This is a genomic window from Vibrio sp. Vb1574 (genome assembly GCF_033338675.1).
This window is the reverse complement of record NZ_JAWOTC010000035.1, coordinates 1-50419: the sequence shown is the minus strand read 5'-3', so window position 1 is coordinate 50419 and position 50419 is coordinate 1. Positions and strand designations below refer to the sequence as shown.

General features: G+C 45.0%; 47 protein-coding genes and 3 tRNA genes. 31 read left to right on the top strand and 19 right to left on the bottom strand.

Annotated features, from left to right (window positions below):
* Positions 1-116 precede the first annotated feature (116 nt).
* From R7O12_RS18175 to lolB, 6 genes are all read right to left on the bottom strand, one after another.
* Positions 117-193: transfer RNA gene (locus R7O12_RS18175), tRNA-Met, on the bottom strand.
* Positions 194-477: 284 nt separating this feature from the next.
* Complete coding sequence (ychF, locus tag R7O12_RS18170; RefSeq protein WP_005393178.1) at positions 478-1569, bottom strand: redox-regulated ATPase YchF; 1092 nt, start codon at positions 1567-1569, stop codon at positions 478-480.
* Positions 1570-1579: 10 nt separating this feature from the next.
* Positions 1580-2170 carry an aminoacyl-tRNA hydrolase gene (gene pth / locus R7O12_RS18165; RefSeq protein ID WP_005384112.1) on the bottom strand — a complete coding sequence of 197 codons (591 nt, stop codon included), beginning with the start codon at positions 2168-2170 and terminating at the stop codon, positions 1580-1582.
* A 151-nt stretch (positions 2171-2321) separates the two neighbouring features.
* The gene (locus R7O12_RS18160; RefSeq protein ID WP_005393176.1) at positions 2322-3266 is read right to left on the bottom strand and encodes a ribose-phosphate pyrophosphokinase; all 945 of its coding nucleotides are present in this window, start codon (positions 3264-3266) and stop codon (positions 2322-2324) included.
* A 27-nt stretch (positions 3267-3293) separates the two neighbouring features.
* Positions 3294-4166: a 4-(cytidine 5'-diphospho)-2-C-methyl-D-erythritol kinase gene (gene ispE / locus R7O12_RS18155; protein ID WP_318126206.1), complete on the bottom strand. Its 873-nt coding sequence runs from the start codon at positions 4164-4166 to the stop codon at positions 3294-3296.
* Positions 4163-4801, bottom strand: coding sequence for a lipoprotein insertase outer membrane protein LolB (lolB, locus tag R7O12_RS18150; RefSeq protein ID WP_017634843.1), 639 nt, complete (start codon positions 4799-4801; stop codon positions 4163-4165). The genes ispE and lolB overlap by 4 nt, the downstream gene beginning before the upstream one ends.
* A gap of 134 nt (positions 4802-4935) precedes the next feature.
* Between lolB and hemA the strand changes: the two genes are divergently transcribed.
* The 8 genes from hemA (at position 4936) to ybaK (ending at position 12792) form a co-directional block, all read left to right on the top strand.
* A complete protein-coding gene (gene hemA / locus R7O12_RS18145; RefSeq protein ID WP_005384104.1) occupies positions 4936-6192 on the top strand; it encodes a glutamyl-tRNA reductase in 1257 nt (418 codons plus the stop codon).
* Positions 6193-6221: 29 nt separating this feature from the next.
* Positions 6222-7310: a peptide chain release factor 1 gene (gene prfA, locus R7O12_RS18140; protein ID WP_005382222.1), complete on the top strand. Its 1089-nt coding sequence runs from the start codon at positions 6222-6224 to the stop codon at positions 7308-7310.
* Between the two features lie 3 nt (positions 7311-7313).
* The gene (prmC, locus tag R7O12_RS18135) at positions 7314-8168 is read left to right on the top strand and encodes a peptide chain release factor N(5)-glutamine methyltransferase (protein WP_017634841.1); all 855 of its coding nucleotides are present in this window, start codon (positions 7314-7316) and stop codon (positions 8166-8168) included.
* A 40-nt stretch (positions 8169-8208) separates the two neighbouring features.
* Positions 8209-8592, top strand: a complete 384-nt coding sequence (locus R7O12_RS18130; protein WP_005382225.1) for a SirB2 family protein — start codon at positions 8209-8211, stop codon at positions 8590-8592.
* Between the two features lie 6 nt (positions 8593-8598).
* Positions 8599-9408: a SirB1 family protein gene (locus tag R7O12_RS18125; protein ID WP_005384098.1), complete on the top strand. Its 810-nt coding sequence runs from the start codon at positions 8599-8601 to the stop codon at positions 9406-9408.
* Positions 9409-9461: 53 nt separating this feature from the next.
* The gene (kdsA, locus tag R7O12_RS18120) at positions 9462-10313 is read left to right on the top strand and encodes a 3-deoxy-8-phosphooctulonate synthase (protein ID WP_005384095.1); all 852 of its coding nucleotides are present in this window, start codon (positions 9462-9464) and stop codon (positions 10311-10313) included.
* Positions 10314-10533: 220 nt separating this feature from the next.
* Entirely contained in the window at positions 10534-12216 is a 1683-nt protein-coding gene (gene ushA, locus R7O12_RS18115; protein WP_025768955.1) for a bifunctional UDP-sugar hydrolase/5'-nucleotidase UshA, read from the top strand.
* Positions 12217-12318: 102 nt separating this feature from the next.
* Positions 12319-12792 (top strand): Cys-tRNA(Pro) deacylase, encoded by a 474-nt coding sequence (gene ybaK, locus R7O12_RS18110; protein ID WP_005384092.1) that lies wholly within the window; start codon positions 12319-12321, stop codon positions 12790-12792.
* A gap of 64 nt (positions 12793-12856) precedes the next feature.
* Here ybaK and rluF read toward each other — a convergent pair whose 3' ends face one another.
* From rluF to R7O12_RS18095, 3 genes are all read right to left on the bottom strand, one after another.
* Positions 12857-14032 carry a 23S rRNA pseudouridine(2604) synthase RluF gene (gene rluF, locus R7O12_RS18105; RefSeq protein ID WP_318126204.1) on the bottom strand — a complete coding sequence of 392 codons (1176 nt, stop codon included), beginning with the start codon at positions 14030-14032 and terminating at the stop codon, positions 12857-12859.
* Positions 14033-14126: 94 nt separating this feature from the next.
* The gene (smrA, locus tag R7O12_RS18100; RefSeq protein WP_005382233.1) at positions 14127-14708 is read right to left on the bottom strand and encodes a DNA endonuclease SmrA; all 582 of its coding nucleotides are present in this window, start codon (positions 14706-14708) and stop codon (positions 14127-14129) included.
* Between the two features lie 132 nt (positions 14709-14840).
* A complete protein-coding gene (locus R7O12_RS18095) occupies positions 14841-14981 on the bottom strand; it encodes a DUF3149 domain-containing protein (protein WP_005382236.1) in 141 nt (46 codons plus the stop codon).
* Positions 14982-15240: 259 nt separating this feature from the next.
* Between R7O12_RS18095 and R7O12_RS18090 the strand changes: the two genes are divergently transcribed.
* Positions 15241-15317 (top strand) — tRNA-Pro (locus R7O12_RS18090).
* A 183-nt stretch (positions 15318-15500) separates the two neighbouring features.
* Here the strand turns inward: R7O12_RS18090 and R7O12_RS18085 are convergent.
* Both R7O12_RS18085 and R7O12_RS18080 read right to left on the bottom strand, forming a co-directional pair.
* Complete coding sequence (locus R7O12_RS18085) at positions 15501-15884, bottom strand: hypothetical protein (RefSeq protein WP_005384085.1); 384 nt, start codon at positions 15882-15884, stop codon at positions 15501-15503.
* A gap of 151 nt (positions 15885-16035) precedes the next feature.
* Positions 16036-16908 (bottom strand): TraB/GumN family protein, encoded by an 873-nt coding sequence (locus tag R7O12_RS18080; RefSeq protein ID WP_005382001.1) that lies wholly within the window; start codon positions 16906-16908, stop codon positions 16036-16038.
* Between the two features lie 494 nt (positions 16909-17402).
* On the opposite strand from R7O12_RS18080, the gene R7O12_RS18075 reads away from it, so the two are divergent.
* Both R7O12_RS18075 and R7O12_RS18070 read left to right on the top strand, forming a co-directional pair.
* Entirely contained in the window at positions 17403-20054 is a 2652-nt protein-coding gene (locus R7O12_RS18075; RefSeq protein WP_318126202.1) for a beta-N-acetylhexosaminidase, read from the top strand.
* A 438-nt stretch (positions 20055-20492) separates the two neighbouring features.
* Positions 20493-21185, top strand: a complete 693-nt coding sequence (locus R7O12_RS18070) for an oligogalacturonate-specific porin KdgM family protein (protein ID WP_005382004.1) — start codon at positions 20493-20495, stop codon at positions 21183-21185.
* A gap of 65 nt (positions 21186-21250) precedes the next feature.
* Here R7O12_RS18070 and R7O12_RS18065 read toward each other — a convergent pair whose 3' ends face one another.
* Positions 21251-21700, bottom strand: coding sequence for a DUF411 domain-containing protein (locus R7O12_RS18065; RefSeq protein WP_017819980.1), 450 nt, complete (start codon positions 21698-21700; stop codon positions 21251-21253).
* Between the two features lie 21 nt (positions 21701-21721).
* Positions 21722-24418 (bottom strand): copper-translocating P-type ATPase, encoded by a 2697-nt coding sequence (locus tag R7O12_RS18060; protein WP_318126200.1) that lies wholly within the window; start codon positions 24416-24418, stop codon positions 21722-21724.
* Positions 24419-24896: 478 nt separating this feature from the next.
* Between R7O12_RS18060 and chiP the strand changes: the two genes are divergently transcribed.
* The 4 genes from chiP (at position 24897) to R7O12_RS18040 (ending at position 29946) form a co-directional block, all read left to right on the top strand.
* A complete protein-coding gene (gene chiP, locus R7O12_RS18055) occupies positions 24897-26018 on the top strand; it encodes a chitoporin (RefSeq protein WP_318126198.1) in 1122 nt (373 codons plus the stop codon).
* Between the two features lie 123 nt (positions 26019-26141).
* Positions 26142-26738 carry a DUF2057 domain-containing protein gene (locus R7O12_RS18050; RefSeq protein ID WP_318126196.1) on the top strand — a complete coding sequence of 199 codons (597 nt, stop codon included), beginning with the start codon at positions 26142-26144 and terminating at the stop codon, positions 26736-26738.
* Between the two features lie 177 nt (positions 26739-26915).
* Positions 26916-28343, top strand: a complete 1428-nt coding sequence (gltX, locus tag R7O12_RS18045) for a glutamate--tRNA ligase (protein WP_318126194.1) — start codon at positions 26916-26918, stop codon at positions 28341-28343.
* A gap of 640 nt (positions 28344-28983) precedes the next feature.
* A complete protein-coding gene (locus R7O12_RS18040) occupies positions 28984-29946 on the top strand; it encodes an OmpA family protein (protein WP_005382010.1) in 963 nt (320 codons plus the stop codon).
* Between the two features lie 115 nt (positions 29947-30061).
* Here the strand turns inward: R7O12_RS18040 and R7O12_RS18035 are convergent, their stop codons facing one another.
* From R7O12_RS18035 to R7O12_RS18025, 3 genes are all read right to left on the bottom strand, one after another.
* Positions 30062-30568 carry a hypothetical protein gene (locus R7O12_RS18035; protein WP_005382011.1) on the bottom strand — a complete coding sequence of 169 codons (507 nt, stop codon included), beginning with the start codon at positions 30566-30568 and terminating at the stop codon, positions 30062-30064.
* Positions 30569-30847: 279 nt separating this feature from the next.
* Positions 30848-30924, bottom strand: a tRNA-Arg gene (locus R7O12_RS18030).
* A 175-nt stretch (positions 30925-31099) separates the two neighbouring features.
* Complete coding sequence (locus tag R7O12_RS18025) at positions 31100-32233, bottom strand: flagellar assembly protein FlgT (protein ID WP_005382012.1); 1134 nt, start codon at positions 32231-32233, stop codon at positions 31100-31102.
* Positions 32234-32402: 169 nt separating this feature from the next.
* Between R7O12_RS18025 and R7O12_RS18020 the strand changes: the two genes are divergently transcribed.
* Both R7O12_RS18020 and flgP read left to right on the top strand, forming a co-directional pair.
* A complete protein-coding gene (locus R7O12_RS18020; protein ID WP_005382013.1) occupies positions 32403-33041 on the top strand; it encodes a FlgO family outer membrane protein in 639 nt (212 codons plus the stop codon).
* A 9-nt stretch (positions 33042-33050) separates the two neighbouring features.
* The gene (gene flgP / locus R7O12_RS18015) at positions 33051-33482 is read left to right on the top strand and encodes a flagellar assembly lipoprotein FlgP (RefSeq protein ID WP_005382014.1); all 432 of its coding nucleotides are present in this window, start codon (positions 33051-33053) and stop codon (positions 33480-33482) included.
* Between the two features lie 102 nt (positions 33483-33584).
* Here flgP and R7O12_RS18010 read toward each other — a convergent pair whose 3' ends face one another.
* The 3 genes from R7O12_RS18010 to flgA form a co-directional block, all read right to left on the bottom strand.
* Complete coding sequence (locus R7O12_RS18010) at positions 33585-34010, bottom strand: flagella synthesis protein FlgN (protein ID WP_005382015.1); 426 nt, start codon at positions 34008-34010, stop codon at positions 33585-33587.
* 27 nt (positions 34011-34037) lie between these two features.
* Positions 34038-34352: a flagellar biosynthesis anti-sigma factor FlgM gene (gene flgM / locus R7O12_RS18005; protein WP_005382018.1), complete on the bottom strand. Its 315-nt coding sequence runs from the start codon at positions 34350-34352 to the stop codon at positions 34038-34040.
* A gap of 116 nt (positions 34353-34468) precedes the next feature.
* Positions 34469-35215: a flagellar basal body P-ring formation chaperone FlgA gene (gene flgA, locus R7O12_RS18000; protein WP_005382020.1), complete on the bottom strand. Its 747-nt coding sequence runs from the start codon at positions 35213-35215 to the stop codon at positions 34469-34471.
* A 76-nt stretch (positions 35216-35291) separates the two neighbouring features.
* Here flgA and R7O12_RS17995 point away from each other — a divergent pair, with 76 nt between their 5' ends.
* The 14 genes from R7O12_RS17995 (at position 35292) to R7O12_RS17930 (ending at position 49912) form a co-directional block, all read left to right on the top strand.
* Entirely contained in the window at positions 35292-36218 is a 927-nt protein-coding gene (locus R7O12_RS17995; protein ID WP_005382022.1) for a chemotaxis protein CheV, read from the top strand.
* 11 nt (positions 36219-36229) lie between these two features.
* Positions 36230-37057, top strand: a complete 828-nt coding sequence (locus tag R7O12_RS17990; protein WP_005382024.1) for a CheR family methyltransferase — start codon at positions 36230-36232, stop codon at positions 37055-37057.
* 303 nt (positions 37058-37360) lie between these two features.
* Positions 37361-37756, top strand: a complete 396-nt coding sequence (gene flgB, locus R7O12_RS17985; protein ID WP_005382026.1) for a flagellar basal body rod protein FlgB — start codon at positions 37361-37363, stop codon at positions 37754-37756.
* 5 nt (positions 37757-37761) lie between these two features.
* Positions 37762-38175, top strand: a complete 414-nt coding sequence (gene flgC, locus R7O12_RS17980) for a flagellar basal body rod protein FlgC (protein WP_005393132.1) — start codon at positions 37762-37764, stop codon at positions 38173-38175.
* A gap of 17 nt (positions 38176-38192) precedes the next feature.
* Complete coding sequence (gene flgD, locus R7O12_RS17975) at positions 38193-38903, top strand: flagellar hook assembly protein FlgD (protein ID WP_005382029.1); 711 nt, start codon at positions 38193-38195, stop codon at positions 38901-38903.
* A gap of 30 nt (positions 38904-38933) precedes the next feature.
* On the top strand, positions 38934-40247 hold the full coding sequence (gene flgE, locus R7O12_RS17970; RefSeq protein ID WP_005382030.1) for a flagellar hook protein FlgE: 1314 nt from the start codon (positions 38934-38936) through the stop codon (positions 40245-40247).
* 330 nt (positions 40248-40577) lie between these two features.
* The gene (flgF, locus tag R7O12_RS17965) at positions 40578-41327 is read left to right on the top strand and encodes a flagellar basal-body rod protein FlgF (RefSeq protein ID WP_005382031.1); all 750 of its coding nucleotides are present in this window, start codon (positions 40578-40580) and stop codon (positions 41325-41327) included.
* An 18-nt stretch (positions 41328-41345) separates the two neighbouring features.
* Positions 41346-42134, top strand: coding sequence for a flagellar basal-body rod protein FlgG (gene flgG / locus R7O12_RS17960; protein WP_005382032.1), 789 nt, complete (start codon positions 41346-41348; stop codon positions 42132-42134).
* 30 nt (positions 42135-42164) lie between these two features.
* Positions 42165-42944: a flagellar basal body L-ring protein FlgH gene (flgH, locus tag R7O12_RS17955; protein ID WP_005382033.1), complete on the top strand. Its 780-nt coding sequence runs from the start codon at positions 42165-42167 to the stop codon at positions 42942-42944.
* A gap of 43 nt (positions 42945-42987) precedes the next feature.
* On the top strand, positions 42988-44079 hold the full coding sequence (locus R7O12_RS17950) for a flagellar basal body P-ring protein FlgI (protein WP_005393118.1): 1092 nt from the start codon (positions 42988-42990) through the stop codon (positions 44077-44079).
* 16 nt (positions 44080-44095) lie between these two features.
* Positions 44096-45022 (top strand): flagellar assembly peptidoglycan hydrolase FlgJ, encoded by a 927-nt coding sequence (gene flgJ / locus R7O12_RS17945; RefSeq protein ID WP_115385802.1) that lies wholly within the window; start codon positions 44096-44098, stop codon positions 45020-45022.
* Positions 45023-45182: 160 nt separating this feature from the next.
* Positions 45183-47123, top strand: a complete 1941-nt coding sequence (gene flgK, locus R7O12_RS17940; RefSeq protein ID WP_250654269.1) for a flagellar hook-associated protein FlgK — start codon at positions 45183-45185, stop codon at positions 47121-47123.
* A gap of 13 nt (positions 47124-47136) precedes the next feature.
* On the top strand, positions 47137-48330 hold the full coding sequence (gene flgL / locus R7O12_RS17935) for a flagellar hook-associated protein FlgL (protein ID WP_005382037.1): 1194 nt from the start codon (positions 47137-47139) through the stop codon (positions 48328-48330).
* Positions 48331-48757: 427 nt separating this feature from the next.
* Positions 48758-49912 (top strand): flagellin, encoded by a 1155-nt coding sequence (locus R7O12_RS17930; RefSeq protein WP_005382038.1) that lies wholly within the window; start codon positions 48758-48760, stop codon positions 49910-49912.
* Positions 49913-50419: the final 507 nt, after the last annotated feature.

Here is a 50419-nt window from a genome sequence, read left to right as displayed (position 1 = left end):
AGGAGAGACTTGAACTCTCACACCTTGCGGCGCCAGAACCTAAATCTGGTGCGTCTACCAATTCCGCCACTTCCGCATCTATTCCTAACTGCTCTGATAAAAAGAACATTTAGGAATGGTGGCTACGACGGGATTCGAACCTGTGACCCCATCATTATGAGTGATGTGCTCTAACCAGCTGAGCTACGTAGCCAAAACCATATTTTTTGTTCTCAACGCTTTGTTGCCTTGTCGTTGGGAACGGCGCGCATTATGCGAAGTTGAGTGAGATCCGTCAACAGTTTTTTTTAATAAATTTCGGAAAAAACCTCGTTCGCTTCCTTTTTAAACAAAGAGGCGTGTTTATGATCTAAAACTGGAAATAAATTAGCTTGCAGTTGCGTAATTTATTTTTGTTCATTTACTTAAGGTATTAAAAAAGCCAGCTTAACAGCTGGCTTTTAGTGTAAATGAAGTGTTTAGAATTCATTCATTTAATTAAACATTGAAGCGGAAGTGTACAACATCGCCATCTTTTACGATGTAGTCTTTACCTTCTAGACGCCATTTACCTGCGTCTTTTGCGCCATTTTCACCATTGAATTGGATGAAATCGTCGTAACCGACTACTTCTGCACGAATAAAGCCTTTCTCGAAGTCAGTGTGGATCTTACCTGCCGCCTGAGGCGCAGTTGCACCAACAGGGATTGTCCAAGCACGTACTTCTTTAACACCTGCTGTGAAGTAGGTGTGTAGAGTCAGTAGTTCGTAACCAGAGCGAATTACACGGTTCAGGCCCGGCTCTTCGATCCCCATATCTGCTAGGAATTCTTCGCGATCTTCATCTTCTAGTTCAGATAGTTCAGATTCGATAGCTGCACATACAGGTACAACGACATTGTTTTCTTTTTCTGCGAACTCACGAACCGCATCTAGATATGGGTTATTTTCGAAGCCATCTTCGTTTACGTTTGCAATGTACATAGTTGGCTTCAGTGTTAGGAAGTTTAGGTAGCCGATTGCTGCTAACTCTTCTTTAGATAGCTCAACTGTGCGTGCCATGCCGCCTTCAGTTAGTACTGGTAACAGTTTTTCTAGTACGGTTAGTTCAAATTTTGCGTCTTTATCGCCGCCTTTTGCCTTCTTCGCGTTACGTTGAATCGCTCGCTCACAAGAATCTAGGTCAGCCATTGCAAGTTCAAGGTTGATCACTTCGATATCTTCGATAGGTGAAACTTTACCTGAAACATGAACAATGTTTTCGTTTTCAAAACAACGTACAACGTGGCCAATCGCGTCTGTTTCACGGATGTTAGCTAGGAATTTGTTACCTAAACCTTCACCACGTGATGCACCAGCAACAAGACCAGCGATGTCCACGAACTCCATCGTCGTTGGAAGAACTCTCTGTGGGTTAACGATCTTAGCTAGTGCGTCTAGACGTAGATCTGGCACAGGAACCACACCAGTGTTTGGTTCAATGGTACAGAACGGGAAGTTTGCTGCTTCGATACCCGCTTTAGTTAGTGCGTTGAACAGAGTTGATTTACCTACGTTAGGTAGACCAACGATGCCACATTTAAAACCCATGATAGTAACCTTATTCAGCTTTGAACGTGTGGAGGCGATTTTGTGCTTTAGATAGGCCATCCTTAATCAGGATATCTAGACAACGAACAGCCTCATCAGCTGCTGCATCTAAAAGCTCTTGCTCTTTAGCTGGCGCTTTACCTAATACAAAACCCGCCACTTTATCTTTGTGTCCCGGATGACCAATGCCAATACGAAGACGATAAAAATCTTTGTTATTGCCCAGTTTGCTAATGGTGTCACGCAGACCGTTGTGTCCACCGTGACCCCCACCTTTTTTAAACTTAGCGACACCTGGCGGTAAGTCTAGCTCGTCATGAGCGACCATGATCTCTTCAGGTTTAATTTGATAAAATTTCGCAAGCGCTGCGATCGATTTACCTGATAGATTCATGAAGGTGGTTGGGATAAGCAAACGGAGATCCTGGCCATTGACCATAATGCGTCCTGTTAGACCAAAAAACTTTGGTTCGTTCTTCAGTGTAACGTTGTGAACGCGTGCTAATTCTTCTACAACCCAAGCGCCCGCATTGTGACGAGTTCTGGCGTATTCTGGTCCTGGATTAGCAAGACCAACAAGAAGTTTGATTTGTTGACTCAAGGTTAGGATCTCTCTGGAATCTCAAAAAGCGCAGTATGATAGCACAGAAAACTCGCGGTGGGCGACCAAGGGATTTTCTAGTTATCAGTACAAATAAAAAAACACCCCAAAGAGGGGTGCTTTTGAAATCAGTGTAACTGAAATGTTCGTATTAGTTGAACATTGCAGAGATTGACTCTTCATTGCTGATACGACGAATCGCTTCAGCCAGCATGCGAGATAGGCTTAGTGTTGTCACTTTACCTGTTGCAGCCATCTCTTTAGACAGAGAGATAGAGTCAGTTACGATAACTTGGTCAAGAACTGAGTTCTTGATGTTATCCGCAGCGTTGCCTGAGAATACTGCGTGAGTAGCGTAAGCGAATACACGCTTAGCACCGCGCTCTTTTAGTGCTTCAGCTGCTTTACATAGTGTGCCACCTGTGTCGATCATGTCATCAACGATCACACAGTCACGACCTTCAACATCACCGATTAGGTTCATTACTTCAGAAACGTTTGCACGTGGACGACGCTTATCTACGATTGCGATGTCGATGTCGCCTAGTGCTTTTGCTGTTGCACGAGCACGAACAACGCCACCTAGGTCAGGAGATACCACTACAGGGTTATCTAGACCGCGAGCCTGCATATCTTCAAGTAGCACTGGCGTGCCGAAGATGTTGTCTACAGGTACATCGAAGAAGCCTTGAATTTGCTCTGCGTGTAGGTCGATAGTTAGAACGCGGTCAACACCAACGTTAGATAGGAAATCAGCAACAACTTTTGCAGTAATTGGCACACGCGCAGAACGTACACGACGGTCTTGGCGAGCGTAGCCGAAGTAAGGGATAACTGCAGTGATACGGCCTGCTGAAGCACGGCGCATTGCATCAATCATAACAACCAATTCCATTAGGTTGTCGTTAGTCGGTGCACAAGTGGATTGAATGATGAAAACATCGCTACCACGAACATTCTCATTGATTTGAACTGCAACTTCGCCATCAGAAAAGCGAGAAACAGATGCATCACCAAGAGAGATGTAAAGACGATCAGCAATACGTTGGGCTAGTTCAGGTGTTGCGTTACCAGCAAATAGCTTCATATCAGGCACGGTGGAAACCTCGGGTTTGCGTCCAGTTTAAATAGGTCGGTGTGAGGCTGATTGGTATTCAGCCAAAGTCTCTTTTAATGGCGAAATATTGCGCCCTTGAGCGGCAAATGCCGAGACTTTATCAGAGAGTTGTGCAAGGATAGTTTCTGCTTCAGATTTGCTCGAAAATTCAGCAAAAACGCAAGATCCTGTCCCCGTCAATCTTGACGGCGCGTATTGTAGCAGCCAAGAAAGTTGCTTATCAACCTCTGGGTAGAGCATTCGTACAATTTTTTCGCAATCGTTTACGCTTGGCGTATTTAAAAGTGTTTCTAGATCTCGTTTTGGGGTGTTTCGCGTCAGATCTGGATGACAAAAAACGTCGACGGTTGCGATAGATACATTCGGTCTGACGACTAAGTACCACTTTTCTTCGGGATAAGCAGGAGAGAGTTTTTCACCAACACCTTCAGCAAAAGCTGCAAATCCGCGCACAAATACGGGCACGTCTGCGCCCAGTTTTAAACCAATTTCAGCCAGTTCGTCGTCAGTTAGATTCAGTTGCCATAAGTAATTCAGTGCCACTAATGCTGTAGCTGCGTTCGATGAGCCCCCACCAATGCCTCCACCCATAGGCAGCACTTTCTGTAGCTCAATATGCGCGCCAAAAGGGCAGTTTGAGTAAGCTTGAAGCGCGGTTGCTGCTTTCCAAATTAAATTGTCTTGAAGAGGCACACCTTCTATCTCTGGAGAAATCGTAATATCACCAGAATAGTTCGCTTGAATAGTGAGCTCATCGCCGTGATCGACGAATTGGAATAACGTTTGTAACTCGTGGTAGCCATTCTCTGTACGGCCGTTGATATATAGAAAGAGATTCAATTTCGCTGGTGATGGCCAGCGTGTTGAAAGTTCAATCATTGGGTGATGTTCCATTTTGTGATCACTAGATTTATTTTGACATCAGCTGTGGTGAGTTTCAGCTTATTTGGCAGAGGGAGAGACTGTTCATGCCATTGAACGTCGCCATATCGTTGATAAGCAATACTCCAATCATTTAAACCAATTTGTTTGTTTAACGCTTGCAGTGTATTGGTTGGAGACAGTTGGAATTTGTCGGCATCGGTCGGTAGACCTAATAGCCAGTCAGGCATGTGATCGACGGGCATCATCAACCCTGTAAGACGGTAAATCAGCTGGTTAGCACTGCGAGAAGAAAGGACCTGATCGTCGTAAGTTTCTACTGTGGCGCCTTGTGGGGTGATGGTGAGCTTTAATGCCGTTTGTCCGAGAATCGTTGTTAAACGCAACTGGCTTAGTGCTGAAGAATGTTTCCAGTAGAAGTTTAAATTTTGTCTTTGGTCTGGGCCAATATAACCAAGTTTCCCCGTTGCTTGAAAATCTTGGATGGTTTCGAGTCGCTGCTCGTGAGCTTGCCATTCAACGCTGGTAACACTTTCAGGAACGGACGAACAACCAGCGAGCAGTAAGCTCGACAAGAAAAAAAGAATAAAGGAGCGTAACGTCATGTTTGATGGCTTATTAATCAGTTTCATCGGGAATCGCTCACAACTATAGCATTGAAAAGTCGCACTTAGGAAAACAAATCCGGCTTACCCTTTCAATAAATGCGTGCTTACAGTAAAATTCTGGACCTATTTTATAACCTATCCCAGAGATACCACGTTAGATGTCCTTGCTTGCTATTGGAATTAATCACAATACAGCGTCTGTCGACTTGCGAGAGAAGGTGGCGTTTGGTCCGGATAAACTCGGCCCTGCACTCGAGCAACTTAGAGAGCACGAAGCGGTTAACGGCAGTGTGATTGTTTCAACCTGTAACCGAACTGAGTTGTACTGCGATGTTAAGCAAGGAGCGCGAAACAAGTTGATCGATTGGCTTGCTCAATTTCATCAAGTGAGCCGCGAAGATTTAATGCCGAGTTTGTATGTTCATGAAGAACAAGCTGCAATAAAGCATTTGATGCGCGTATCGTGCGGTCTTGACTCTCTGGTGTTGGGTGAGCCTCAAATTTTGGGGCAGGTAAAGCAAGCATTTTCTGACTCGCGAGATCATCAAGCTGTCGATGCCTCGATTGATAAACTGTTTCAAAAGACGTTCTCAGTCGCCAAACGGGTGAGAACAGAGACAGATATTGGTGGTAATGCCGTGTCCGTGGCTTATGCGGCATGTACACTGGCAAAACATATTTTTGAGTCGTTATCAGATTCAACCGTGCTTTTAGTTGGTGCGGGTGAGACGATTGAATTGGTCGCGAAGCATTTAGCGTCCAACGGTTGCACAAAAATGATTGTCGCGAACCGCACTAAAGAGCGCGCGCAAGGCTTAGCGGACCAATTTGGCGCAGAAGTGATCAGTTTGAACGAAATTCCTGAACATTTGGCGAAAGCGGACATTGTGATTAGCTCAACGGCGAGCCCATTGCCTATTATTGGCAAAGGTATGGTCGAAACGGCTCTAAAGCAGCGCCGACATCAACCTATCTTGTTAGTCGATATTGCGGTGCCGCGAGATGTAGAGTCGGAAGTCGGTGAACTGAACGACGCATATCTGTATTCTGTTGATGACTTGCAATCTATCATCGACAGCAACATTGAGCAGCGTAAAGTCGAAGCGATTCAAGCTGAAGCGATTGTTAGTGAAGAAAGCGCTGCATTTATGACATGGTTGCGTTCACTGCAAGCCGTCGATAGTATTCGCGACTATCGCAAATCAGCCAACGAAATTCGTGAAGAGTTACTGAGCAAAAGTTTGCAATCTTTAGCGGCAGGCGCAGATCCGGAGAAAGTGCTGCGCGAGCTGAGTAATAAACTCACCAACAAACTGATTCACGCTCCAACTCGCGCATTGCAAAGTGCAGCAGAGCAAGGCGAACCAGCAAAATTAACGATTATCCGCCAAACACTTGGCTTGGATGATCTATAACTCACGCTTTTTATTAAGAAAACGACACTATGAAAGCCTCTATTCTGACTAAGCTAGAAACGCTAGTAGAACGTTACGAAGAAGTTCAACATCTTCTTGGTGATCCTGATGTAATTGGAAATCAGGACAAATTCCGTGCTCTATCAAGAGAGTACTCTCAGCTAGAAGAAGTAACCAAGTGCTTCCAAGCTTATCAACAAGCACAAGAAGATCTTGTCGCCGCTGAAGAGATGGCAAACGAAGACGACGAAGAAATGCGTGAAATGGCGCAAGAAGAAATCAAAGAAGCGAAAGCGACGATTGAGCGTCTTACTGATGAGTTACAGATTCTTCTTCTGCCAAAAGATCCGAACGATGATCGTAACTGTTTCCTAGAAATTCGTGCAGGTGCGGGTGGCGACGAAGCGGGTATCTTCGCGGGTGATCTATTCCGTATGTACAGCAAGTACGCAGAAAAGCGTGGCTGGCGCATCGAAGTCATGTCTTCAAACGAGGCAGAGCACGGTGGTTACAAAGAGATGATCGCGAAAGTAAGCGGCGACGGTGCATACGGCGTGTTGAAATTTGAGTCAGGCGGTCACCGTGTACAGCGTGTTCCTGCAACTGAATCTCAAGGCCGTGTGCATACTTCTGCTTGTACAGTAGCAGTAATGGCGGAAATCCCTGAAGCGGATCTGCCTGAAATCAAAGCAGCAGACCTGAAAATCGATACGTTCCGTGCATCTGGCGCGGGTGGTCAGCACGTTAACACCACGGATTCTGCAATCCGTATTACCCACTTACCAACGGGTACGGTAGTAGAGTGTCAGGATGAGCGTTCACAGCACAAGAACAAAGCGAAAGCAATGGCGGTTCTTGCTGCTCGTATCGTTCAAGCGGAAGAAGAGCGTCGTGCCGCAGAAGTGTCTGATACACGTCGTAACCTTCTAGGTTCTGGTGACCGTAGTGACCGTATTCGTACATACAACTACCCACAAGGTCGTGTGTCTGATCACCGTATCAACCTGACCATCTATCGTTTGAACGAAGTGATGGAAGGTGACCTGCAGAGCTTGATTGATCCTGTGATTCAAGAGCACCAAGCAGACCAACTTGCGGCGCTCGCAGAGAACGGCTAATCGATGAGCCAAGTTCAATCGATTGAGCAAGCACTGAAAAGTGCGACGGCGAAACTGGCAGAAGGCGGCAAAGAGTCGCCTTCTCTCGATGCAGCTGTACTCCTTTGCCATGTCCTTGGCAAACCACGAACTTACCTGCTGACCTGGCCAGAAAAAGCGTTAGAAGCAGAGCAAAAATCTCAGTTTGATGCTCTACTTGAACGACGTTTAACTGGTGAACCCGTCGCTTATATTATTGGTGAGCGAGAGTTTTGGTCTTTACCGTTTAAAGTTTCTCCTTCTACCCTGATACCTAGACCGGATACAGAACGTTTGGTCGAAGTTGCACTCGATAAGACCTACGAGCAAACTGGGCCTATTTTAGATCTTGGAACGGGGACGGGAGCTATCGCCATCGCGCTTGCATCTGAAATGCCAAAGCGTCAAGTGATGGGCGTAGACCTTAAGCAAGAAGCGAAAGCACTTGCAGAGTACAATGCTGAGCAGCTAAACATCAAAAATGTGACCTTTGCTCAAGGCAGTTGGTTTGAGCCTATTACAGAAGGTACGAAGTTTGCTTTAATTGTCTCCAACCCGCCATATATTGATGAAAAAGATCCACATTTATCCCAAGGTGATGTGCGCTTTGAGCCAAAATCTGCATTAGTTGCTAAAGAGAATGGCTTAGCTGATATTCGTCATATCTCGGATCTTGCTCGTCAGTATCTTGAAGTGGGCGGTTGGCTGGCATTTGAACATGGTTATGATCAAGGTGAGGCGGTGCGTGAGATAATGCGTGGCTTTGGTTACCAACAGGTCGCTACGGAAAAAGATTATGGCGGTAACGATCGAGTAACGCTTGGGTGTCTGGCCAGTTAATCATGGAAGTCAGCAAACACTAACTAAAAAGAGAAGAAAAATGTACGTAGCTCTAAAACACATACACTTAGTGACGATCGCTCTCAGCGCGACGCTACTATCGATCCGATTCGTGTTAATGATGATGAACTCACCGAAGCGAAATAATCGCTTTTTGAAAGTGTTTCCCCACATCGTTGATACTGCATTGCTAGTGTCAGGTATTGCGCTTATTTTCATTACGGGTTTCATCCCGTTTACCGATGCCGCACCGTGGTTAACAAACAAAATCACCTGCGTACTGGCGTACATTGCGCTTGGATTCTTCTCATTGAAACTTGCGAAAAACAACCTACTGAAGATATTTGGCTTTTTCGGCGCATTAGGTTGGTTGGTCATGGCTGCAAACATTGCTGTGTCTAAGAGCCCTACGTTATTTGGATAAGACGTCATGTTAGAGTTTTTTGACGAAGATTTTGACAATATACCGTTGGTGGAAGGTGCGCTTGAGCTAAACAAAGCGATTAACCCAGAAACCAAAGTACATTGGGCGAAACAAGAGTTAGAGCGTCTTTACAAAGATGCAGAAGCCACGCTTGTTCATGAAACCGATGAAGAGCAACGATTTGATGCATTCCTACGACTGTTTTTCCACGAGTGGGGGTTCAAAGGCGACGAGCAGGAATACTTTATTTCGGACAACAGCTTCATCGATAAAGTTTTGGAGCGCAGAAAAGGTATTCCTGTGAGCTTAGGTTCGATTTTGTTATACCTAGGCAAAAAGCTGGGTTTCCCGCTTAAGGGAGTTACTTTCCCTACTCAGTTCCTGTTAAAAGTCGACTGGATGCATAAGAAGCCAGACTACATCAACCCATTTAATGGTGAGTATGTAGGTGAAAGGATTCTTCAAGCTTGGCTTATTGGCCAGGAAGGACCGCTAGCTCAGCTAAAGCCTGAACATTTTGAGGAAGCTGACAACCCAACAATTATTGGTCGCTGGTTGGCATTGATTAAAAGTGCGATGTTGCGTGAAGAGCATTATACGCTGGCATTACGTTGTACGAATCTTGCTCTAACGTTTGTGCCAGATGACCCATACGAAATTCGTGACCGTGGTTTTATTTTCCAACAGCTAGAGTGCCCTCAAGTAGCGGTATCAGATTTTCAGTACTTTATTGACCAATGCCCTGACGATCCGGCTTCCGAGCTACTAAAATCACAAGTTAATGTGATGAGTGAAACGCACGTCACACTTCACTAATTTTATCGATGTGCCGAACTGTGGCGTATCGTGGACAGAAAAAGAGAATTAAAATGGAACAGAAAATCGTTAATATCGGCGACATTCAGGTTGCTAACGACAAGCCATTCACCCTATTTGCAGGTATGAACGTTCTTGAGTCTCGTGATCTTGCGATGCAGATCTGTGAGCACTACGTAAAAGTAACGGAAAAACTTGGTATTCCTTACGTATTTAAGGCGTCGTTTGACAAAGCAAACCGCAGTTCTGTTCATTCATACCGTGGTCCAGGTCTGGAAGAAGGTATGAAAATCTTTCAGGAGCTGAAAGACACTTTTGGTGTAAAGATCATCACGGACGTTCACACTGAAGCGCAAGCTCAACCTGTCGCTGACGTGGTAGACGTTATTCAGCTTCCTGCATTCCTAGCTCGTCAAACTGACCTTGTTGAAGCTATGGCCAAAACAGGTGCGGTTATCAACGTGAAGAAACCTCAATTTATGAGCCCAGGTCAAGTGGGTAACATCGTTGAGAAGTTCGCAGAATGCGGTAACGACAAGATCATCCTATGTGAGCGCGGTTCTTGCCACGGCTACGACAACTTAGTGGTTGATATGCTTGGTTTTGGTGTGATGAAAAATGCTTCGAAAGGTAGCCCAATCATCTTTGACGTAACGCACTCACTACAAATGCGTGACCCATCAGGCGCAGCATCTGGCGGCCGTCGTGAGCAGACAGTTGAACTTGCAAAAGCGGGTCTAGCGACAGGCATCGCAGGTCTATTTATCGAAGCGCACCCAAACCCAGACCAAGCGCGTTGTGATGGCCCATCTGCACTGCCTCTAGACAAGTTAGAGCCATTCTTAGCACAAATGAAATCGCTTGATGATCTGATCAAGAGCTTTGCAGATATCGATATTAAGTAAACGCCAGATGACTGGTGGTAACAAATACTATAGCCAACCGAGTGTTGGCTATTTTTTTATCTGAAAAACTGTAAATTCTCAAACTTGTTACTGATGAATTTGTTATTGCTAAACAATGCATCATAATTATTAAATCAATGTGTTAGGGTGCACGTGGTTTTCAAATAGATCCAATGCTTAAAATGTGCATCAGTAATCCCAATAAGAAAAAGGTAAATAAATGAATCAGCGTCTGATGATCAAAACTGTTTTGAGTGCCGCTATCTTGGCCTCGTTAGCAGGGTGTGCTACGCAACCTGCACCAGAATGGAATGCCGATACAACCTATAAATTGACCGTGTTGCACACTAACGATCATCATGGTCGCTTTTGGCAAAATCGATACGGTGAATATGGCATGGCGGCGCGTAAAACGTTAATCGATGATTTGCGAGAAGAAATACAGGCTGAGGGGGGCAGCGTGTTACTGCTTTCTGGTGGTGACATCAACACAGGAGTACCTGAGTCTGATTTACAAGATGCCGAGCCGGATTTCAAAGGCATGAGCAAAATTGGTTACGATGCGATGGCTCTAGGTAATCATGAGTTTGATAATCCATTGGACGTGCTATTCAAGCAGCAAGAGTGGGCAAACTTTCCGATGTTGTCTGCCAATATTTACGATAAAAATACGGGCAAGCGTTTATTCCAACCATACGCGATGTTTAACAAGCAGGGCATTAAAATTGCGGTCATTGGTCTTACAACCGAAGACACAGCGAAACTTGGCAACCCTGAATTCATTGAACAAATTGACTTCCGTGACCCGAAAGAAGAAGCCAAGAAGTTGATTGCAGAACTGAAAGAAACAGAGTATCCAGATCTGATTTTTGCTGTCACGCATATGGGACACTATGAAAATGGTAATAGAGGCATCAATGCTCCCGGCGATGTGGCGTTAGCTCGTTATTTGAATGACGGCGATCTCGACATGATCGTTGGAGGACACTCACAAGAGCCTGTTTGTATGGAAGGGCCAAACGTTATCAAAAAGAACTTTAAACCAGGTGATGAATGTCAGCCCGATAAACAAAATGGTACCTTTATTGTTCAGGCACATGAGTGGGGGAAATATGTGGGACGCGCCGATTACGAGTTTCGTAATGGCGAACTCTCGATGGTGAGCTACGATCTGATCCCAGTAAACTTGAAAAAGAAAGTTAAAGTTGATGGTCAGTCGCAACGAGTCTTGATCCAAGAAGAGATTAAACAAGACGAAGCGATGCTTGAGTTTCTTCGTCCTTATCAAGAAAAAGGTCAGGGCAAACTAAACGTGAAGATTGCAGAATCTAACGGTAAGCTTGAGGGTGACCGCAATGTGGTTCGTTACCAGCAAACAAACTTAGGTCGATTAATTGCAACGGCTCACATGGAACGTGCGAAAGCAGATTTCGCCGTAATGAATTCTGGCGGCGTTCGCGATTCGATTGCTGCGGGTGATATTACTTATAAAGACGTGCTCACTGTTCAGCCATTTGGCAATATGGTTTCTTACGTTGATATGACGGGTAAAGAGGTATTAGATTATCTAAATGTCGTTGCAACTAAGCCTGTTGACTCTGGTGCTTATGCACAGTTTGCCGGCATTGCGATGAGTATCAATAATGGTGAGGTAACCAATGTGTTTATTGGTAATAAGCAACTTCGCTTAGATGGTAATTACCGCTTTACCGTACCAAGCTACAATGCTGCTGGTGGTGATGGTTACCCTAAAATCGACGATCATCCAGGGTATGTAAATACAGGTTTTACCGATGCTGAAGTTTTGAAGGATTATTTAGAAACACACAGCCCTATTGATGTTAATGAGTATGCCCCTTCAGGTGAAATCACGTATTTAGTTGATACGGCGATTGATCAGTAACCCAACAGAGAAAAAGCGATTGACTCAAACTCGCTGATATCATTAACTAAAAGCGCAGATCCAATTCAGTCTGCGCTTTTTGTTTTTATGAGGAGAATCTTGATGACTCCGGCCATTAATCTTGCGAAAAAGAAAAAAATTCCACACACGATTCATCAGTATGAGCATGACCCTAGAGCCGATAGTTATGGCTTGGAGGCTGCTGAAGTACTGGGGCAGGATCCGAAAACAGTATTTAAAACCTTGCTGTTCTGCTTGAACGGGGAGCCAAAGAACCTTGCGGTTGCGATTATCCCTGTTGATCAAAAGCTGAACCTAAAACTGGCGGCGAAAGCAGCGAAGGGCAAAAAGGCCGATATGGCTGATCCGGAAATCGCCCAAAAGACCACAGGTTATGTCGTTGGTGGAATTAGCCCACTAGGGCAGAAGAAAGCCTTACCTACTTTTTTGCACGAAAGCGCAGCAGAGCAAGACAAAATCTGTGTGAGTGCTGGTAAACGTGGTTTAGAAATTGAGTTAGCCCCGAGAGATTTGCTGAGCTTAACTCGTGGTCAGTTTGCACCTCTTTGTTTGTAAACTCATGACAAATAAAAAGGACGCTCATGAGCGTCCTTTTTTGATCTTGCCTGTCAGTGAAGCGTTACTTCTTCAGACTCAATGTACCACCAGTGCGTTTAGCTGGTTTGCTTGGTTTGCTTGGTTTGCTTGGTTTCGCGGCATTTGGGTTCATGTAATGCTGCTTAGGCTTACTCAGTGATTGAGGCTTGTTTGCTGAATGCGTATTGCTCGATGCATCTGGTTTACGGTGCGATTTACCATGCTCGCCTTGCGGTCTGCTGCGTTCACCTTGTGATTTCGCTTTGTAATGTTCTTTAGCTGGACGTCCGCCTTCATCATCACGCTGACGACGCTTTTGTTGACCTTTTTTCGAGTTTGGTGCATGACGGAATTCATCAGCATTGTTACCGCGGAAAGTTCGTGTCTTCTGGTTACGACGAGCAGTAGAATCTTGGTTTTCTTCACGGCTATCAAACAGCTTCGCGTCGGTCGCTTTACGAATGTTGCGACCTCTAGAGTCTGTTTTTGATGCTTCTTCTGTACCTACCGAGCCTTCACACATTGCTAGGATCTCTGCCACTTCTTCGTCACTTAGATAACGCCATTTTCCATTCGGAATACCATCAAGAGAGATATTCATGATGCGAACGCGACGCAGCTTGAATACTTCATAGCCCAGCGCTTCACACATGCGACGGATCTGACGGTTAAGTCCTTGAGTGAGCACAATACGGAAAGAGAATTTAGTCTCTTTTGTTACCTTACAAGGTAGGGTGACTGTGTCGAGAATCTTAACGCCACTCGACATCTGTTTGAGAAACTCGCCTGTAATTGGCTTGTCCACGCGTACGACGTACTCTTTTTCGTGGCTGTTGCCTGCGCGAAGGATTTTGTTCACGATGTCGCCATCGTTGGTCAAAAAGATCAGACCATCAGAGGGTTTGTCTAAGCGGCCGATCGGAAAGATACGTTTTTGGTGGCCGATGAAATCAACGATGTTTCCAGGGACGTCTCTCTCAGTTGTACAGGTGATGCCTGTTGGTTTATTGAGAGCGATATAAATCGGCTTCTCTTTTGCTGCCACTGGCTTACCATCCACACAAACATCATCACCAGGTAGCACTTTTGTCCCCATTTCAGGTTTGTTGCCATTAATGGTGACACGGCCTTGCTCAATTAGTCTGTCTGCTTCACGGCGTGAGCAAAACCCCGTTTCACTGATGAATTTATTTAATCGTTTAGCGTTGTCTTGTGACATTTTTGTCTCCTAACGTTTCACAACGGCGAATGAAGCTCCCTTCCTTTAAGGGGAAGGAAGAATAAGGGCGGGCATTCTAGCATTAGGGTGAAATTTAGCCTAACCGTTTTTGGTGACGTTCGCGGGTTTCTAATTTCTTTTCCGCACTTTTTCTAAGTAGGACGTAAACGGCTCCAGTTCCACCGTGAAAGCGTTGCGCACTATGGACGCATTGGACTTCCTTTATTTGTCGTAGCCAACTGCTAACAAAGCTTTTCATCATTGCAGGTGGATTTGAGCGTTCTCCTCGACCATGGACGATAACGACCGTTCTAATGTCCATTGATAGGCATTGCTTTAAAAACGTCACGACTTCATCACGTGCTTCTTTCAATGTTTTACGGTGCAAATCCAAGCGAGCTTGGATTGGATACTTACCAAGGCGAAGTTTGCGGTAAACCCCGTCCTGTACACCATCACGTTTGAACTCAACAAAGTCCTCTGGCTTGAGCATTTCAGCGTGATCAAGTGATAGGTATTCTGGGTCATCTTCCGTTAACCAGATTGCTGCTTCGCGTTTTGCGAGCTGTGCTTCTGTTACTTGGTGTACTTTTTTGTGTTCGGTGGTGTCTTGAGTGATTGGCTTTACATCGCCCATCATCTGTTGAAATAGATCAAAATCGTCGTCGTGAGACATAGCAGTAATCTCATTAAGAACAGGGAAGAATAATAGGATTATATCAATGAGTGGTGCATTGAGATCAAATAAAAAACCGGAGTAGGCAAGTAACCGACTCCGGTGCAAAGCGTTTCTAGAGCTAAGCGAGATCTAGTGAGGAGATTTGTCGTTCATGATCTTGTATATGAAGAAACCGCCGTAAAATAACATCAGACCAATTGCCCCAAAAATTACTATCATTGACGATAGACCCACTGCATTACCAAATAGGAGATCAAGCCAAAAGTCCATACGTTTCCTCCAAGATGTTCCCGACAGGAATAAACTAAATGGCGGTGTCTTGTTGCACACTGATCTGGATCAATTATGTTGCTAAGGTTAATAAACTGTATTTTGTTGTGAGTTATCAGTCACATTTTACGTGCTAGTGTTCAGTTATTCATCAAACGAATTAAGACCTAAGGTTTTTTTGTAAAAAGCACTTGCGCCACAGTTCAGAATCCGTAATATACGCATTCGTTGACGGGGACAATTCCTCAGTTAAACATCTCGGTGAATAGCGCAGCTTGGTAGCGCATCTGGTTTGGGACCAGAGGGTCGGGGGTTCGAATCCCTCTTCACCGACCACTTTCAGAAAGCCTGCTCAATGAGCAGGCTTTCGTCGTTTTAGCGGCAGCAAATTTGACTTTGATAGTAGCGAACCAAATGGGGTTCGCCTGAAGTTAGAATATGGCTCTTCATCGACACATATTGAGAAAAAGGCTCTACAGAAATGTAGGGCCTTTTCATTTTTTAGAGCGAGTAAATTTATTACTTGATGTCACACGAGATAGTATTGATAGGAGTTTCAGAAGTAGTGAAACAGACATAAGCGGTCTTTGGGTGATTTGGCCCAATCTTGACGTAACCCGCTTTTAAATCGTCTTCATCAAACGTTACTGAGTGAGATTTGCTTGTATTTCCATCATAGTAAACCGCTTCAAAGCCTTGGTTCATCATATGTGCAACGCGATTTCGAGTGTGGGCTGTTGAAAACGTGATGTTCGCGCAACGCATCATTGGTTTTTCGGTAATAAGAAATTGACCACTCTCTTTATCTAAAACACCGCCTTTTACTTCCGGAGTTATATCAATAGCTTGAAAAGCTTCTACGTTGCATGGCGGTTTAGCATAAGACAGCGAAGAAGTGAGCATAATTCCAATCGTGTATAGGAATAAATATTTAAATTTCATATGAGTTGTTTTGTATCCACTTAGCTTAACGGCGTTTTATAAGAAAGTTTGAATGAATTTTAAATGGTTGTATTTAAATAATTGTATTTAAATGGCATTTTTCAAACAATCACTAGATATCACAATTTGCTTGGCGCGTCTTACCCAGTGGTTTGATGTTAAATCCCCGATTTTTAAGCAGTTCAATCAGGTTATCTTTACCTACTAAATGCAAGCCACCAACAACAACGGTGTAACGACCCGATTGCTGAGGTAGAACACTGCCAGTGTCGAGTTTTTTAGCCCAATCTCGATTACGCTCGTATAAAAAGGCTTGGTTAAACTCTTCTGTTGTATGATCGGTCAAAGAGGCTTCGACCAACATGCTACCATCACCACTCTTCCAACTCTCTATCAAGCATTGAACCAACTCTTCTCCGCCATCATATTCTTCAATTGATGAGAGAAGTATCTCTTTACCGCCTTCTGATTGACCTGCGATTAAATCGATTTGGAATTGCACGGACTCCAGTGGAATGACCGGGATTTGCTTTTTATCAGCGAGTCCTATTAAGTGCATGTCGACCCCTTTATCAGAGACATACCCCAGTTTGTTGACTAAAGCGAGTTGGATGGTGAATGCCGCCATCCAAGGTGGGGAATTTAGGAGTTGAGTTTCTGGCAAACCTAAATCTTGGGCAATTTCAATTAAGTGGCGACGTTGAGCTCTGTCTAAAACATCTTTAGAAAGAATGGTTGTTTGTGGGTAAACCAAGCCTTCAGAATTCCTGACGTCTGCTTCAATAATCAACCCTGCGCTTTGGCTTAAATGCTGGATGACCGTTCTAGGGAGTGGGTACATCGTTTTATCCCCCACATGTACCGAGCCAATAATCATAAGTTCGGTTTCCCCTTTTTTCGCTAACCAATGCTGTGGCTCTGCATAAGAGGAAAAAGGAGTCAAAGTAACAAGTAGAGATGATATGAGCGTCAAGAGACGAAACATAGAATGGTCCTCAGATAAGATACCTTTAAACTTTATACGCAAAATAGCGTGAGGTTAAGTGCAATTTCTCCAGTGGGGTATTCGACAAAATCGTCATTTCTAAAAATATTGACGAGTTTTGACGACGAATAAATGAGAGTCACTTCACGAAAGGTAAATAGGTAATTCGCTTACTAATGGTTCACAAAATAATTAGGCGTGATCCAAATCTTACAAAATCAGTCGTAACTCATGAATATAAGTGACCTAGATCGCAGCAAACTCGTCAAAACAAGTTGTTCGATTTTGACGTGTATTGTAACTCCATGAAAATTAGGTTTTTATTGTTTTTGCTGAGTGTCATTTTTTGAGCTGGATCACTTCCTATTTCTATTTATTTTACGCTTAGAAATAACAGGTTGTATGTTGAATGTAACGGTTAGGCACCTCGCATTTGAGGGGCCGAGATTTTTATCATTGTCGTTTTGAACCACTGACTTTTTTGGGGAAGTAAGATGTTTAAACCTAGTCTGATTGCTGTTTCTGTTATCACTACATTAGCAGGTTGCTCTGCGCTGCAAAGCTCTGAACAACAAGTTGTAAACTCATTGGCTGATAACCTTGATATTCAATATGAAGTGTTGACTAACCACGGCGCAAATGAAGGTCTTGCGTGTCAAGACATGGGGGCAGAGTGGGCGTCTTGTAACAAGGTAAACATGACGCTGGTTAACCAAGGTGAAGCGGTTGACTCAAAAGATTGGGCTATTTACTTCCATAGCATTCGTCTGATTCTGGATGTTGAAAACGAACAGTTTAAAATCTCTCGCGTAACGGGTGATCTACACAAACTAGAACCAACAGATAAGTTTGATGGTTTTGCTGCGGGTGAAGAGGTTGTGCTTCCTCTTGTTGCTGAATACTGGCAGTTATTTGAAACTGACTTCATGCCAGGCGCTTTCGTTGCTGCACCAAATGCAGAGCCTAAGATGATCGCTTCTCTTAACACAGAAGACGTTGCATCTTTCGTGACTGGCCTTGAGGGTAACAACCTAAAACGTACGCCAGATGACAACAACGTATTTGCGAGCGCTGTGTCTCGTTTCGAGAAGAACGAAGATCTAGCAAAACAAGACGTATCAACCACGTTACTACCAACGCCAATGTCTGTTGAAGCAGGTAAAGGTACGGTAGATATCGCGGCGGGTATTGCGCTGCCTAAAGACGCATTCGATGCGGCTCAATACGCAGCAATTCAAGGTCGTGCAGAAGTGGTAGGTGTGGATGTTCGTGGTGATCTTCCTGTAAGCATCACTGTTGTTCCTGCAGACTTCACCGGTGAATTGGCAAAATCTGGTGCTTACGAAATGAGCATCAAAGGCGACAGTATTGCGATTAAAGCGTTTGACCAAGCAGGTGCTTTCTACGCAGTACAATCTATCTTTGGCCTGGTAGATAGCCAAAATGCTGATTCTCTACCACAACTGTCTATTAAAGATGCGCCGCGTTTTGATTACCGTGGTGTGATGGTGGACGTGGCTCGTAACTTCCACTCTAAAGACGCGATTCTTGCAACGCTTGACCAAATGGCCGCGTACAAGATGAACAAACTACACCTTCACCTAACGGATGATGAAGGCTGGCGTTTAGAAATCCCGGGTCTGCCTGAGCTGACTGAAGTGGGTGCTAACCGTTGTTTCGATTTGGAAGAGAAAAGCTGTTTACTGCCTCAGCTTGGCTCAGGTGCAACGACAGACAACTTTGGTTCTGGCTTCTTCAGCAAAGCAGACTACGTGGACATCTTGAAGTACGCGAAAGCGCGTAACATCGAAGTGATTCCTGAAATCGATATGCCAGCACACGCTCGTGCAGCAGTGGTATCAATGGAAGCACGTTACGACCGTCTAATGGAAGAAGGTAAAGAAGCAGAAGCGAACGAGTACCGCCTGATGGATCCTCAAGATACATCGAACGTAACAACGGTTCAGTTCTACAACAAGCAAAGCTTCATCAACCCATGTATGGAATCTTCAACTCGCTTTGTTGATAAAGTGATTTCAGAAGTAGCAGCAATGCACCAAGAAGCGGGCACGCCGCTAACAACATGGCACTTTGGTGGTGACGAAGCGAAGAACATCAAGCTAGGCGCTGGTCTGCAAGACATCAACGCAGAAGACAAAGTAAGCTGGAAGGGTAACATTGATTTGTCTAAGCAAGACAAGCCATTCGCACAGTCACCACAATGTCAGACGCTAATTGCAGACGGTACGGTAAGCGATTTTGCTCATCTACCAAGCCACTTTGCAGAAGAAGTGTCGAAGATGGTGGCAGAGAGAGGCATTCCAAACTTCCAAGCTTGGCAAGATGGCCTTAAGTACAGTGAAGGTGAGAAAGCGTTCGCAACAGAAAACACGCGTGTTAACTTCTGGGACGTTCTTTACTGGGGTGGCACATCATCAGTGTACGAATGGTCTAAGAAAGGTTACGACGTTATCGTTTCTAACCCAGACTACGTATACATGGACATGCCGTACGAAGTTGACCCGAAAGAGCGTGGTTACTACTGGGCGACGCGTGCAACAGATACTCGTAAGATGTTTGGTTTTGCACCAGAGAACATGCCTCAGAACGCAGAAACCTCTGTAGACCGCGATGGTAACGGCTTCACTGGTAAAGGTGAAATCAAAGCGAAACCTTTCTATGGTCTATCAGCACAGCTGTGGTCTGAGACAGTACGTAACGACGAGCAATACGAGTACATGGTATTCCCTCGCGTACTGGCAGCCGCTGAACGTGCATGGCACCGTGCTGATTGGGAAAACGACTACAAAGTGGGTGTTGAATACTCGCAAAACTCTAACCTAGTAAACAAAGCTGCGCTAAACCAAGACTACAACCGCTTTGCGAACCTACTTGGCCAACGCGAACTGGCTAAGCTAGAAAAAGCGGGTATCGACTACCGCCTACCTGTACCAGGCGCGAAAGTTGAAGAGGGTAAACTGGCAATGAACGTTCAGTTCCCGGGTGTGAAGCTTCAATACTCTCTAGACGGCAAGAACTGGCTAACTTACGCAGATAATGCTCGTCCAAATGTGAAAGGTGAAGTGTTTATCCGTTCTGTGTCAGCAACCGGTGAGAAAGCAAGTCGAGTGACCAGCGTGAAATAACTCGATTCTTGTAAGTTAATTTTTTGGCAAAGCCTCAACATCATGTTGGGGCTTTCTTTATTTTTTGAGGAAATTAAGCGTGATCGATGTCTAATTATTTTTCATTGATAAATAAGTTTTTGGTTGTAATGGTCAAGGTTATTGTGAACTGGATCGACTTAATCTGCTAAATATCAATAAACAACCTGTTTATGATCACACTTCTATTTTTTGAATAATTTTATAAAAATACGATAAGTGCCTGTATTTCCCATGTTTTTATCAGGGTTGTTGAGCTCGGTTTGAACAAGATCACTTTTTAAAATGTTTTATTTTCCATCGCGAATTAATTAAAACAATATTGCGAACGCCAAGGAGGCACATTCCAAAGTTTGCGATAAAAGGGAAGAGATGCCCTCTAAAACTATCGCATAACGTGAATAAATAAAGGCAGTAATTATGAAAAACATTTTTGCACTGAGTGCTCTTTCTCTCGCTTTCGCTTCTAGCGCTTTTGCTGGTTCTTCTTACGTAACAGGTAATGTTCAATTCCACGATGATGGTCGAATTCATGGTTCGGACGTTACGTCTACACTGGAAGCTGGTCATACTTTTGATAACCAATTCGGCGGCTTTACGGTTTACACCGAATTTGATGGTATTCAGTTGGGTAAACTGGAAACAGAAAACGGTGGCGCAGGTAACACAACACCAGCAATCACTGTGGGTGGTGAGCAGTCATTTAATATTACCGATCATTTATGGGTTGCCGCGGGTTACCAACACCTATTCTCTGCTGGCGAGAACGTACAGTACCGTCCATTGGTTAAGATCGGTTACAACTTCGATAACGGCATCTCCTTAAGTAACCGTACTCGTGCGCACATTGATGCGACAGACGCAGATGCGGATACAGATTACCGCATGGACAACCGCATCGGTTACGTGATGAATGAGGATGTGACGCTAAGCTACAACAACGTCTACATGATTGAAGCGGAAACCATGGACCACGAGCTTCGTGCAACGTGGACTCGTAAAGGTGTTCAACCTTACTTTGAGTTCCGTAGTCAAGCACACGGTGCAGAAAACGCGAGTGGTGACAGCCTAGTGAATAACGCTTTTGTATTTGGTGCCTCTTACGGCTTCTAATTTTATATTTGTCTTAACTATCCATTAAGAAAAAGCCCAGCGGTTTGTCTCGCTGGGCTTTGTTTTTATTTGCCGTTGCCTTCGTGGTGGCTATATTCGAACACTTGTCCTTTTTCGTTAAAGGCGTAAACGGTGTAGCTGTCTTTTTTGTCGCCATATTCCATACCAGGGGAGCCCATTGGCATGCCCGGTACTGATAGGCCTTTTGCGTTACGTAGTGGATTTTTCAAAAACGCTTTAATGTCTTCGGCTGGAATGTGACCTTCAAACAGATAGCCGTTGATCTCTGCCGTGTGGCAAGAGTAAAGCTGTTCATTCTTGATGCCTAGATCGCGTTTGATGGCGTTCATGTCATCGTGCAATTTTTCTTCGACCGTAAAGCCGTTCTCTTCCATGTGTTTTGTCCATTCTCCACAACAGCCACAGTATGGCGATTTATGGTTAATGACATCGGCTGCCAATACGTTGGCGGACACGGTCGCAAGCATTGCAAAGGTCAATAGTTTCAACTTCATAATACCCTCAAAAAGAAGTGGTTATTTTACTGAAAACAGTCGTAGTCGATTTGCATTACTAACGACAGTAATTGAAGACAGTGCCATTGCCGCTCCTGCGACAACAGGACTGAGCAAAAATCCAAACGCTGGGTAAAGCACACCAGCGGCAACTGGAATACCCAACGAGTTGTAAACAAAGGCACCAAATAGGTTTTGCTTCATGTTCTTAAGTGTAGCGCGAGAGAGTTCAATCGCATGTACTACCGCCATTGGTGACGTGTTCAGGATGGTCATTTGCGAACTTTCAATGACGACATCACTGCCGCTACCCATGGCAATACCTAGGTTGGATAACGCGAGAGCAGGGGCGTCGTTAATGCCATCCCCCACCATTGCCACGACATGTCCTTGAGATTGAAGTTGCTCAATGTGCTGAGCTTTCTCATCTGGCATTACTTGGGCAATCACTTCATCAATACCAAGTTCTTGGCCGATAGCATTGGCAACGTGTTGGTTATCGCCCGTCAGCATTACCGTTTTGATGCCTTGCGATTTTAATGCAGAGAGCGCTTGTTTCGCATCTGATTTGATCGGGTCGGCAATGGCGATCAGACCGATCAGTTCGCCGTTCAATGCCACAGCTACCGGAGTCCACGCATTTTTTGCGCATTCATCGATGGCGGGTTTTAGTGCGCTGGTCTCGACGTTCTCTGCTTGCATAAATTGAAGCGAACCAATGAGCAGCGGTTTATCTTGATACGTCGCCCAAATGCCGCGCCCGCGAACGTTCTCAAACTTGTCTAATGAGACACCCTTTGCGTCGTGTCGTTTGGCGTAATCACATACCGCTTTTGCCAGTGGGTGCTCAGACTGACGCTCTGCCGCATACGCTAAAGCCAATAGATCTTCTTGGCTGGTGGCGTGAGTAAACACTTGCTGAACGCTAGGTTTACCTTGGGTAAGCGTGCCAGTTTTGTCGAATACAACCGTGTCGACTTTGCTTGCCAATTGAAGGGCGTCGGCGTCTTTGATCAGAATGCCGAGCTCTGCGGCTTTACCCACTCCCACCGTGACAGAAAGTGGGGTTGCTAAGCCTAGAGCGCAAGGGCAGGCGATGATCAGGACGGTTGTGGTGACCACCAGCATATAACTCGCTTTTGGCTCTGGGCCAACGGCAAACCAAACGAGCGCGGCCAGTATTGCTATGCCAACAACGACAGGGACAAACACCGATGAAATCTGGTCTGCCAGTTTCGCGATGGCTGGCTTACTGCTTTGCGCTGTGCGCACCATGCGGATGATACGAGCCAGCATGGTATTTGCGCCAATGCCCGTTGCCTCAATGACTAATCCACCATCGGTATTTAATGTCCCAGCAGACACTTGAGCCTCTTGCGCTTTTAACACTGGTACTGGTTCACCAGTGAGCATCGACTCATCAATGTATGATTCACCTTGAATCACAACACCATCAACAGGCACTTTCTCGCCTGGTTTGATACGCAGTTTCATGCCTAGCGTGATTTGCTCAACCGTTATTTGTTGATCGCCTTGTTCCGTGATTACCGTAGCTTGCTGAGGTTGCAGGTTAATCAGAGCTTGCAATGAGCGTGTTGTGTTTGCTTTGGCTTTTGCTTCTATATAGTGACCAAGAGAAATTAAGCCGATGATCATTGCACTCGCTTCAAAGTACACGTGGCGTGAAGCAAGAGGGAACCAGCCTGGGAAAATCACCACAAGCATCGAATAGAACCACGCTGCGCCAGTACCGAGCGCGACTAACGTGTCCATGGTGGCGCGCTTGTGAGTAGCAGCTAACCAAGCGTTACTGAAGAAGTGTTTCCCTGCTGTGGCAAGAAGGAGTAAACATACGATACCGATCACTCCCCAAGCTAATTGGTCGTTGGTGTTGCGAATCATCATATTGCCGCCAGCAACGCCCCAAATCATTAAAGGGGCACCGACGACAAGACCAGCAATAGCATCCAGTTTAAAGCGTTTTTGTTGCTGACGTTGTTGCTGTGCTTGCTTTTCTTGCTGGGTTGCGGCGTCTTGTAGGATCTCTGCTTGGTAACCGGCTTGTTTTACCGATTCAACAATTGCGTTAAGGAGGTCATCAGAGTCTTGGCTTGCGAATACTAGTGCGCTTTGTTCTGCGAGGTTGACCTGTGCTTTCTCAACGCCTTCTACGTTAGTAAGTGCTTTCTCTACTGAAGAGACGCAACTCGCACACGTCATGCCTTGAATCAGCATTTGCAATTGAATACTCGCTGGTGGCACCTGCGTATCTTTAATATTGCTTTGCTTTTCTACCTGTTCGGTCTCTGGTGAGCTTTCGTTCTCTACTTCAACAGAATCAAGGTCGGCGGTATAGCCGAGTGTTGCTATTAAGTCGATCACTTGTTGCTCGGAGAGGAGGGTACGAATCTCTAAGTGCGTTGTTGAAGCCTCAAAAGAAATAACGTCTTGATTAGATTCTAATAAAGATGAAAGTTTTTTGACGCAGCCGCCACAGCTTAAGCCTGAAAGGTTTAGTTCGTAGTGATTTCCTGCTTGGTAACCAAGAGATTCAATCGACGAGACGAGCTCTTTAAGAGAAGACTCGGTTTTGACCTCTACTTGCGTCGGGGACAAATTGAGGATCTCCACATCGTGATTTGCATGTAAAGCCTTCTCAACTTTTCTCGCACAGCCCATGCAGTTGAGCCCTGATAAAGGTATAACTAACTGATACATAATCTGCACCTCAATAGTAGTGATGCTATGAGCTTAAACCTTCCTGCAAGGGTAAGGTCAATACCCATTTGCTACTCACAACAATTTCGTCAAAATCTCTCGAATCCCACAAGTGCACGGTCATTTTACTTGCGAGTGATCTCAAGGTTTTTTCTCTTTGAATATAAAGTTCCGTTAAAACACCTAAAAGATGAATGAAGTCGCTCACGTTTTTTAGATGCTCTCAATGTCAGTTCAGTGTCAAAACGTACTTTTAACGTTTTTTATTTTTTATAGTTGATGTTAAATAATTGTTTTTTATTGATTTATTTTATTTTTTATCTTCTCATTTTGAAGTCGCTCAGATTGCTGTAGGGAAAGTTTTTTAGTGCGAAAAAAGTTTGTCATATTTGCCCCGTCCAAACACTGTTTCAAGTTCCTGCCATGTCCTAGTTAGTGAATTTGAAAATGGAAAAAACTAAAAATATAGGGGTTTATAATGTCTTACCTAAAGAAAAGCCTACTTGCCACGGCAATTACCGGCATGATGTTCAGTGGTGCTGCATTTGCTGATGGTGCAAACAGTGACGCAGCAAAAGAGTTTCTAACCAAAGATTCATTTTCTTATGAAGTTTACGGGATCATCGCGATGCAGGCCGCGTACCGCGATTACGATTCTGGCAGCAAAGCAACGGACGATGACTTGGGTGGCATGCAGCTAAACAACGAATCTCGTATCGGTTTCCGTGGTAAGAAACAATTTGCTAACTTCGACCCTACTTTTATTTGGCAAATCGAAGGCGGTTATGTAGACCCTAGCTTTGGTGGCGAGGGCGCAGGTCTTGGTGAACGTGACACATTCGTCGGTTTTGAAAGTGCATCTTGGGGGCAAATTCGCCTGGGTCGCGTTTTGACACCTATGTACGAATTGGTTGACTGGCCAGCATTTAACCCTGGCCTGGGCGATGTATACGACTGGGGTGGTGCTATTGGTGGCGCCAAGTACCAAGACCGTCAATCAAACACTATCCGCTGGGACTCTCCAATGTTTGCTGACAAATTCTCCCTAGATATCGCAGCTGGTGCAGGTGATAAAGCAGGTCTAGGTGAAGGGGATGACTACTGGGGTGGTATCGCAGCACACTACAAAATTGGTCCTATCCAGTTAGATGCGGCATATGAAGGTAACCGTAATATCAAGATGGAAAGCCAAACGTGGGAAAACAACACGTACTTGGTAGGGGCACAAGGCTGGTTTGATAACGGGATCTCTTTCTTCGCCCAATACAAATACATGGAGGCGGACGCAAGCAATGGTGTGAGTGAAAAGCAAGATGCAATGTCTGCCGCTATCATGTACACCACGGGTGATTGGCAATACAAACTGGCTTACGCCGCTAACTTTGATCTAGAGCGTGATGGTAAGAAAATTAACGATACAGCGGACGATGTGTTATCAGCACAAGTTATGTATTTCGTAGACCCATCGGCAGTGCTGTACGTACGTGCTCGTACTCTAGACTTTGGCGACGGTGCGTCTCAATTAGATAAACCAACAGAAGCACGTTGGAAGTCTGCTGACTACGACGAGTTCTCTGTAGGTGTTGAATACTACTTCTAACTAAAGAAGCAGCTAAAAGGGCGGAAACGCCCTTTTTATCTTGATACTTATTCAAATAAGCCTTTGAAATGACTGGCCTGTAAGTTTTAGAGGCTTATCTAAATTGGTATAAAGTGAGAAACCATGATGAAAAAAACAACGACACTTCTCGGACTTTGCGCAATGCTTTCGGCGCCAGCTTTTGCTGCTCAACTCACTCTGCAATCTGAATTAGTCCCTCGCGTTCTCAACGGCGAGTTCGTCTACCCTGAGTGGATATCCAAGAATAACAGCATCGAGTTAAAAGATGGGGAAAACCAATTGGCGGTAACGGTTGGACAAATTGTATTTGAAGATGGAAAGCGCCGTAAATTCGATTCGCAGCCACTAGTATTAGAGTTTGGTGCAGAAAAAGACACCGAGCTTTCTATGACTTATCAAACATTCCGTACTATTGAAGAGGCGAGAGCCTTCGAACTCGATCCTAAAGTGGTATTGAAAGACAAAAACGGAAAAGAAGTGGCATTCTCTATGGTTCAACTTCGTAAAGGTGGTTTGCAAGGTTTTCGTGATTACGAACGAGAAGTTGCCGACTATAATAACGCAATGAATAAAGAATCGACTAAGGCAAGCATTGCGTCTTCTCCAGCGGAAACCAAAACAATCAAAGCATCGTTTAATGAATTGAGCCGTGAAGAGCAGCAAGAATTTATGCAATGGGCAATGCGTAACCTGAAGTAATTTCGCCTTGTGCTTTAACAGTAAATAGCAGGGCTGTGCCTTTTTGGTTCTGCCCTGTTTTTATTTCTGTTGTCAAACCGATTGTAGAATTGACTTACGGTGGTAAAATGTCGCCACTTTTATCCTTGACATTACAACGAGAGATCTCTCGTTGCTCATTACCCCTAAGGAACTCAAATGACGGTTAAAACTCGTTTTGCTCCTAGCCCAACTGGCTATCTACACGTTGGTGGTGCGCGTACTGCACTTTACTCTTGGCTATACGCTAAAAACCAAGGTGGTGAATTCGTTCTACGTATCGAAGATACAGACCTTGAGCGTAACTCTCAGGAAGCGGTTGATGCAATTCTTGAAGGCATGGAATGGCTAGGCTTGGAGTGGGATGAAGGTCCTTACTACCAAACTCAACGTTTTGACCGTTACAACGAAATGGTTGATAAGCTTCTTGCTGAAGACAAAGCTTACAAATGTTACGCCTCTAAAGAGCTGCTAGATGAAATCCGTGCAGAGCAAGAAGCAAATAAAGAAATGCCTCGCTACGATGCTAACCATCCAAAAATCAAAGCAGCAAACGAAGCGGCAAAAGATGGCGATCCATGTGTTATCCGTTTCCGTAACCCGAAAGAAGGCAGCGTAGTATTTGATGATCAAATCCGTGGTCGCATTGAAATCCGCAACGATCAAATGGATGACCTAATCATTCGTCGTACTGACGGTTCACCTACTTACAACTTCTGTGTAGTAGTGGATGACTGGGACATGGGTATCACTCACGTTGTTCGTGGCGAAGACCACATCAACAACACGCCTCGTCAAATCAACATCTACGAAGCACTAGGTGCCCCAGTACCTACATTTGCACACTGTGCAATGATCCTGGGTGATGATGGCGCGAAACTGTCTAAACGTCACGGCGCTGTATCAGTTATGCAATACCGCGATATGGGCTACCTGCCTGCGGCACTAAACAACTACCTAGTGCGCCTTGGTTGGTCTCATGGTGACCAAGAAATCTTCTCTCAAGAAGAGATGATCAATCTATTTAGCCTAAACGCAGTATCTAAGTCAGCGTCTGCTTTTAACACTGACAAACTGCAATGGTTGAACAACCACTACATCAAGAACTCAGATCCTGCGTACGTTGCTGAGCATCTACAATGGCATCTAGAGCAACAAAAACTAGACGTAACGAATGGTCCTGCTATCACTGACGTGATCAAGCTAGTGGGTGAGCGTTGCAACACGCTAGTTGAGCTAGCTGAGCAAATCCGTTACTTCTATGAAGATTTCTCTGAGTTTGAAGCGGGCGCAGCGAAGAAACACCTGCGTGGCGTGGCTAAAGAGCCTCTAGAACTTGCATTAGCGAAAGTGGAAGCACTAACTGAATGGACGACAGCTAACATCAAAGATGGCGTTATCGCAGCAGTATGTGAAGAGTTGGAAATCGGCATGGGCAAAATCGGTATGCCATTACGTGTTGCTGTAACAGGCGGCGGTCAGTCTCCTTCTGTCGATGCAGTAATGGAGCTGGTTGGAAAAGAGCGTTGTATTGCTCGCATTAAGATGGCGCTTGAGTTCATTGCTGAGCGTGAAGCAAACGCATAATTGCTTTGAACTGAACGTTCTTTTGAATAAATAGTCACAAAGCCGCGGTGAGCAACCGCGGCTTTTTTGTATCTTCAATTTAGATAACGAGAAACTTTCTCTCATATTGGTGAATGAAGAGATGGTTTCACCTGTAATTTACCTCAATATGGATAAGATTTTTTAATCCAAATATCGTTGGCGTGAATAAAAAACGAGCGATTACATATCAAATATCTGATTGATTTTTATCCATGCTCCTTAAAGTTCCATTTTATTTGTCTCATTTTTAAGAAAAACCTTTGCTTTAGCTATGTTGTTCAAAAAATTAAAGCAAACGTTTGCGTCGTGGTTGCGTGGGGATTTTTTTGCTTAAGATCACATGTTGTCGAGATTTTTGATGACAATAAATTGACAGAATTGGGATTTTTCTCGCGATTTCTTAGCGTTATAGTTCATCCCGTCAGCGATACCGAGATGGCGATATGTATCTCTGAACAGGAAATGTACGTAAGTTGCTTCCATAAAAAAAATGCATGTGCATAAAAAGAAGCTGACTAAGTATCTCACTCAAGGAATGAATAAAAAGAATTGAAATACAACGTCAGTCAGACGGCGCATTTCGGCATCTAACAAAAGAACTTCTTTAGAGGAATCAATAATGAAAAAATTAGCAGCGGTAATTTCAGCGTCTCTACTTATGGCTTCAGCAGCACAAGCAGAAGTATACGTTGGTGGTAAGATGGGTAAGTCATGGATGGAAGACGCGTGTGTAGCGGGCCAGGCTTGTGACAAAGACGATTCTACTCTTGGCGCTTTTGTTGGTTACGAAATGAATAAATACTTCGCAGTAGAAGCGGGTTTCGACAACATCGGTGATTTTAACCAAACTTCTTTCGGTGGCCACGTAGAAGCAATCACTCTTGCTCCTAAATTTAGCCTACCAATCACTGAAGACATCGCACTTTACGGTAAAGTGGGTGGCGCTTACGTAATGTTTGATGGCAAAGATGATTACTCTTACCTAGGCGCAGCTGGTCTTGAATTCAACCTAAGCCAAAACGTAACAGCTCGTGCGGAATACCAAACACTGACTGACATCAGCAACGATGTAACTCGTGCGACAGGTAACACTGCAACACTAGGTGTTTCTTTCAAATTCGGCGGCAACGATGAGCCAGTAATCGTAGAAGAGCCAGTTGTTGTTGAAGAAGTGGTTGTAGAAGAAGTGGTAGAAGAGCCAGTTGTAGTTACGAAAACATTCGAAACTCAAACAATTGGCACAGGTAGCTTCGATCTAAACAGCACAACTCTAAAACCAGAGAGCGCTGCAAAACTTGATAACCTAGTTGCTTTCCTAAACGAGCACCCACAAGCGAACGTTGAAGTTGTAGGTTACACAGATACGTCTGGTCCAGCAGCTTACAACCTAAAAGTTTCTGAAAAACGTGCTGAGTCTGTTGCTAACGCACTCGTTGAAAAAGGTATTGATTCATCACGTATCCAAGCTCGTGGCGAAGGTGAAAACAACCCAATCGCTTCAAACGACACTCGTGAAGGTCGTCAACAAAACCGTCGCGTAGAAGTCGTTGTTCCAGAATTTGAATACCAAGTTCAGCAATAAGCTCCTATTCGACCGTAGTATAGAAGACTGAAGCTGAAAGCCCCAAAGAGTTCGCTCTTTGGGGCTTTTTATTTCTCTTCAAAAAACTGACTGAAATGTTCAAAGTGGCCAGGTATTACTTAAGATCAATGCTGTTTAAACGCCCCATAAATGTCAGGATCTCCAAGTTATCTTTATGTGCTTCTAACAACGCTTTTTTGGTTTGCATGTAGGCGGCAAGTTTGCCGTACTTACTAATAGAGCGAACCACCGTTTTATATTTATACTCACCGTCATCATTGAACTCTCGCCACTTGGCGATGTAACACGTATCTCGGTTGTCAGGGTTTTCAAGAGTAGGGTTAGGCTTGTGAACGATTTTAGGCTCAACACTATGTGGAAGCCTAGTCATTAGGTAAGGGTCTTTCAAAAGACGTCGCCAGAATTTGCCCCACATTTGCCGGCCTAACTCGTTTCTCAGCTTAATGGCTTTTTGTAAGCCTTTCTTTTCTCCAATACGAACAAATCCTACCGAGCGGTGTAGTACCGTATCCTCGGGGGTATGGATATGTATCTTAAAGGCTGTCTTGCCTTTAGAAATAAAGCGGTGTCCAGTGTTAGTTATTAAATTGCTCTTAGACATAGTGCTAACTAATAATTTTATTAATAGCTAAAAGGGTAAGCAAAACTCATAGATAATTAAAGTAATAAAATACAAAACTGTAAATAGGGCTTGTTGAAATGATTTCAAGGGGAAGAAGTCAGATCAGTAGAAGGCTTTATCCCGTAACCGAAACACCCGATCCGATCATATTGATTACTGGGAAGATTATCTAACACGGTGTACTAGGGGGAGCAGTGCGAGGCTTGAAATTGAAGATACAAAAAAGCCTTAGCTCAAGTGGGAGCTAAGGCTATGATATGGCGCCCCCAGTAGGATTCGAACCTACGACCTGTCCCTTAGGAGGGGACTGCGCTATCCAGCTGTGCCATGGGGGCGTAATACCAATAGTTGCAGTTCATTGCACTGTTTTACTGAGTTCAAATCTAGCAATCTACCAGATCTGTATCAGCATCACGTTGAACGATTCGCTACGGTCATTGGTATAATCAAATAAGATGCGCTGCCTATGATATTCAAAAGTGAGCATATCTCAAGACTTAATGTTTGCTTTTATAGGATCTTGTTCATTACGTCGCCAATTTGAACGCTAGATGCTAAATTTGGCTGATCAATCGTCAGTTCCGCTTCGTGTTCGTATATACGTGATACCGTTAATGTAATTTCGCTTTGCGAGACTTTGTTTCTTGGCAATCCATTTTGGTCGATAAACGACGCGGTGTGCCAAAGCTGCAATTTGTCTCCCTCTTTTACGCCGTGCATACGGCCGAGATCCATCGTTACGGTATTACCGAAGACTGCCACAACCTCTGGCAGTGTAATTTTGCAAGATAGCTCCGACTCCAGATCCAACATAATATTGCGACTAACGCGAAGCATCATCTCGCCATAGGTCGATGCCCAAAAACGTGCACTACGAGTGTCCACTTGACTCGTCTTAGCAAATGGCCAACGCGCGACCTCACGGTAGGCTTTGTTGAAGATTTCATGGCCAGTTTTACCATCAAATACTTTCATTTCTAACGCAAACTGACGATTGATGATGTCATCTTGCAATAGTTGAGATTCGACCGTTGCAGTGAGATCGGTGATGACCCCTCCAATGATGTATTGTGCGCCATTGTCTTGCGCGATCATTTGAGTGCGAGCAGGATAGTTGCTGCTTATTGAGTAGTCCGTTGTACCAACAGACACAAAGCTGCGTGAGGTTTGATCAAGTTGACGGTTCACTACGTGGCTAAAATCGTCACCAACTTGATAAATTTGTCCCATCACTGCTTGTTGTGGTGATGCGACCTCAATATTGCCGACCAGCATTGTCTTTTTGTATTGATCGGTGTGGCAACCCGTTGCCGATGGATAAATATCAACGCGGATTTTTACCTCGACTTTACCGCGACGTTTGCGTTCAGATTCGACCAAAATGTAACGGACTTCATGATTGGTAAACTGGTATTCGTTGCGGCTTTCTTCTAATAGCGGCATCAAGTTGCTAATACTGCCAATATCTGCGCCCGAAAAATTGACGGCTTTGAACAGCGCGTCTTCCAACGCATGGAGCCTTGCCGTCTCTTCTGAAGAAACGATGGTGGCAACGCCTGTGACTTCATACCAAGATGCCATTACCTTAAAAGGCACAAGCATCACTAAAGTGATTGAAAACAGACTGTTTAATATTTTTTTCATTGGTTACAACCGTTCGGGTATAAATATTGCTTTAACAAATTCAGTGAAGTTTGGTGGGTTTTTCTTCGTTAGGCAAACAAAGAAAAGCAAAGACTGTTCCAATATTCACTTTCTTGGAAAGGAATTAATAAAGAACGGTATCACCTAAGATTATCTGGAGAATCAAACCATGAAAAAGTGGCTTGTCGCTGCATCGATGATGACGCTTCTGACATCGTGCGCGTACTCACCGATTTACAATGGTAAAGAACCTTACTCGGGAAGCCAGTTCATGCTGATGGATAGTCCGCGTCATACGATGGACTTTTTCATTGAGAGCATGACAGAAGACCTGATGGTTTCTAATGTGGCAGTATCAGCGCGGACACCGATTGCGATTACCTCGTTTGTTGATCTACAAAATATGGATGCAACAAACTGGTTAGGTAACTCGGTCTCTGAAGGTTTTATCCATCAGTTTCAGCGCCGAGGGTTTAAAGTGGTTGATTTCAAAACTACGGGCTCTATTCAAGTGACGCAGCAGGGCGATTTTGCTTTAAGTCGTGATTGGCAAGATTTAGCTCAAGAGCAGCAAATTCAGTATGTACTGACCGGAACAATGTTGCGCCAAGAGGGCGGAGTGCTTGTCAATGCACGCGTGGTTGGCATGCAAAGCCGTGTAGTTGTAGCGACAGCGCAAGGTTTCCTTCCGGCTGACCGTATTGGGCGTGACTTAGATACGTTAAATAGCATCCGCACACAAGATGGTGTGTTGATTCGTTCTGACCCTACCATTCGTCAGCCGTACACTGTGATTCTCCGTCCATAGGATAGAAGCATGAAGAAGTTATTATTTATTGTTGCCACACTGATATTGGTTGGGTGTCAGCCATTACAACAGATGCGTCAAGATGAAATCTTAGTGGCGGTGGGCTACGCCAGCGTCAGTGAGCAAACAGGCCGCACAGTAGAAGAAAAGCGTGTACGTGCAATGCGCGCATCAAAAATTGATGCTTATCGTGAGCTAGCAGAGCAAGTTTATGGCATGCGTGTTAGTGGACGTGCAGAGCTGCAAGACCAGCGTTTGGGTATTGAAAGCACCACTGGTGCCGTCGATGGTGTAATTCGTGGTGCAGAAGTTGTGCGTAGTTATCTTGTTGAAGACAGTTATGTGACTGAGCTGCGTCTGGATATCCGTAAGATGGATAAGCTACGTGATTATGGAGAAGTTCAGCAAGTGCCTGAGAAGCGTCAGCAAACTTTGTTTTAAACCATTTCACTAGACAGATAATCTTTTTGAGCGGCTGATTGGTAACAATGAGTCGCTTTTTTATATCTACGTGAGCGCGGGAATTGAGGGTAGGAGTGACGTTTAAGCTTTTATATTGGTGCCAAGCGTCGAGATGGTGTGGGTTTTTCCGCCCGCATTGTAGGTCATGCCAACTTTGCCATGAGTTCGCTGAAGCATGTTGTTGAGTTTATTGAAGCTCAGCTGTGCGCGACTAAGCGATTCGCCATTTACTTGGTTAACTTGTTGACAGTCTAGGACGATCGATTGGATCTGAGCAACAACCTGACTTAGGTGCTCATCTTCAGTAAGTTGATTGACGTGCGGGTGAGAGGCGATTCGCTGATCAGTTGTTCTGAGCTGATCAATGAGCGTCATCTTCTGTTTGGCAATGTTCTCAATCTCGGTAGAGACACGCGCCGTGATTGCTTGTGTTTCTTGGCGTAAAACAGCGGAAAGTGCCTTAGCATTTTCTAGCTGGAAATTAACGAGATCGACTAATGCTGCCATAAAATACTTACCTTCGGCCTAAGTCAGTTAGCTTTTGCCTTGCAATTCGTTTTCAAACTTAATCATGTTGTCAGCCAATTTTTCAGGATCGACTTTGTATGAACCGTTTGTGATAGCTTCTTTGATTGCTGCAACTTTGGCGCTGTCATATGCCGGAGAAGCTGCCATATCCTTCTGGAGTTTACTGACGGCTTTACTTTGCTGGCTGAGTGATACTGCGTCTTGTTGCGCTGGCGCCTTTTTTGATTCTGTCGTGCTGGTAGCATTGGAATCGTTACGTGCAGGTGCGCGACTTGTTGTCGTCATCATTTGCCCTGAACGTATATTATCTATACCTGCCATGTTTAACCTTTGCCTTGTATCGTAATACTGGTATCCAGACTATCGACCAGCGCAAAAATAACTTTAGTCATTTTTTGCATTTTTATTGATCAGTTTAAACACGCTACCAGTGGGTATTAAAAATTAACAGTGATTTCCGCAATGTCAGTCACTATGCCTTCTATTATACGTTGTGACTTATCATTTTTCACTCTTACTTGATCGCCAGCTGAACCATCCTGCAATGCTGTGCCTTGCGTTGTGATCGTCATGCCAGAATTCACCGCTTTGATAATGACCTTTTCATTTCGGCATACCACACAAACATCATTTCTCTCTACGACATCGCCTAAACGAACATTACGCTTTAGCTTTGCCCCAACCACTTGATCGTAGCTAGAAAATCCATCTTTACGAAAGCGCTGTAGCTCGATCATGGAAGTGGTAACATCCGATGCGCTGACGATTTCTCCTCTCCCTAGTGTTCGTGTAGCGACGATCATTGGTACTGATACCGAGATCCTCACAGGGACATAGACTTTCCAGTCATCCGGTTGGCATTCCACTAACACATTGATGTTACTTCTCGTGCTGCTGGTGGAAGAGGCAGATGTATCTAACGGAACAGGGCAATCCGTTGCTTTTATTCTCGAGTCGATCTCTGCCGCATTAACAGATAGCTCGCCACCATCAGGCTGATCAACCGTAGCAAGAATATGTTGTTCTGCTGCTGTTTTTATTTGCTCGATCTGATTATCTGAAGCTGAATGAACAAAAAAGCTAAACATACTGAGCAAAATGCCGATAGACTTAGCGTACTTTGTAATTAGCGCTCTACATATTGTCATAGTCAATGGTGTCGAAGTGAAAGTGAAATACGCCATACTGTCTCCCTGGTATCGTGCTTGCCAGTGGTAGAGTATCATTTAAAAACAAAAAGTTTGAGATGGAGATGAGCATATGACGGGGATTCTTGACTCGGTGAATCAGCGTACGCAACTCGTCGGTCAGAACCGATTGGAATTATTGACCTTTCGACTGATGGGCCGACAGCGCTACGGCATTAACGTATTCAAAGTGAAAGAAGTACTACAGTGCCCTAAGCTGACTTCAATGCCAAATCTACACCCTCTGGTTAAAGGTATCGCTCATATCCGCGGCCATACCGTGTCCGTTATTGATTTGAGCCTGGCAATTGGTGGCCGCCCAACCACTGATTTAGATAAATGTTTTGTTGTTATTGCAGAATTTAACCGTACGATCCAAGCATTTTTGGTATCATCGGTTGAGCGTATTATCAATATGCATTGGGAAGCGATTTTGCCACCGCCAGACGGCGCAGGTAAAGCGCACTACTTGACTGCCGTGACAAACATTGACAATGAGCTGGTTGAAATCCTTGACGTTGAAAAAATCCTGGCAGAAATTGCGCCAGTTGATGAAACGATGGATTCCGCTATTGGCGAAGAAATCGCACAAGCAGAACAAGAAAAGCCTATTGTACGCCGCATACTGATTGCTGATGACTCGACGGTCGCGCGTAAACAGGTAGAGCGTGCGATTACATCCATCGGTTTTGAGGTCGTATCTGTCAAAGACGGCAAAGAAGCGTACAATAAGTTGATTGAAATGGCTCAAGAAGGCAATATCTACGATCAAATTTCGTTGGTTATTTCCGATATTGAAATGCCAGAAATGGACGGCTATACCTTAACGGCTGAAATTCGCAGACATGCCGATTTGAAAGACCTTTATGTTATCCTCCATTCTTCATTAAGTGGTGTATTCAACCAAGCTATGGTTGAGCGTGTAGGTGCCAACACCTTCATTGCGAAATTTAACCCAGATGAGTTGGGTAACGCGGTTAAATCTGCATTAACACAATAAAAGAGACATTAATGACTGCTATTACAATCAGTGATCAAGAGTATCGTGACTTTAGCCGTTTTCTAGAATCGCAATGTGGCATCGTGTTAGGTGATAGCAAGCAATACCTCGTGCGTAGCCGACTGAGTCCTTTAGTGACGAAGTTTAAGCTCGCATCGTTATCAGATTTGCTACGTGATGTTGTTACAGGGCGTAATCGAGAATTACGAGTCGCCGCTGTGGATGCGATGACGACTAACGAAACTTTGTGGTTTCGAGATACTTATCCGTTCACGGTTTTAGCTGACAAATTATTGCCAGAAGTAGCGGCAAGCAAGCGCCCAATTAAGATCTGGTCTGCTGCCAGTTCATCGGGCCAAGAACCGTATTCTATTGCAATGACGATCCTGGAAACGCAACAGCGCAAGCCGGGCTTGTTACCAAACGTGTCCATTACAGCCACAGACATTTCGGCAAGTATGCTCGAGATGTGTCGTGCAGGGGTGTACGACAACTTGGCTTTGGGTCGCGGGCTTTCACCAGAACGTCGTCGCACCTTCTTTGAAAATGCGGACGGTGGTCGCATGAAAGTCAAAGATAACGTCAAGCGTTTGGTGAACTTTCGTCCACAAAACTTGATGGACAGTTACGCACTGATGGGTAAGTTCGACATCATTTTCTGTCGTAACGTATTGATTTACTTTTCTCCAGAAATGAAATCTAAAGTGCTTAACCAAATGGCGAGCAGTTTAAACCCTGGTGGTTACTTGCTGTTAGGGGCATCAGAGTCGCTAACTGGTCTGACTGATAAATTTGAAATGGTGCGCTGTAATCCGGGCATCATTTACAAGCTTAAATAGCGGTATCTCTTCATTGATAGAAAAGCCTGACTTCGTGTCAGGCTTTTTTGTTTGTTACCTTTCTGCGCCGAGTGCTTCATGTATCACTCAATTAGTTGAAGCGCGTTTTTGCCTTGTGCCCTCAACACGGTGTATCTTTATTAAGTGAGCAAAGTGATACGACATGACATTCCAGTTACTTTGGCTCACTTATTGCTATTTCAATTCACGGTAACCACTAGGTTGGTGTAATGCTTTAGGTTTTGGCATGCTAATTGCTTTTTGGTTATCAATCACGGTCAGTTCTTAATTGTAGAGGCAAACATGGCTATATCTTTTGACAATGCACTAGGCATCCACCAGCACACGGTGGGCGTACGTGAGCGCAATGCAGAGGTGATTTCCACCAACATCGCACAAGCAAACACGCCTGGTTACAAAGCAAGAGGTTTAGACTTTGCGAAGGAATTGCAAGCGGCAACATCTGGGGCAAGCATTGGTCTTAGTCGCACAGATGGTCGGCATATTCCTGCCACTACAACGTTGGTTGGGGACAAGTTATATCGTCTTCCTACGCAACCAGATACGGGAGATGGCAACACGGTAGACTTGGATTTAGAGCGTAACTTGTTTATGCAAAACCAAATCAGACACCAAGCATCACTCGACTTTCTAGGCAGCAAATTCAAGAACTTAACCAAAGCAATCAAAGGGGAATAATTTAGATGAGCTTATTTAACGTTTTCAATGTGACAGGTTCCGCAATGAGCGCTGAATCCGTTCGTCTGAATACTACCTCAAGCAACTTGGCGAACGCCGACAGTGTCAGCAGCTCTGCGAAAGACACTTACAAAGCGCGTCATGCCGTGTTTGGTGCAGAGTTAAGTAACGCCATGCGTGGCGGTGATACGGTGCCAGTGAAAGTGATGGGTATTGTAGAAAGTGATAAACCGCTGAGTGCGGAGTACAACCCAGACCATCCCCTTGCAAACGAAGAAGGCTACATCTACAAGCCTAACGTCAATGTAATGGAAGAAATGGCAAACATGATTTCAGCTTCTCGTGCATATCAGACTAATGTACAAGTCGCTGATTCTAGTAAACAAATGCTGCTGCGTACGCTGCAGATGGGTCAATAAGGATAAGGGGGTAGCGTATGGCCGGAATTAACAACGTTGGTCAAAGCGGCTTGTCCTATATCGACCAGCTTAAAAGTCTACAAGAGAGTAACAAGAAAGCGGAAGAGAGCACGGGTAAGCAGGACCTAAAACAGGAAGACTTCTTATCATTGCTCACGAAGCAACTGTCTCAGCAAGACCCTTTTAAGCCGGTAAGTAATGACCAGATGATTGCGCAAATGGCTTCATTTGCGACCGTTGATGGCATTGGCAAGATGAACACTCAGTTTGAGAGTTTGAATTCGTCAATGACATCAAATCAAGCGTTACAAGCTTCCTCTTTGGTAGGGCGTGACGTATTGGTCCCAGGAGCAGCAGGTGTGAAGCAGGACGACGCACCAATGGCGGCAATGGTTAAGCTTTCACAATCTATCGATAATTTGTTTGTTCGTGTAGAGGATGAAGCTGGCCAACTGGTTCGTACCTTTGAGGTAGGGGCGAAACCAGCCGGCGACACGCGTGTGCTTTGGGACGGTAAAGATGAAAGCGGAAATCCACTGCCAGCTGGCAAATACAAAGTGAAAGCGTCTGGCTTAGTTGAGGGGGAGTCGCAAGAGTTCCCAGTATCGACGTATGCCAACGTAAACAGCGTATTGCTTGGCAAAGGTGACGGAAACGTATTACTCAATCTGGCTGGTTTTGAATCGCCAGTTCGACTTGCAGAAGTATTGGAAGTCGGCAAAGCGTAGTCATAGCTCGCTAGATTAGGAGATTTTGGAATGTCATATGTATCTTTAAGCGGTTTGTCCGCCGCCCAACTGGATTTGAACACCACCAGTAACAACATTGCGAACGCCAACACGTACGGCTTTAAAGAGTCCCGTGCTGAGTTTGCTGATGTTTACTCTAACTCTTTATTTACTAACGCAAAAACCACACCGGGTGGTGGTGCGCAAGCAAGCCAAGTGGCACAGCAGTTCCATGAAGGCTCTAGCATTTACACCAACAACCCAATGGATTTGCGTGTTTCGGGGACAGGTTTTTTCGCTGTAGCGAAAGAGCGTCTAACTCCACAACAGAATGAACTGACACGTAATGGTGCATTTCACTTAAATAAAGAAAACTACATGGTGACCGCGAACGACGAGTTCTTGTTAGGTTACCAAGTGGACCCAAGCTCTGGTGAGGTTTCTTCATACGAGCCACAACCCATCAATATTCCTGCTGAATTTGGTAAGCCAAAACAAACAGCAAACATTGAAGTGGGTGTGAACTTGCCAGCGAACGGCGATTTGAAAGATCCAACGCAGTTTGATTTTTCAGACCCAGATACATACAACCGTTCAACCTCTTCGACAATTTATGACTCGATGGGTCAGTCTTACAAGCTAACGACGTATTACTTGAAAGATCAGACTCAGCCAAATACATGGAACACTTACTACACCGTGACAGATAAAGAAGGTGAAAAGCCTTTAAATGTTGCGGCTGGTGATGCGCAAACGCCAACAGGTCATGTGGGGCATACCATGAAGTTCAACAACGATGGTACGTTGGCGAGCTTGAACAATGGTCAGCCAATCACTTCTGTGGCTCTGGGTGATCCGGCGACGAACACGACACCAGTCGATATGAATGGTGCCGATCCTGCGCAGACGCTTAACTTCGGCTTAGGCTCAGCAACACAGTTTGCGGCTCCGTTCGAACTGACTAAGTTTGACGAAGACGGTGCAACAACGGGCTTCCTAACCAAAGTTGACTTCGATGAAAACGGCAGCGTATTGGGAACTTACTCAAACGGTGAAAACGTTACATTGGGTCGTGTTGCTCTCGTACGTGTTCCAAACGAGCAAGGTCTGGATAAGAAAGGCGGTACTCAATGGGATTCAACGCAGTTCTCTGGTGACAAGATCTGGGGTGAATCAAATAAAGGCTCTTTCGGCACCATCAATAACGGTATGCTGGAACAGTCAAACATTGATATGACGCAGGAGTTGGTGGACCTGATCTCTGCTCAGCGTAACTTCCAAGCAAACTCACGTTCGCTCGAAGTACACAACCAACTACAACAGAATATCTTACAGATCCGCTAGAGCACTAGCTGGGTCATTCGATACTCTGCTTGAGTAAGCAATGGCGTGTGATTGCTTCTTAGTAATTACCGCTTTGTTCATTTTCATCATGACATTCATCTGATGCTTAGCCTTAATACACCTCACTCAGGCTAAGCATGCTTTGATCTACGATTTGCCGCTGTTGCCGCCGTATGGATCAAAACCTTGCCTCTCGTTACAGTTTTCTGCCCCTATTGACCTCTTTTAATTGTTGATTTTTAATTCAAAGTATTGATTGATAAGCCTATTTTTGTTTTGGCATAACTATTGCTTTTACTCCGTGTACAGAGAGATTTTTTGGAGTAATTTATGGATCGCGCACTGTTTCTCGCAATGAGTGGCGCCAAGCAAAATATGCAGGCACTACAATTGCGCGCTAATAACTTGGCTAACGTAAGCACGACCGGATTTCGGGCTGATTTAGCACAGGCTCGCTCAATGCAGGCTTATGGTGAAGGCCATCCTTCACGTGTATTCAGCATGACAGAGCGTCCAGGGCATAACTTTGCTCAAGGTAGCGTGATTACAACAGGGCGTGATCTGGATGTGACGATTGAAGGCAGCGGTTGGATATCGGTACTCGATCATACAGGGAAAGAAGGGTTGACCCGTAACGGCAACCTAAAAGTCGATCAAAATGGCATGCTTACCAACGCAAGTGGTCATTTGGTGCTGGGTGAAAACGACGCGCCGATTACTTTGCCTATCCCTCTCTCCAAAATTGAAATCGGTCGGGATGGCACCATCTCTGTACTTCCTCAAGGTGCCCCGGCAGAAGAATTCCAAGCGGTTGATCGCATTAAGCTCGTTAAGCCTAATGATCAAAGCTTGTTTAAAGACACCAATGGCTTATTTCGCCATAAAACTCCAAACCAACCTTACGAAGCAGACGCGACTGTTAGTCTCCAGACGGGAGCGATAGAAGGCAGTAACGTGAATGCCGTAGGTGAAATGACCGCATTGATTGACTTACAACGTCAGTTTGAAATGCAAGTCAAGATGATGAGCACAGCTGAAGAAATGGATAAATCTTCAGATTCACTGCTTCGTATGAGTTAACAGAGTTAGAGGTTCACTATGCATCCAGCACTATGGGTAAGTAAAACAGGTCTAGACGCCCAACAAACCAACATTGCCACGATTTCGAACAACTTGGCGAACGCCTCTACTGTCGGCTACAAAAAGAGCCGTGCAGTATTCGAAGATTTGTTCTATCAGAACATCAACCAGCCTGGCGGCCAGTCATCTCAGAACACGGAACTGCCAAGTGGCTTGATGCTAGGTGCGGGTTCTAAAGTGGTTGCGACGCAAAAAGTGCACACGCACGGTAATGCACAGACAACGACCAACGCACTGGACATGATGGTGGAAGGCGACGGCTTTTTTCAAGTGACATTGCCGGACGGCAACATCGGTTATACCCGTAACGGTCAGTTCACGCTAAATGGTGAAGGCACGTTAGTCACGTCGGGTTCTGGCTACCCTGTAGAGCCTGAAATTGTGATTCCAGAAGATGCGATTTCTATTACTGTCGGTACGGATGGTGAAGTGTCGGTTCGCGTCCGAGGGCAGCAAGACAACCAAGTCGTTGGTCAGTTAACCATTACAGATTTTGTTAACCCGGGTGGCCTAGAGCCAATTGGTCAGAACCTTTACTTACCAACGGGGGCCAGTGGCGATCCACAAGAGGGTGTTCCTGGTTTGGACGGTTTGGGGGAAATTCGTCAATCCATGCTGGAAGCGTCCAACGTGAATGTAACAGAAGAGTTGGTCAACATGATCGAAGCCCAGCGCGTTTACGAAATGAATTCAAAAGTGATCTCGTCAGTCGATAAGATGATGAGCTTCGTTAACCAGCAATTGTAACGATTAAGAGCAAGATTTGAGGAGCTCACGATGAAACGTATTTGCCTACTCGCTTTGATTGCTACGATGTCGGGCTGTGCCATGTTGGAACCGATTGAAACGGATGAAGTGACACAAGCAACCACTGTGGTCGACGCAGTAGAAGGCGATAAATCGAAAGAAGAGAGCAGCGGTATTGTAGATACTTTACGTGGTAGAAGCGATCCGGTTGCTGGCGACCCTGCTTGGGCTCCAATTCATCCGAAAAACAAACCTGAGCATTATGCTGCTGCAACAGGTTCGTTGTTTAGCGCCGAGCACATTACCGATCTCTACGACGATTCTAAACCACGTGGTATTGGCGACATTATTACCGTAACACTGGATGAGACAACCAGTGCGACGAAAAGCGCAAATGCCGATTTATCGAAAACCAATGAAGCGCAAATGGACCCGCTTCAAGTGGGCGGAGAAGAGCTGCAAATTGGCGGAAAATATAATTTCTCTTATGACTTAAACAATTCCAACTCATTTGCAGGTGACTCTTCTGCAAAGCAGAGCAACAGCATCAGTGGTTACATCACTGTTGAGGTGATTGAAGTACTGGCAAACGGGAACCTCGTGATCCGCGGTGAGAAGTGGATGACGCTAAATACAGGTGATGAGTACATACGTTTAAGTGGCACTATTCGTCCGGATGATATTAATTTCGACAACACCATTGCATCAAATCGTGTTTCTAACGCAAGAATTCAATACTCAGGGACTGGTTTGCAACAAGATATGCAAGAGCCAGGCTTCTTGGCACGATTCTTTAATGTAGCGCTATAACACGCCGTTCTGACGGCAATTTGACTGCAAGAGATAAGTAAGCATGAAAAAACTCCTTTTAGTACTGATGAGCGTTGCTCTGTTTTCTACCGTAGCCCAAGCCGCACGTATCAAAGACGTCGCGCAAGTGGCAGGTGTACGAAGCAACCAACTCGTGGGTTATGGTTTGGTTTCAGGCTTACCTGGTACGGGTGAAGCGAACCCGTTTACAGAGCAAAGTTTCGCCGCCATGCTGCAAAACTTCGGCATTCAGATGCCGCCGGGCACAAAGCCAAAAATTAAAAACGTTGCCGCAGTCATGGTTACGGCAGAGTTGCCGCCTTTCTCTAAACCGGGTCAGCAAGTGGACGTGACTGTCTCTTCCATCGGAAGTGCTAAAAGTTTGCGTGGTGGCACCTTGCTGCAAACGTTCCTCAAAGGTCTCGACGGTCAAGTTTACGCGGTTGCTCAAGGTAACTTAGTAGTGAGCGGCTTCAGTGCTGAAGGCGCTGACGGTTCTAAAATCGTAGGTAACAATCCAACCGTTGGTCTTATCTCTAGTGGTGCGACAGTAGAGCGAGAAATTCCAAACCCATTTGGTCGTGGTGATTACATCACGTTCAACTTGCTTGAGTCAGACTTCACAACGGCTCAACGTATGGCGGATGCTGTAAACAACTTCCTTGGCCCACAAATGGCGAGCGCTGTTGACGCGACATCAGTGCGCGTGCGTGCTCCTCGTGACGTCAGCCAGCGTGTTGCGTTCTTATCGGCAATCGAAAACCTAGAGTTCGACCCAGCAGATGGTGCAGCCAAAATCATCGTTAACTCACGAACGGGCACCATCGTAGTTGGTAAGCATGTGCGTCTTAAACCTGCAGCAGTAACGCATGGCGGCATGACGGTTGCGATCAAAGAAAACCTGAATGTTAGCCAACCTAACGGCTTTTCTGGTGGGCAAACCGTTGTCGTACCAGACTCGGATATCGAAGTCAGCGAAGAGCAGGGCAAGATGTTTAAGTTTGAGCCAGGCTTAACGTTGGATGACTTGGTCCGTGCAGTGAATCAAGTCGGCGCAGCGCCGTCGGATTTGATGGCTATCTTGCAAGCATTGAAACAAGCTGGTGCCATTGAAGGCCAGTTGATCATCATTTAATGGTTAGGAGGTAGGTATAATGAACAATCCTAACGACATTGGTTTTATTCATGACATCAGTTCGCTGGATACCTTGCGTCAAAAAGCAGTGAAGGAAGGTAAAGATGGCGAGCAAGAAGCACTGCGTGCAGCAGCTCGTCAGTTCGAATCTATTTTCACCTCCATGATGTTGAAATCCATGCGAGAAGCCAATGAGGGCTTTGAGTCCAACATGATGAACAGCCAAAACGAGAAGTTCTATCGACAAATGTTGGATGAACAGATGGCGAGTGAATTGAGTTCGTCTGGTTCAATGGGACTGGCCGATATGATTGTTAAGCAATTAACGGCTGGGCAAGGGAACGACAAAAAAGAAACGGCTATGCGTGATGCGGCAAACAATGCTGCGGAATATCGTCGTGTTGACCCGAAAAAAGCGCGCGAGATTGAACAGCGCTTGATTGAGTCTGGTCAACTATCTCGACCAAGCAATGAACCCACTCGATTCGATTCACCAGAATCCTTTGTTAACTCGATGAAGCCATACGCGGAGAAAGCTGCGAAAGCCTTAGGTGTCGAGCCATCTCTGCTACTTGCGCAAGCCGCTTTGGAAACGGGGTGGGGACAAAAGGTCGTGAAGAACGCGCGTGGCAGCAGCAACAACTTATTTAATATCAAAGCAGATCGAAGCTGGCAGGGTGACAAAGTGACGACTCAAACTTTAGAGTTCCACGATAACACGCCAGTGAAAGAGACGGCAGCGTTTCGCTCCTACTCAAGTTACGAAGACAGCTTTAATGACTTTGTACGATTTTTGAATGACAACCCACGTTACGAGACAGCATTGCAGAAACGCGGGAATTCAGAGTTGTTTATTCGCGGTATCCACAGTGCGGGTTACGCGACCGATCCGAATTACGCAGATAAAGTCCTGCAGGTGAAGGATAAAATCGAAAGTATGTAATGTCTCTGCGACAATTTATGACGTTCTCGAAGGCTTGCCATAGTGCAAGCCTTCACTTTATCTGAACATCTACGCCTTTCTATCACTTGGCACATCTTTTGCTTTTAATGTGTCTAGGTGATCGGTTTTGCCGATTTATATTTCGTTTTCGGGGGCATGTATGGCGTCAGATCTTCTGAATGTAGGTACTCAAAGTGTGCTTACTGCTCAGAGACAATTAAACACCACTGGTCATAACATTTCTAATGTTAATACAGAGGGTTATAGCCGTCAGTCTGTTATCCAAGGTACGAATGATCCGCGCATGTTTGGTGGTTCTACCTACGGCATGGGTGTGCATGTGGAAAATGTTCGCCGCTCGTGGGATCAGTTTGCCGTGAATGAACTGAACCTGTCGTCGACCAACAATGCCAACAAAACGGATACCCAAGACAATCTTGATATGCTCTCTAGCATGTTGAGTTCAGTGGCATCGAAGAAAATTCCCGAGAACCTGAATGAGTGGTTCGATGCGGTAAAAACCATGGCAGATACCCCGAACGATTTAGGGGCACGAAAAGTGGTATTGGAAAAGGCGAAAATCTTCTCTGATACATTAAATGATTTCCACGAAACCGTTCGACTGCAATCTGATGTCACCAATAAAAAATTGGATATGGGCATTGAGCGCGTTAACCAACTTGCGTTGGAAATTCGCGATATTCATCGACTGATGATGCGCACCCCTGGCCCACATAATGACCTGATGGATCAGCATGAAAAGCTGGTTACTGAGCTGTCAGAGTACACCAAAGTTACCGTAACCCCACGCAAAAATGCGGAAGGGTTTAATGTTCATATCGGCAATGGACACACTCTTGTTTCTGGCACGGAAGCAAGCCAGCTCAAAATGATCGATGGCTATCCGGATGTTCATCAAAGACGATTAGCAATGGTGGAAGGGAATGGCATTAAAGCGATCAAGTCTGATGATATGGATGGCAAAATCGGCGCTTTACTTGAAATGCGCGACAAACACATCCCACAACTGCAAGATGAAATGGGCCGTTTAGCGACGGGTTTTTCCTACAAAATTAATCAGCTGCAATCTCAAGGTCTGGATCTCAACGGTAAGATAGGTAAAGACGTATTTACCGACGCGAACTCTGAGCTGGTAGCAAAATCTCGAGTTTTTGCTGCGCCTGACTCCCAAGCTGATGTTGCGGTTTACATTGAGGATATTTCCGAGATCAAAGGTGGTGAATATTCGCTGCGTTATGATGGCGATCAATACAGCGTGACAACACCGAAAGGTGAGCAAATGTCGTTGAACATCGACCGTTCGGATTCGTCATTTGTTCTGGATGGTATGAAAGTGCAAATTGGTGAAGGCCTTGCCGCCGGTGAGCGCGTATTGCTCCGCCCAACGAGAAGTGGTGCAGCCATCATAAAGATGGAAACCAATGACGCAAAAGCTATTGCCGCACAAAGTTATGAAGCCTCAACCACTTTTGCACAAGGTAACGCCAAGTTTAAAATTCGTGAGGCGGGGGATGTTAAAGAGTTTGAGGTTACCGTACAACCAGCCGACGAGAAGCATGATAAGCCGTGGTTAAAGATCACGGATAACAAGGGTAATTTACTATCGGACAAATACTCATACCCGTTAGATAAAGATAACCCGATGATTGAAATCTCAGTGCCGAAAAGCCATCCGCTGTATAAAAACGGCGATGCAACCGTGTTTGAGTTGAGCGAAGGCGCTCTGATGAATGATAAATTCACCGCAAACTTGGTGCCTTCTGAAGGTGGTAACGGCAACTTGAGAAAAATGCAGAAGATCCAAACAGACAAGATGATGGATGGAAAATCCAGTACCTTGATCGATGTTTATCATAACCTCAATACTGAAGTTGGACTGAAATCTTCTACAGCAAACCGTTTAGCCTCTGTCGCTCGTTTAGAGCATGAAGCGGCGCAAGAGCGCGTTGCTTCTATTTCTGGTGTTAACCTCGATGAAGAAGCGGCCAACATGATGAAGTTTCAACAAGCGTACATGGCTTCATCACGTGTGATGCAAGCGGCGAATGATACCTTCAATACCATTTTACAACTGAGGTAAGGAGAAGAGATAAGTGCTAACCCGAATTTCTAGTTTCCATAACTATCAGTCCGTACAAAATGATCTGCGTCGTCAAGAGAATAAGGTTCACCACAACCAAGAGCAGCTTGCTTCAGGGAAAAAGTTACTGAAACCTAGTGACGACCCCCTCGCTGCGCATTACATCCAAAACATTAGTCAGCAACAAGAACAGCTACAACAATATCTTAGCTCGATAGTGTTGGTGCGTAATCGTCTAGAAAACCACGAAGTTAATATCGCCAATGCGGAGAATTTTGCCGACGAGTCGAAGCGCTTAACGATGGAGATGATTAACGGTGCGTTTTCTGCGGAAGACCGACAAGCAAAGAAGCGTGAGCTAGAAGAGATTGCGAACAACTTCCTTAACTTGGTGAACTCGCAAGATGAATCTGGTAACTACGTGTTTGCTGGCACTAAGCCAAAAAGCCAACCATTTTATCGCGATAAAGACGGTAGCGTGCAATACGCTGGGGACGATTATCAGCGCAAAATGAAAGTCTCCAGCATGCTTGAGATGCCAATGAACGATCCTGGCAGCAAGCTGTTTATGGAGATACCAAACCCATTTGGCGACTATCAGCCGAATTACGATCTACAAAATGGCTCTGAGCTGTTGCTAAACAAAGCTACTAACGTTGACGCTAAGGATGATGCGGCGTATCGCGTGACATTTGTCGATATGAATAACGGCAAATTTGGTTACCAATTAGAGCGTAACGGCAAAGTAGTGGATGCCGATGAGTTTTCTCCAGAGAAAGGGATTGAATACAAAGGCCTGAAAGTGCACGTAAAAGGCCAAATTACGCCTGGTGACAGCATTGAGATCGAAAAGCGGGCAGAGTTCAGCATTTTCGATACCTTCAAGGATGCAATGGCATGGTCAGACAAATCGGTTTCGGATACGTCGGCGACCGCCAAATTGCACCAAATGACAGAAGAATTCCACGCTGCTTTTATCCATTTGAATAAAGCGCGTACAGATGCCGGTGCTCGATTGAGTACGCTGGATATCCAAGAGCAAAATCATGAAGACTTTAATTTGTCTCTGGCAAAAGCGAAGAGCAACTTTGAGGATTTGGATTACTCCAAAGCCGTGATCGAGTTCAGTGAAAACTCGCGAGCGTTACAGGCATCGCAACAAGCATTCGGTAAGACCAAAGATCTAACGTTGTTTAACTACATCTAGTATGGCACTCATACACATTGTCTGATTTTGATGCCTTATGTGCAAAGCCTTAAGCGCGATAAGTCGACGTAACCTGAGAGTCTGAGATGTCATGCGGCACGATTTTACCCAAAGCGGCAATGATGCGGGAGGCAAGTCGGGCGGCAACAGGGCAGCGTTCAATACCCTTGGGCTAAGATGAGTCTGACAAACCGGAAATAGCTTAATGATAAAGCTAACTTATTGTTTATTTGATTCTTTTATAAGTGGTTAAATAATTTACGAAAGTTGGCACACAAATTGTATTGAAAATATCAGAACAGATTTAGAGATTCTAAACCCTGCGTTTAAGGCAGATTTAGCAAGTAACTTTTACGGTCAGTGCTTATCCAAATGAGAGTAAAGCTGGCCGCTTCGCAAAAGCTTGCGAACTCAACAGGAGAGCAAAATGGCTGTAACAGTTAGTACTAACGTCTCCGCGATGACCGCGCAGCGTTACCTAAACAAAGCGACTGATGAATTAAACACGTCGATGGAGCGCTTATCTTCAGGACATAAGATTAACAGTGCAAAAGATGATGCGGCAGGTCTACAGATCTCCAACCGCTTAACTGCACAGTCTCGTGGCCTAGATGTCGCAATGCGTAACGCGAACGATGGTATCTCGATTGCACAAACCGCTGAAGGTGCGATGAATGAGGCAACCTCTGTCATGCAACGAATGCGTGACCTTGCGATTCAATCATCGAACGGTACTAACTCTCCAGCTGAGCGTCAGGCGATCAACGAAGAGTCAATGGCATTGATTGACGAGCTAAACCGTATTGCAGAAACCACTTCATTTGGTGGTCGTCGGCTATTGAACGGCTCATTCGGTGAAGCAGCATTCCAGATTGGTGCGAGCTCAGGAGAAGCCATGATCATGGGACTCACCAGCATTCGTGCGGACGATACTCGCATGGGCGGTGTGACCTTCTTATCTGAAAATGGTAAAGATAAAAACTGGAGCGTTGACCCAGCTAAATCTGACTTGAAGATCACGCTACCAGGTATGGGTGAAGACGAAGACGGCAATGTTGATGATCTAGAAATCAACATTAATGCCAAAGCGGGCGACGACATCGAAGAGCTTGCCACTTACATTAATGGTCAGTCTGATATGATTAATGCGTCTGTAAGTGAAGATGGCAAGTTGCAAGTTTTTGTCGCGCATCCAAACGTTCAGGGCGAGATTTCCATTTCTGGTGGATTAGCATCTGAGCTTGGCCTGAGTGATGAACCTATCAGAACGTCAGTACAAGATATTGATATGACCACGGTACAAGGTTCTCAAAACGCGATTTCTGTGCTGGATTCGGCACTGAAATACGTGGACTCGCAACGTGCAGACTTAGGTGCGAAGCAAAACCGTTTGAGTCACAGCATCAACAACTTGGCGAATATCCAAGAAAACGTTGACGCATCGAACAGCCGAATTAAAGATACAGATTTTGCGAAAGAAACCACGCAAATGACCAAAGCACAAATTTTGCAACAAGCAGGTACATCGATTCTTGCTCAAGCGAAACAGTTGCCAAACTCTGCAATGTCACTATTGCAGTAGTTTACTTAGCCTGTACTCAATACATTCAGACGTGGATGGGAATGCAGGCTTTTGGCAAGCAACTTTACAATAGAATGAGCGGCTCTCTCATCTCTCACCTGCCAATCATTTTCAATGTAAAGTTGCACTCGGTATGCCGGAAATGTGTTCATTTCTCTTGATCTCCACATAGGCTCTGGCGACCAACCTAGCCCCAGTTCTCTCAAAGGAAAAGGGGCTTTTTCTTTTCTAGTTTTCACGTCTATCGTCTGCGAACTTACCTTTAATTGTTTCCTTTTGCTGGTTTTCTATACAATTTAGCCCTCTCGGCTCGATTTGTGGAAACTTGAGCACTTTTTCTTACTTTTCTTCAATTTTATTAGCTAAATCTCGCAATGTTATTTTTTTAAACTTTTTTCTAAAGCTTCTGAATTTGGTGTCGTTAATAGAGGTAACTTTGAGAGAACTACTTGGTTTTCCGAGACGTCGGAAACCGCTACACCGGAAAATCAATTGGAGAAATCACCA

Coding starts and splice junctions, on each gene's coding strand:
- R7O12_RS18060 (WP_318126200.1), bottom strand. CDS start 24,418: ATGTATCAGTTAGTTATACCTTTATCAGGGCTCAACTGCATGGGCTGT.
- flgH (WP_005382033.1), top strand. CDS start 42,165: ATGAAACGTATTTGCCTACTCGCTTTGATTGCTACGATGTCGGGCTGT.
- R7O12_RS17995 (WP_005382022.1), top strand. CDS start 35,292: ATGACGGGGATTCTTGACTCGGTGAATCAGCGTACGCAACTCGTCGGT.
- R7O12_RS18025 (WP_005382012.1), bottom strand. CDS start 32,233: ATGAAAAAAATATTAAACAGTCTGTTTTCAATCACTTTAGTGATGCTT.
- smrA (WP_005382233.1), bottom strand. CDS start 14,708: ATGTCTCACGACGACGATTTTGATCTATTTCAACAGATGATGGGCGAT.
- flgG (WP_005382032.1), top strand. CDS start 41,346: ATGCATCCAGCACTATGGGTAAGTAAAACAGGTCTAGACGCCCAACAA.
- ispE (WP_318126206.1), bottom strand. CDS start 4,166: ATGATTGAACTTTCAACACGCTGGCCATCACCAGCGAAATTGAATCTC.
- flgK (WP_250654269.1), top strand. CDS start 45,183: ATGGCGTCAGATCTTCTGAATGTAGGTACTCAAAGTGTGCTTACTGCT.
- R7O12_RS18075 (WP_318126202.1), top strand. CDS start 17,403: ATGTTTAAACCTAGTCTGATTGCTGTTTCTGTTATCACTACATTAGCA.
- R7O12_RS18020 (WP_005382013.1), top strand. CDS start 32,403: ATGAAAAAGTGGCTTGTCGCTGCATCGATGATGACGCTTCTGACATCG.
- R7O12_RS18095 (WP_005382236.1), bottom strand. CDS start 14,981: ATGGACTTTTGGCTTGATCTCCTATTTGGTAATGCAGTGGGTCTATCG.
- gltX (WP_318126194.1), top strand. CDS start 26,916: ATGACGGTTAAAACTCGTTTTGCTCCTAGCCCAACTGGCTATCTACAC.
- rluF (WP_318126204.1), bottom strand. CDS start 14,032: ATGTCACAAGACAACGCTAAACGATTAAATAAATTCATCAGTGAAACG.
- chiP (WP_318126198.1), top strand. CDS start 24,897: ATGTCTTACCTAAAGAAAAGCCTACTTGCCACGGCAATTACCGGCATG.
- R7O12_RS18050 (WP_318126196.1), top strand. CDS start 26,142: ATGATGAAAAAAACAACGACACTTCTCGGACTTTGCGCAATGCTTTCG.
- flgB (WP_005382026.1), top strand. CDS start 37,361: ATGGCTATATCTTTTGACAATGCACTAGGCATCCACCAGCACACGGTG.
- flgM (WP_005382018.1), bottom strand. CDS start 34,352: ATGGCAGGTATAGATAATATACGTTCAGGGCAAATGATGACGACAACA.
- R7O12_RS18080 (WP_005382001.1), bottom strand. CDS start 16,908: ATGTTTCGTCTCTTGACGCTCATATCATCTCTACTTGTTACTTTGACT.
- R7O12_RS17930 (WP_005382038.1), top strand. CDS start 48,758: ATGGCTGTAACAGTTAGTACTAACGTCTCCGCGATGACCGCGCAGCGT.
- R7O12_RS18085 (WP_005384085.1), bottom strand. CDS start 15,884: ATGCTCACTTCTTCGCTGTCTTATGCTAAACCGCCATGCAACGTAGAA.
- ychF (WP_005393178.1), bottom strand. CDS start 1,569: ATGGGTTTTAAATGTGGCATCGTTGGTCTACCTAACGTAGGTAAATCA.
- R7O12_RS18035 (WP_005382011.1), bottom strand. CDS start 30,568: ATGTCTAAGAGCAATTTAATAACTAACACTGGACACCGCTTTATTTCT.
- ushA (WP_025768955.1), top strand. CDS start 10,534: ATGAATCAGCGTCTGATGATCAAAACTGTTTTGAGTGCCGCTATCTTG.
- flgD (WP_005382029.1), top strand. CDS start 38,193: ATGGCCGGAATTAACAACGTTGGTCAAAGCGGCTTGTCCTATATCGAC.
- R7O12_RS18130 (WP_005382225.1), top strand. CDS start 8,209: ATGTACGTAGCTCTAAAACACATACACTTAGTGACGATCGCTCTCAGC.
- R7O12_RS18040 (WP_005382010.1), top strand. CDS start 28,984: ATGAAAAAATTAGCAGCGGTAATTTCAGCGTCTCTACTTATGGCTTCA.
- R7O12_RS18070 (WP_005382004.1), top strand. CDS start 20,493: ATGAAAAACATTTTTGCACTGAGTGCTCTTTCTCTCGCTTTCGCTTCT.
- R7O12_RS17950 (WP_005393118.1), top strand. CDS start 42,988: ATGAAAAAACTCCTTTTAGTACTGATGAGCGTTGCTCTGTTTTCTACC.
- R7O12_RS18125 (WP_005384098.1), top strand. CDS start 8,599: ATGTTAGAGTTTTTTGACGAAGATTTTGACAATATACCGTTGGTGGAA.
- R7O12_RS18010 (WP_005382015.1), bottom strand. CDS start 34,010: ATGGCAGCATTAGTCGATCTCGTTAATTTCCAGCTAGAAAATGCTAAG.
- flgA (WP_005382020.1), bottom strand. CDS start 35,215: ATGGCGTATTTCACTTTCACTTCGACACCATTGACTATGACAATATGT.
- flgC (WP_005393132.1), top strand. CDS start 37,762: ATGAGCTTATTTAACGTTTTCAATGTGACAGGTTCCGCAATGAGCGCT.
- R7O12_RS18065 (WP_017819980.1), bottom strand. CDS start 21,700: ATGAAGTTGAAACTATTGACCTTTGCAATGCTTGCGACCGTGTCCGCC.
- flgP (WP_005382014.1), top strand. CDS start 33,051: ATGAAGAAGTTATTATTTATTGTTGCCACACTGATATTGGTTGGGTGT.
- lolB (WP_017634843.1), bottom strand. CDS start 4,801: ATGAAACTGATTAATAAGCCATCAAACATGACGTTACGCTCCTTTATT.
- flgF (WP_005382031.1), top strand. CDS start 40,578: ATGGATCGCGCACTGTTTCTCGCAATGAGTGGCGCCAAGCAAAATATG.
- flgE (WP_005382030.1), top strand. CDS start 38,934: ATGTCATATGTATCTTTAAGCGGTTTGTCCGCCGCCCAACTGGATTTG.
- prfA (WP_005382222.1), top strand. CDS start 6,222: ATGAAAGCCTCTATTCTGACTAAGCTAGAAACGCTAGTAGAACGTTAC.
- prmC (WP_017634841.1), top strand. CDS start 7,314: ATGAGCCAAGTTCAATCGATTGAGCAAGCACTGAAAAGTGCGACGGCG.
- ybaK (WP_005384092.1), top strand. CDS start 12,319: ATGACTCCGGCCATTAATCTTGCGAAAAAGAAAAAAATTCCACACACG.
- hemA (WP_005384104.1), top strand. CDS start 4,936: ATGTCCTTGCTTGCTATTGGAATTAATCACAATACAGCGTCTGTCGAC.
- R7O12_RS17990 (WP_005382024.1), top strand. CDS start 36,230: ATGACTGCTATTACAATCAGTGATCAAGAGTATCGTGACTTTAGCCGT.
- kdsA (WP_005384095.1), top strand. CDS start 9,462: ATGGAACAGAAAATCGTTAATATCGGCGACATTCAGGTTGCTAACGAC.